The sequence below is a fragment of the Polynucleobacter campilacus genome, from assembly GCF_002206625.1.
Classification (GTDB): Bacteria; Pseudomonadota; Gammaproteobacteria; order Burkholderiales; family Burkholderiaceae; genus Polynucleobacter; species Polynucleobacter campilacus.
Genome location: NZ_NGUP01000003.1, coordinates 457,693 through 513,214 on the forward strand (window position 1 = coordinate 457,693; position 55,522 = coordinate 513,214).

Sequence of the window (55,522 nt, forward strand, 5' to 3'; positions counted from 1 at the left end):
CATGACTAGTGGAGCTACTCTTAATGAAATTGCCCGCGTTCTGAAGGACAATGGTGCATCACACATCACTAATTGGGTTTTACTCAGAACAGTAAAAGTACCGCATGTTTAATATTGTTTTATTCGAACCAGAAATCCCGCCAAATACGGGCAATATCATTCGGCTCTGCGCTAACACTGGAGCAAAGCTGCATTTGATTGAGCCTTTGGGCTTTCCTATGGAAGATGCCAAACTGCGGAGAGCAGGGCTTGACTACCACGAGTTCGCAAAAGTCAAGGTTCACGCCAATTGGGCGCAGTTTCTAAAGGATGAGCAGCCAGACTCCCAGCATCTTTTTGCTTTAACAACCAAAGGCAGCGGAAAGTTTCATGAGGGTAAATACAGTCCTAATGATTACTTTGTTTTTGGCTCTGAGACCAAAGGGATTACTGAGGAAGTTCGCAACACCATTCTAGAAAAAAATCGCATGCGCTTGGCTATGCAAGATAGCAGCCGAAGCTTGAACTTATCTAACACTGTAGCGATTGTGGTATATGAAGCCTGGCGCCAAAATGGTCTTGTAGGCGGCAAGTAAGAATTGAGTTAAAACTAAGCTGTACTAAGTTTCTATTTTTGGGTCACGACCCATTAACTTTTTCAATGCCTCTTGTGGCGAGAGTCTTCCGGATAGCACCTCGCCCATCATCGCAGTAATTGGCATCTCTACGCCCAAGCGTTTTGCCAAGTCTCCAACTGCAGCGGCACAAAGCACGCCTTCGGCAACATGACCCAAGCCAGTCAAGATTTCAGCCAAGGACTTGCCTGCAGCAAGCTCAAGGCCAACTCGTCGGTTACGAGAAAGGTCTCCGGTTGCCGTCAATATTAAGTCGCCAACACCTGTGAGACCCATACAGGTTTCTGATCTTCCGCCTGCTGCCTTTACTAAACGCATCATCTCAGCCAAGCCCCTTGTAAGGACTGCAGCACGAGCATTTAAACCCAAATCTAAACCGTCACCGATGCCAGCTGCAATTGCCAAAACGTTTTTAATGGCGCCGCCTAGCTCCACACCAATCAAATCGTCGCTTGAATAAATCCGCATATTGCCATGATGAAAAGCGGCTTGAGCTACCGCACATAAATTTGCAGAAGTACTGGCAATTGTTAATGCACAAGGCATTCCAGAGCCTACCTCAGATGCAAAACTAGGGCCAGATAATGCGCCATAAGAATGTGAAATACCATGGCTATGCAATTGATCTTCACGTTCAACCACTTGATGTGGCAGGAGCGCCGTAGCCGGCTCCAAACCCTTGCAAAGCCAAATGATATTTAAAGGGTGCTCTGCAATTTTTAATACCTGAGCAATTGTTTCTGAGAGTGCAGACATTGGTGTTGCAATTACCAATAAATCATTGACAGAAAGTCTTTTAATTGCGACTAAGAAGTTATTTTCTAATGCAATATTTTTGGGTATCTCAATACCAGGCAAGTACGAGCGGTTCTCACCGCTCTTCTCAATATCTGCTAATTGGTCTTTGCTGCGAGACCATAAACACACATCCCCATCCTTGAGGTACCGCGCTGCTTGTGCAGCCATCGCTGTTCCCCAGGCTCCAGCACCAATCAGGGTCACTTTCATGATCTGTGTGCTCGCTGTTTAGGTCTAATGAGGAAGAATTATTTTGCTCTCATCAGTAGCTTCGCTTTCTTCGCCAGCTGCCTGTTGAGCTTGCATGAGGCGGTGCTCATACATACCTTGGAAATTGATTTCATTTAGATGAATCGGCTGGAAGCCTGCGCGACTAATAATGTCGGCAATATTTGAACGAAGATATGGATACAAAATAGTTGGACAAGCGATACCCAACATTGGATCAATTTGTTGCGGTGGAATATTGCTGAATTCAAAAATACCCGCTTGCTTAGCTTCAACTAAAAACAAAACTTTTGAATCCACTTTTGCAGTCACAGTAGAAATAAGGGCTACCTCAAAAATATCATCACTTAATGGAGTAACCCCAATATCAATCTCTACTTGTACTTGAGGCTCAGCAGCGACAGACAAAATCTGTGGTGCATTGGGCTGCTCTAAGGACAAATCCTTAAGATAAATGCGCTGAATTGCAAATCGAGGCTCTTTTGAGTTATCAGCCTCTGCTTGAGGTGCGGAAGATTGTTCAGTCATTGCTATCTTTCTTGACGAATAAATACATTAAACCAATAAAGGATCGAGCTTGCCTGCGCGATCTAAAGCCACGAGATCATCGTACCCACCAACGTGGGTCTCACCAATATAAATTTGGGGAACCGTACGACGCCCTGTACGTGTCATCATCAGCTCACGCTGTGCCGGATCACGATCAATCAAAATCTTTTCTAAATTGCCGACCCCTTTTTTGAGCAATAGTTTTTCAGCCATTACGCAATATGGACAAACTTGGGTGCTATACATGAGAACTTGAGGCATAGATCTATTGCTTCACTAATGGAAGAGCAGCTTGTTTCCAGGCTTGAACGCCACCATCTAGGGTTCCAATTTCCTCAAAACCGAGTTTTTTAACCTCATTAATCGCCTTGCGAGAGTGGGCACCGGTTTCGCATACGAGTACCACTGGATGCTTACGGTCTAATTTCAGTTTCTCAATCGCTGCTGAAATATCAGCTGGGTTAATCAATTTAGCCCCCGGTAATCGACCCGCTTTATAAGCCGCTTCAGGGCGCAGATCCAAAACATGGGCCTTGCGACGATTAATCCAAATAGTGGCCTCAGTAGGCGACAAGCCTTTTCCGCCAATAAGCGTAGATAATGTAGGTAGGAAAAGCGCAGCGCCCGAAACCAACAGGAGGGCAATCAGCGCTAAATTATCAATTTGAGTGAGAAAGTTCATCACCGGATTATAGAATGGCTCTATGAAACAACTTGTCCTTATTCGTCATGGTGAATCCACCTGGAACCTTGAAAACCGCTTCACTGGCTGGGCAGACGTTGACTTAACCCCAAAAGGTGCCGAACAAGCCATGTCCGCTGGCGAAGGCCTCAAAAAAGCAGGCTATGAATTTGACGTGGCCTACACCTCAGTTTTAAGACGCGCTATTCGTACACTTTGGCACATTCAAGACGCTATGGATTTAATGTGGCTGCCCGTAGTCCATAGCTGGCGATTAAATGAGCGGCATTACGGTGCCCTCACCGGTCTTAACAAAGCAGAAACTGCTGCTAAGTATGGTGACGAACAAGTCCATATCTGGCGTCGCTCATATGATGTGCGCCCTCCATTACTAGAACTTAGCAATGAGCTCAATCCTAAAAATGATCAACGCTATTCAAAATTGAATGCTGCTGATATTCCTTTGGGCGAGTGCCTCAAAGATAATGTCGAGCGCGTAATTCCTTTGTGGAATGAATCCATTGCGCCAGCGCTTAAAGCTGGTAAACGCGTACTGATAGTCGCGCATGGTAATAGCATTCGCTCTCTCATTAAATACTTAGATCAAATGTCTGACGAAGCCATTATGGAAGTGAATGTTCCTAATGGCGTACCCCTTGTGTATGAGCTTGATGACAATCTCAAACCCATTCAACACTTTTATCTGAACTAGGATTAAAAAGAAATATGCGCCAATTTCTAAAGAATTTTGCTCTCATCTCAGTTGGTTTGATTGCTGGTATAGCAGCAACCATTCAACTGTCAGCAACCGCCCAGCAAGGTGTTCAGCTACCGCTCGATGAACTACGTACGCTCTCAAATGTCTTTGCACAAATCAAGCGTGAATACGTTGAACCGATTGAAGATAAGCAACTCTTAACCGATGCTGTCAAAGGCATGGTCAGCAGCCTTGATCCACATTCAACCTTTCTCGACAAAAAAGATTTTTCTGAAATGCAAGAAGCAACCTCAGGAAAATTTGCCGGCCTTGGAATTGAGATTACCTCCGAGGATGGTGTTGTTAAGGTTCTAAATCCAATTGAAGATAGTCCTGCTGCACGTGCTGGGTTACAAGCAGGTGATTTAATTACTCGCTTAGACGATAAGCCAGTTCGCGGCATGTCACTTGATAAAGCAGTCCGCACCATGCGCGGTACGCCTGGCACTAAAATCACACTAACCGTATATCGCAAGAGTGAAGAGCGGAGCTTTCCAGTCACCATCACTCGCGCAGAAATTAAAGTGCAATCTGTTAAAGCAAAGATTCTCGATAACGATATCGCATGGGTTCGGGTAACTAGCTTTCAAGAACGTACTGTTCCTGATCTTGCTAAAAAGTTAACGGACCTTGCCAATCAAAACCCAAAGCTCAAGGGCATCATTCTTGATCTACGAAACAATGGCGGCGGCCTCCTGCAAGGCGCAGTTGGCGTTGCTGCGGCCTTCTTGCCAGCCGATGTAGTGGTAGTTTCTACCAAAGGCCAGGCACCGGATTCTAAACAAGTATTTAATGCCACACCAGCGATGTACCGCCTCAGCGAGCCTGGCGACCCATTGGCAGGTGTACCAGAGATTTTCAAAAAATTACCAATGGTTGTGTTGGTCAATGCCTATTCGGCTTCTGCTTCTGAGATTGTTGCGGGTGCCCTACAAGACTATAAACGCGCAACTATTATTGGTAAGACGACCTTTGGTAAAGGTTCCGTACAAACCGTACGCCCACTGACAAATGATTCTGCACTAAAGATCACCACCGCTTATTACTACACGCCGAGCGGAAAATCGATTCAGGCATTTGGCGTTAAACCTGATATCCCGGTTGATCAAAATAAAGATGGCGATCCAGACGATGTATTGATCACCCGTGAAATCGATAGTGAAAAACATCTGCGTAATAAACAATCAGCGGAAGATAAGCTCATTAAAGATCGGGAGAAGCGTCGCCTGGAAGAGTTACAACGCATTGAAGAAAAGAATGCAAAGAAAACTCCTGAAGAAAAAGAAAAGGATAAGAATAAGAAGCCGCCTGAGCTTGGTAGCGCAGATGACTTCATGCTGTCACAGGCACTTGCATTCATTAATGGTCAGCCGGTGAAGCGCTCTTCATCTAAGCTTGAGTAATTTACTGGTCTGCACATGAATGATGAGCAGTTACTTCGCTACTCAAGGCACTTACTCCTTGAAGAAATTGATGTTGCAGGCCAAGAAAAGCTCTTAAGCTCTCACGTCCTAGTTATTGGTGCTGGCGGCCTGGGAAGTGCAGCAGCCCCCTACCTCACTGCTGCTGGTATTGGCCACATTACGCTGATGGACCACGACCAAGTTGAGCTGACCAATCTACAGCGCCAAATCATGCACAGCGAGAAAAGTATTGGTAAGAGCAAGGTCAGCTCTGGAAAGCAATTTTTATCACAGCTCAATGCGGGTATTCAGATTGAAACTGTTGAGGGTAAAGCAACAACAGCACTTCTAGATGAGTTACTTCCTAGCGTTGATATTGTTTTAGATTGCACCGATAACTTTACAAGCCGCCATTTAATTAATGCGAGCTGCGTGAAGCATCAGGTTCCATTAGTTTCTGGCTCAGCACTCCGCTTTGATGGTCAGATCAGCGTTTTTGACCCATGCAATCCTACCTCGCCTTGTTACGCCTGTATCTTCTCTCCCGATGAAAATTTTGAAGAAGTTAGCTGCTCTTTGATGGGAATCTTTTCACCACTGGTGGGCATTATTGGCGCCATGCAAGCGGCACAAGCGATACAAGTACTGATTGGTTTTGGGGAAGCCTTAGTAGGCCGTATGATGCTTTGGAATGCTCGCACCACCCAGATAAATGAATTCAAAATCTCTCGCAATCCCGAGTGTTCGGTTTGCGGCAAAGCGCATTAAGCCATTAAACGCTCTAGGGCTTTAGCTTGCTCGTCGGGCTCATAAGCCTTTAGGACTCTGGGGACCCGGGACTTTAATAAGCCTACATTCGCCTTTAATATCTCGCGCTTGACCAACAACAGCTGGCTAAAGTGCATTGAGAAATCAGTCAACCCCATACCAAGTAATAACCTGGTTAGGGAAGGATCGCCAGCCATTTCGCCACATACTGCAATTGGAATATTGGCGCGTTTAGCTTGCTCAATAATATTTGCAAGCAAATGCAAAATTGCTGGATGCAGTGGATCATATAAGTGAGCCACGGCATGATCCGCGCGATCAATTGCTAAGGTGTACTGAATTAAATCGTTCGTACCAATTGATAAAAAATCAAAGCGATTGATAAACAGCGGCAAGACAAGAGCGGCAGCTGGGATTTCAATCATGGCACCCACTTGAATATTGGGATTAAATGCCTGACCACGTTGATGCAACTGCTGCTTCGCTTTTTCAATTAGGCGGAAGGTTTCATCTATTTCTTTGGCATGAGCCAACATCGGAATCATGATACGAGCCTGGCCGTATGCGGAAGCCCGTAAAATTGCTCGCAACTGAGTTAAAAATATTTCTGGTTCTGTTAAAGACCAGCGTATCGCCCGTAAGCCCAATGGTGATACACCAGTTTGAGAGACGTCGCTGCCGCCAGCGCCCAATGCTTTATCAGCACCCACGTCAATTGTTCTAATGTTGACTGGCAATCCATGCATCAAATCCACCACACGGCGGTACTCTGAAAATTGTTGCTCTTCGTCTGGCAGTGCCTGCTTACGATCCATAAATAGAAACTCAGAGCGGAATAAACCAACCCCTACAGCGCCCAATTTCAAGGCCTGAACCGCATCTTCGGGTAATTCAATATTGGCAAACAACTCAATTGCAACGCGATCAGCTGTTTCAGTTTTACTATGTTTGAGCTGCTTTAGCTTACGAGTCTCTTTTAAATCCAGAGTTTGTAGCTTGCGGTATTCCTCAAGGAGATTCTCGTCTGGAGCAACGACTACGACGCCTTGTTCACCATCTAAGACCAGCCAATCACCATGACGAATCATTTCGCTGGCATGACGGACCCCCACCACAGCAGGAATCTCCATACTGCGCGCCACAATAGCAGTATGAGATGTCTTACCACCGAGGTCTGTTACAAATCCCGTAAAAGCAGAGTCCTTGAAGCGCAACATATCGTGGGGCGCAATATCGTGAGCCACGATAATAGAATCAACACCAAGATCACCAGACGACATGATGTCAGCACTATCAAGTGAATCCTTTTTCTGAGCATTTAAAGCTTTCACGACCCGCTCAGCTACTTGTCGAATATCGCTAGCGCGCTCTTTTAAATAAGGGTCTTCAATATCCGCAAACTGCTCTAACAAGTCATTTAATTCAGTTGTCAAAGCCCAGGCAGCATTCATACGTTGTGAACGAATTAATTTTATTGGCTTTTCAGTTAAAGCAGGATCAGCAAGGATCATCCCATGAACATCCAAGAAAGCAGCCATCTCTTGGGGTGCATCTTTGGGTAAGCCTTTGCGAAGTTGATTGAGCTCTTGGCGAACTTGCTCAAAAGCATCTAATAATTTCTGCCCCTCAGCCTCTTCCTTTCCAGGCTCAACTAGATAATGACTAACCTCTAGTGCTGCGCGCGAAATCAGTACCGCCTTGCCGATGGCAATGCCTTTGGATACCGGAATTCCGTGTAACGCAAAAGTCATGCTTACTCGCCTTCACCAAAGCGGTTATTAATTAATTCTGTCAAAGCTTGCATCGCTTCATCAGCTTGATCACCAACAGTCTCGAGCGTTACCGTGCTACCAATACCAGCTGCCAACATCATGACTCCCATAATGCTCTTAGCATTGATTTGCCGCCCATTGCGTGACAACAGTATTTCACATGGAAATTGGGCGGCCAATTGAGAAAGCTTGGCAGAGGCCCGGGCATGTAAACCTAATTTATTGATGATCTCAATTTCAGCTACTGGCATTGCGTATAGAACTCCTCAATTATTGTTCTGCAACTTTTGCACCAAGCCGTAAGATTCCGTTTTGACCGCCAGCAAGAGCTTTTTGAGCCAGATCTTCCAAGTTCTCTCCGCGATGCGTAATGCAACGCATCAGCATGGGGAGATTTAGCCCTGCAAGCACAACAACTGGCGCACTTAATCCCGATAAAGGGCCAAGGGCTTCTAACTTAGAGGCTACATTAGCTGGTGTTGCGCCCATCACATCCGTCAAAATAAGAACGCCGTTACCAGTATTTACATCATAGGCTGCTTTCATGACTCGATCAAAACTAGCCTTAATATCCTCATAGGGAGGGATATCCACCGCTCTCACACGCTCTGGCGAAGCGCCATAGGTATGTTCAGCAAATCCCAGCATTGCGCTAGCAACAGGTGTATGAGCAACAATGACAATTCCAACCATGTTATGACAATTCCTTCTCTAGTGCTTTTAAGAAAAACTGTGAAACATCAAACCTACTTTGTTCAGTAATTTCAACAAAGCAAGTGGGGCTAGTAACATTAATTTCGGTAAGGTAGCCACCAATTAAGTCGAGTCCAACCAAGAATAAACCACGCTGATTGAGAACAGGTGCAAGTCTTTCTGCAATCTTCCTCTCAACTTCAGTCAATGGCATTGCCACACCTTTACCCCCAGCCGCTAAATTCCCGCGAATCTCATTACCCTGGGGAATGCGTGCCAAACTAAAAGGCACCACCTCACCGCCAATCAGTAAAACTCGTTTATCGCCTTGCGCTATTTCTGGCAAAAAGCGTTGGACCATCAGGGTTCTAGCGCCATTTTCACCAAGCGTTTCAACAATACTGGCTAAATTTAAGCCATCTGACCCAACCCGAAAAACGCCCATTCCGCCCATACCATCTAAAGGCTTAATAACGATATCGCGATGTGTTTGATGAAACTTTTCAACTGCACTGAGCTCACGTGTAACTAGCGTTGGTGGAATCAGCTCTGCAAACTCAGTAATCGAGAGTTTTTCTGAATGATCACGAACGGCGGCAGGATCATTCAATACTTTTGCACCCTGACGAACTGCAGCAGATAACAACCAAGTGGTGTTGAGATACTCAATATCAAATGGTGGATCAGTACGCATGAATACTACAGAAAATGACTTCAGGGAACGTGACTCGATTGAACCAAGTTCAAACCAAGAAGTAGAGCTAGGCTTAATTACAAGGGTTTGACAATCTGCAACAACGAGATCATCTCTCCACAAAATATTACGGCTCTGACAAAACCATAAATGATGGCCTGCTTCTTGAGCGACACGCATTATTGCCAAAGTAGAATCTTTTTTTTACTTTAAAAGATTCGAGAGGATCGGCAATAAATAGAAAGTCCATATTCTTCCGGATTAATCAATCCGCTTCAGCATCAGGATCGGTGCGCTCAAGCTCTAATGAAGCCGCCAACAATGCTAAGCGCGCAACTACTCCATATAAGTAGAAACGATTTGGGGCAGCACTACCTGGCTTGGCACTCATATCGGGCATTGAGTTCTGTTCAAAAGCGAGCGGTACAAAATGCATGCCAGGTGCATTGAGATTTTCATCGGGACCACGATCCGTATGAACACGATAGAAGCCGCCAATCACATAACGATCAATCATGTATACCACTGGCTCTGCTACTGCCTCGTTGACCTTCTCAAAGGTATATACGCCCTCTTGAATCAATACATCGCTGACCGCTAAACCCTCTTTAACCACACTCATCTTGTTACGGTCTTTACGGTTCAAGTCCTTGAGCTGGGAGGGATCATTGACTACCATAATGCCCATTCCATAGGTACCAGCGTCTGCCTTTACAACAACATATGGCTTGTCTTTAATGCCATATTCACGATATTTTTTAGCTGTCTTTTTGAGGATTTGCTCTACTGCAGTCTGTAGCTCTTCCTCACCTTTGCGCTCATGAAAATTTACATTAGAGCAACTTGTAAAGTAAGGATTAATCATCCAAGGATCGATATCCACCACCTTAGCAAACTTCTTAGCTACCTCTTCATAAGCTGCGAAGTGATTCGACTTACGACGGATATGCCAACCAGCATGCAAGCCGGGCAATAGATATTGCTCGTGCAAGTTTTCTAGAATTGGTGGAATGCCAGCAGATAAATCATTATTCAAGAGAATGGAGCATGGATCAAAATCTTTCAAACCCAAACGTTGCTTTTTCAAACCCAAACGAGAGAGGGGCTCCATCAATAGACGATTGCCATCTGGCAACTCAATCCAAGTCGGTTTTTTAATTTCTTCTGAAAAAGTACCCAAGCGAACATTCAGACCAGCTTGACGCAAGATAGATGAAAGACGCGCAATATTTTGCAAATAGAAAGTATTGCGCGTGTGACGCTCTGGAATTAATAATAAATTTTTAGCTTCTGGACAAATCTTCTCAATTGCAGCCATCGCGGCCTGTACTGCCAAAGGCAGCATCTGCGGAGAAAGATTATTAAAACCGCCGGGGAAAAGATTGGTATCAACCGGGGCCAGCTTAAAGCCTGAGTTACGTAAATCAACCGAGCAATAGAACGGCGGGGTATGTTCTTGCCATTCCAGCCTGAACCAACGCTCGATGGTTGGGGTCGCTTCAAGAACCTTTGACTCTAATTCGAGCAAAGGACCGCTTAAGGCAGTGATGAGATGTGGAATCATTCCACCATTGTAAGATTATTAAAAGAAAGACGCGGGATCCTAGGATCCCGCGCTTAAAAACTAGGCGGCATATGAAAGCTGCCCAGTGAGGGGTAAATCTACAGATTAAGACTCGTAGGCAGCCTCACCATGTGAGCTGATATCTAAGCCTTCGCGCTCTTCTTCTTCCTTCACACGCAAACCAATCGCCATATCAATCAATTTGAATGCAATGTAAGAGACCACGCCTGACCAAATCAGGGTAGTAATCACGCCTTGAGCCTGAATCCATAATTGGCTAGCAATGGAGTAATCAGGGGCAACAGCATTTGCTACGTAGTCCCAGATACCGGAGCCGCCCAATGCAGGATCAGCGAATACGCCAGTCAATAAAGCACCGGAAATACCACCAACACCGTGAACACCAAATACATCTAAGCTGTCATCAGAGCCTAACATCTTCTTGAGACCTGTAACACCCCAGAGGCAAGCGACACCAGCAAACAAACCAATTGCGATGGAACCCATTGGGCCAGCAAAACCAGCGGCTGGAGTAATAGCAACTAAGCCAGCTACGCAACCAGAGGCAGCGCCCAACATAGATGGCTTACCTTTGAGAACCCACTCAGCAACAGACCAGCTCAATACAGCAGCAGCAGTTGCTAAATAAGTATTTACAAAAGCCAATGCTGCGCTACCGTTTGCTTCGAGTGCTGAACCAGCATTGAAACCAAACCAACCGAACCACAAGAGTGCAGCACCAGTCATTACATAAACTAAGTTATGTGGCTTCATTGCCTCTTTCCCGTAGCCAACACGCTTGCCGATAACGTAGGAACCCACCAAGCCAGCGATTGCAGCATTGATGTGAACAACGGTACCGCCAGCAAAGTCGAGCACACCTTTTTGCCATAACCAGCCAGCACGAGCAGTAATAGCCTCAAGGGATGCAGCATCTTTGATATCGTCAGGACCAGGCCAGAACCAAACCATGTGAGCGATTGGCAAATAGCTAAATGTGAACCAAATGATCATGAATATCAAGATTGCAGAAAACTTAGCGCGCTCTGCAAAGGAACCAATGATCAAGCAGCAAGTAATAGTGGCGAACACTGCTTGGAAAGCCATGAAGACAAATTCAGGGATCACAATACCTTTACTAAAGGTTGCTGCTACTGAATCTGGAGTCATACCGCCCAAGAACAAGCGATCAAGTCCGCCAATAAATGGACTACCTTCGGTGAACGCAAAGCTATAGCCGTAGATTGCCCAGAGCACAGTAATCAAGGAGAAGACCATAAAACACTGCATGCAAATCGACAGAATATTTTTGCTACGCGTTAAGCCACCATAGAACAAAGCCAAACCAGGAAGTGTCATTAACAGCACTAATGCTGTACATACCATCATCCAAACGGTATCCGCTTTATTACACTTTTCAGAGCAAAGAACGGGCGCAGGTTCTGCAGCAGCAGGAGTTGCAGCTGGAGCAGTTACTGCTGGCTTTTTAGCTTCGTCAGCAGCATACGCTGGCGAGCTAACCATTACACCGGTAGCGCCAATGGCCAAGGCCATAGCACCGCCAGCAACGAGTCGTTTCATCCAAGTTAACATTTTGAACCTCTCTTTAAAGTGCTGACGCACCGGTTTCACCGGTGCGAATACGAATGACGTGCTCAACTGAGGTGACAAAAATCTTGCCATCACCAATCTTGCCTGTACGTGCAGATTTTTCAATTGCTTCAATCGCACGCTCCAAAATGCCATCTTCAACAGCAGCTTCAATTTTTACCTTCGGCAAAAAGTCGACTACATACTCAGCACCGCGATACAACTCAGTGTGTCCTTTTTGACGGCCAAAGCCTTTAACTTCAGTGACGGTAATGCCCGAAACTCCCACTTCCGAGAGAGCTTCGCGCACTTCGTCAAGCTTGAAGGGCTTGATGATTGCGGTAATTAATTTCATGTGTTTCTCCGTTCAGAGGTGGAAATTAGAAAGTTTTGGTAAGAGATACAACAGCGCCAGACTTTCCGAGGTTGCTTCCATTTGGGCTTGAATAGGCATATGAACCCTTAACTGTTGCAGCGGTTGTACCTACATAAGCCGCTGAAGCGGATAAACCACCGCCAAAGTCTTTAGTCACACCCAACTTCCAGTCGGTATATGAATATAGGGTGCTATTGCTAATAGCGCCTGTTGAACTTCCTGACTGATACTGAGTTCCCTGCCAGTTGGTTGTACCTTTTAACTGGCTGCCAGCGACGTATTGATAACCTACGTGGCCATTAAGAGCTAAACCCCAAAAACCAGTGTCATAGTTCATTGTCAGATCTGGATAGTAAGAGCCAGTTGAGTTGATGTTTCCAAATAATGGTGTAACAGCATAAGAAAACTTAGCAAAACCAGTTACAGGACCGAATGTAAAGTTCTGCGCTACATAGATCTCTGTTGTGTTTGGATTGGCATAGGCACCATTACTATTCGGAATACCCGAAGTTGGGTAGTAGTACTGCAAAACACCTAGGTCTGATGCAAAACCTTCTCCAATCAACTCTTTCTTAATACCAGCATAAAAATCCATTTCGATTGGCGCACTGACGTTGCCGTAGGTGTTACCCTTTCCGGAATTGCCGCCACTCAGACCATAAGAATCACCAATCCAGCTAATCGAGCTGTTCCAGTTACCAATGTAGACACCACTTTCGTGAGCGTAGTCAAAGCCACCTTGAATCGCTGGCTTGAAGTTTGACTGGCTGATACCGCGGTAACGATAGTCGTTGACTACGGTTACGTTAGCGGTAATCGGGCTAGCTTCTGGAGCCTCTGCTGCAGGGGCTGTTTGTGCAAAAGCGGCAGTAGCCAACAAGCTTGATGCTGCTAGCGCGATCGCTGATTTTTGCAAAGTTTTCATGTGTTACTCCTTACTGGTTGTAATAAAAAATGGGGTGAATGCTTAATGCATGAAGCGATATTGATGGGTTGGGCATTCATGGATTTGTCGCAAATCCCCCAAATAAGGCACTTGCACTCTTTTGGTGCTTAATATTGCACCATGTGCGTGAATTTTGAGCTTTTCAGGCTGTTTTTAGCCTTTTTGCCCCTTTTTCTCCGCCCAACATAAAATATCAATTTGTGTCTTTTATGCAACTTTTCATAGAACTGCGAACCCCATCATGCAAAAGCCAGGCGAAATCCTCGAACAAATTCAACGTATCGCCAGTGATATGCAAAACAAGGTGGGCGACGCTATTCGGAATTCACCAGCGCAAGAGATTGAAAAAAATGTACGTGCAATGATGAACCAAGGTTTTCAGAAAATGGATTTGGTTACTCGCGAAGAGTTCGAGCTGCAAGCTAAAGTTCTTGCTAAGACTAGAGAAAAGTTAGAAGTACTTGAAGCAAAAGTTACTGCTTTAGAAAAAACTTCGTAGGTTTTACTCTGGATAAAACTCATTAAAGAAGCTGGCGTATTCTTCTTTAGATAGTAATGTTTTTGCATCGTCAGTATTTGTGTTTGTATGCAATACCGATATCTGATAAATCCATGCATCTCCATTGCTCGCTTGCCGCGTGATCCAGCGCACTCGCATTTGTTGTTGCTCTTTGGCATTTAGCTTCAAGACGATGAAGAAATCTGTGGTTGCTAGCTTCTGACGATTACTCGTCTGGTAACTTGCCGCCTCTTCAACTACCATCCCGCCTGAAGCCTTTGCTCTCTCAAGTAAATTATTTTTTAGCTGGGTAATAATTTTCTCTGTTGCCACCGCTTGATTAGATGGCACTTGTATCGAGCTAATAGAGTAAATATCATCATCGATTTTTACTGCCTCGAGCGTTTGTAGAAACTCTTGTTCCTGATAAGGAATGCGGCGCTCTAATTTATCAGGCTTACCTGGAAATAAAGCGGTATATCTCTCTTGGGGTGATTGCACTGTGCGCCAATCTAACTTGGGGCTACAGGCTATTAGAAGAATCGCTCCCGCTAGCAATACACAAGCCTTGCTGGCTCTAAACAATACCTGCTCCATGGGCTTGTTGGTCAGCATGGTAGCTAGAGCGCACCATTGCACCGACTGCGGCATGGGAGAAGCCCATAGCGTATGCCTTTTCCTCGAACATCTTGAAAACATCAGGATGTACATAGCGCCTCACTGGGAGATGATGGCCTGATGGGGCAAGGTACTGACCAATGGTGAGCATGTCGATATCGTGTTCACGCATATCACGCATTACTTCTAGAATTTCTTCGTCTGTTTCGCCAAGGCCGACCATCAAACCACTCTTGGTCGGAATATGAGGAAAGCGCTCTTTGAAGTCTTTCAAAAGCTTTAGGGAGTGTAGATAATCAGCGCCTGGTCTGGCCTCTTTATACAGACGCGGTACAGTTTCTAAATTATGGTTCATTACGTCTGGCAAACCATTGGGCGCATGCTCAGCAAAAATATCTAAGGCTTTGTCTAGGCGCCCACGGAAGTCAGGGACCAGGACCTCAATCCGAGTGCTTGGTGAAAGGGTACGCGATTGAGAAATGCAATCGACGTAATGCATTGCACCACCGTCGCGCAAGTCATCACGATCCACGCTAGTGATCACTACATAATTTAATTTCAGTGCAGCAATGGTGCGCGCCAAGTTGGCTGGCTCTTTTTGATCAAGTGGGTCCGGTCTACCGTGGCCTACGTCACAGAAGGGGCAGCGGCGAGTGCACTTATCCCCCATGATCATGAAGGTAGCGGTACCTTTACCAAAACACTCGCCAATATTGGGGCAACTTGCCTCTTCACAAACAGTGACGAGTTCATTTTCTCGGAGGATCTTTTTGATCTCGTTAAAGCGAGAATTTCCAGAGGCGGCCTTTACCCGAATCCAGTCCGGCTTTTTCAGAACCTCTGTTAGCGGAATAATCTTGATGGGAATGCGCGCAGTCTTCTCGCTCGACTTTTGTTTACGAGTTGCGTCGTAGCTAAGGTCTTGACGAAGCTCTATCGTCGTCTTGGTATCGGTCTTATTGGTGGTCATGAGACATTAGTTGCTTATGTAAATGCTCTAAAAGTCTTTGGCTAATAGTGTCTCCATTGTCCTTGATCCCAAGAGTTTGCATATCCACTGTCTTTAAGCCCTCATAGCCGCAAGGGTGGATACGTCCAAAAGCCTCCAGATCAGTTGCCACATTCAGCGCTAGACCATGATAGGAGCAGCTTTTAGAGACCTTAAGGCCCAGAGCAGCCACCTTTGCTCCAAACCACTCTGCTGATACCCCAGGCTGCTCTGAAACGTAAATACCGGGTGCTCCTGGATGTCTTTCTGCCTTAATTCCAAAATCTAACAAAGTATCGATGAGGGCTTGCTCAATGCGAGAGACCAATTCTTTTACAAAAATGCCTAGGCGTTTGAGATCAAGCAAAAGATAGATCACGATTTGACCAGGCCCGTGATAAGTAATCTCACCACCACGATCAACTTGCACTAGCGGAATTTGATTGCTAGGCGAATGTAAATTACTAGCATCGCCCGCAAGCCCCAAAGTAAACACGGGAGGATGCTCTAAAACCCATATCTCATCAGGTGTTGTGCTATCTCGCTCTTGAGTAAATAGTCGCATCGCTTCATAGGTAGAGACGCAATCTACTAAACCAAGATGCTTTACTAAAGCAGACATGACAATAAATTAAAGAACAATACTAACTAGCGGATGGGTAGATAAAGTTCTATATAGCTCATCTAGCTGCTCACGACTTGTAGCTGTAATTGGCAAGGTAATGCCTAGGTAGTTGCCATCCTTAGACGGTCGTTGCTCAACCTTAGTCTCATCAAATGTTGGATCAAATTGTTTTGCAATATGAATGATTGCTGGAAGATATTCTGGATTAGCTTTGCCCATCACCTTAATCGGAAATTGGGAAGGGTATTCGATGAGTGATTTTTCTTCGGCCATATATATCCCTGATTTTTCTTATTGCTTACGGTGATCTGGCATGCCCAACCAGGCACCAGTGATGATGTTGCGAATGCAATGTAATCTACGATGAAAGAAGTGATCTGCCCCAGGAACTACTTGCACAGTAAGCTCTTGCGGGCGCGCCCAGTCCAAAACATTAATCAAGGGAATGGTTTCATCTAATTCTCCATGAATGAGGATAGTATCTGCTGGTACTGGGGCTAATGTCCATTTACCTGCCGCGCTACCCACCATCACCAAGCGCTCCGCAGGGCGGCCAAGATCAGCGAGTCGTTGGACCAAGTGACTACCAACAAAGCTGCCAAAAGAGAATCCAGAAACTGCCAGCGGCAAAGTGTTCACGCTTGAAACCCAGGCTTGATTGGTGGTGGCCTCATATTTTGACCAGCTTGAAGGGGTGCGCATCCAATCAGTTGTATGTAATAGATCCTCCAACTCGCCAACACCTTCATCATGTACGCCAGCAGTCCCGCCTACTCCCCGGAAATTAGGGCGCACGCTGATATAACCCAATTGATTGAAAGCACGCGCCATAGTCTGCGCTACTTTGTTATCCATTGTGCCTCCCATCAGTGGATGAGGGTGCGCTACCAATGCCAAGCCGCGAACTGTAAAAGAAGGATCGCTTTTTAATTCATCTGGCAGATCGATAGACATTTCCATCGCACCAACGATTCCTTCAATATGAATTACTTTTGTACGGCCATTCATGGGAAAACCTTCAAGTAACTATGACAACTGCAAGCGCTCAACTGGGCGGCCAGCAATTAAATGTGATTGAATAATTTCTTCAACATCATCCTGATCTACGAATGTGTACCACACACCTTCTGGGTAGACCACCATCACAGGACCATCAGCACAACGATCTAAGCATCCTGCTTTGTTCACACGGATCTTTCCAGGCCCAGAAAGTCCAAGCTCTTTGACTCTATTTTTTGCATACTGAAATAATGCAAATACATTATGACGATCGCAACAATCTTCGCCATTACTGCGTTGGTTCAAACAGAAAAACAGGTGGTGTGAAAAGCTCATAGAAAAATTATATTCGTCAAGGTTTCGGTTTTAGTTCTGCTGCGTTATAGACTATCCAAACTAAGGCAATTGGTAACCATACCACCGATACCCATTGCATTAACTCATTAAAGTGTAATAAGCGTCCCTGATGCCAATGCCGTAAGTTCAAGATGAAATAGGGATTATCGGGCAAGACATTAATAGCGATAGTGCCAGTAACTAAACAAAATAATGCCAAGAAAAGTCTTCTTTTTTGATTAAGGCTTAAAGCCCACCTCAATAAAATGCTTGCCAACACCATTCCCCAAAGGGCTCCGGCTGTTAGCCATATCAGACTGAACTCTAGGCCAAACTGAAGAGCGGTAAAAAAAGTTTTCATCACCACAGTTAAACAAAGCAATCCATTGAGAATTCGCCACTGCGGAGCCTTAGCGCGTAAGCCTGAGGAAAGTAATAGAGCAACGCCAAGCCAACAGAGTGCAGTAATCACCGTTTCTTGAGCTATATGATTAATGACCAAGGTTCCCCAATCAATCGAAGCAAAAATAGCATGCCCCCATACGCCGGTACCCAGCCATGAACTTTGGGGATAGATTTGTGACCAAGGAAACAATAAGAAGAGTGCGCATGCAGCCCAGTTGAGGCCAAACCATTGATCAAAGCGACGACGAATGACACTGCCTGATAACCATTGCGGCCCCAGAGGAATCGCTAATAAACCCCCTAATAAACCCCCTAATACATTTGCCCACCAATCCATCTGACTAGGGATGCGAGTGGGTAGCCAGGATTGAAGCGTTTCGACAGTCAATGCGAGCAGGGCACTAAGTGCTAAAGCAATGCTTAATGCCACAAAATTACGCCAACGGGGATAAGTAGCAAAAACCAGTAAAAACCCAAAAGGAATGTATGCCAGGATATTGATGGACACGTCAAATAGGGTAATAAACCGAGGTAGCGGTGCCTGTATCCAGGCCCAAGCATCAATACCGTTGCGGAAATCAAAATCAAAGGGATTTAAGCTGACATAGATAATCAGTAGCGCATAGCTCAGGCTCATTGCCCTAGCTAAAGGCATGGCCTGTAGAGGCCATACAAGCTTATAGGGACGCTGGTCTTTTTGATCCATCCCACAATTCTAGGTCAGACCTTTCTACAATGGCGAAATGACTGCTAATTGCATCCTCGAACGTGTTGCCCAAACTCAATCTACCAATGACGATCTTTTAGAGCGCTGGCGCGCTGGCGAGCTCATTGACCCAGTAGCGCGTATTGCCCACAAACAAACGGCTGGTAAAGGCCGGGCTGGGCGCACCTGGCTAGCCAATCCAGAAGACTCGCTCTGCTTTTCATTGGCGTTTCCATTCAAAAGAAAGCCCGCTGAACTGACTGGTCTTAGTCTTTCAGTAGGGCTAGCAGTGATTTCTGGAATCGCACAAGCATACGATTTAGATGAAGCTATGCTTTACCAAACTGGTCTGCGCTTGAAGTGGCCTAATGATCTACTGCTGAATAACGCAAAACTTGGTGGCATCTTAATAGAAGGCGGTCAAGTAAAAACAGGTGATCCAACTTGGATGATCATTGGTATTGGCATGAACTTACGCCATGCTCAGCAGATTGAAAGTAACTTAGGAAGTGAATCGGGTTTAAAGGTTGCTTCCCTTGATCAATTTCTTCCATCGCAATCAACGCTACCTGATGTGGAATACCTCTGGTTAAAAATTATTGCATCTCTAGAGCATCATCTGAGTGAATTTGATCAGCACGGTTTTGGAATCTATCAAGAGCAATGGAAAACATGGGATGCCTATCTAGGTCAGACCGTATGGGTATCTGGCGCAGGTAGAGAACCTATCCATGGTATTGCTCAAGGCATAGATCAAGCAGGCGCATTACTATTGGAACAAGCTGATCAAACAATTGCCATACATGCGGGCGATATTTCTTTAAGAGTACAAACATGAGTCTTTACTTGCTATTTGATGTTGGTAATACTCGCCTTAAATGGGCTGCAGTTGAATCAACACAACAGCCATCAGATCGACAAAAAAAATTGTGGGCTTACTCTGGATCCATCAGTAGTAAATCTTTAGCATCACCTGAACATAGAGCTGAGCTCGCAGATTACATTGCTAAAACTTTGCCAAAACCTGATGCCATTGGGTTTACTTGTGTTGCCGGTAAGGGGGTTATTGAAAATCTTCAATCCCTATTTCCACAATGGAGTGACATATCCTGGAAGCAGCTCAAGGGTGATAGCCAATACAACAGCCTACGCACTCTCTACCAAGATCCAAGCAAGCTTGGTGCGGACCGCTGGGCCGCCGTGATTGGTGCGCGCGCACTATCTAATACCAACACACTCATCATTAACGCTGGTACAGCCACAACCATTGATTTGCTTAGCTCCAATGGCGTTCACTACGGTGGATGGATATTGCCTGGACTTGAATTAATGCACAAAAGCTTAGAAGGTAATACTGCTCAATTGCCACTCGCCGTTCGTGACGAGACCAGTTATGGTTTTGGCTTATCTACGAATAATGCAATCATTAGTGGTTGCGATGCTGCACAAATCGGTGCGATTCAATATGCAATTCAATTAGCAAAAGAAATGAATCATCCTGTTGAAAAAGTTTGGATCGATGGTGGCAATGCCAAAATTTTGGCGGCGCAGATGAGTAAATTTAAAGGACAATCTTCATTAACAGTAGAGTCAACCGAAACTATTGAAGGCTTAGTGCTACGCGGTATTTGGGCCTGGCTATTGCAAAATCTTTAAGAGCGGATCTTGCCTAATAGGCTAGTGGTAGAGCGCTCATATAAAAACGGAATAGCTATTGCTTTCCCACCCCAAGTTTTTACCAAATGTGTTTCTGCAAGAGTATCAATCTCATAATCACCGCCCTTGACGTAAATATCGGGACGGATTTTCTCAATTAAACTCACTGGTGTTTGCTCAGTAAAGAGCACGACCATATCCACGCTTTCAAGAGCTGCTAGTAAAGCCTGGCGATCTGCTTCAGAATTAATGGGCCTGTCATCGCCCTTGCCCAGCATCTTGACGGAAGCATCTGAATTAATACCCACCACTAAGCTGGCTCCTAGTGCGCGAGCCTGGGCTAAGTAGCTTGCATGCCCACGATGGAGAATGTCAAACACCCCATTGGTAAACACTAGAGGTCTGGGAAGTTTTGCAATGCGAGCAGTCAGCTGATCTAAAGTGCAGACCTTAGACTCAAAAGAAGGTGGGGGTAAAGAAGTCATGACTCAATATTAATGGCTTTAGCTGCTTTCGAGCGATATTAGCCAGAATGTCTTAGACTTGGGGACTGCCGATCCAATAAAAGAAGTTACTACATGCCCCACAAGACAATTCGCCAAGTTTTTACCTGGGTTTTTGCCCTACTTGCCTTTTTATTGGGCGCCCATACTGTCAACGCTGCTCCTAGCTGCAGCCCTCTACTATCCCAGACCTTCCCACGCCTACAGGATGAGGTACCTCAAAATCTTTGCCAATACCAAGGTAAGGTGGTTTTAGTTGTCAATACCGCTAGCTTTTGCGGATTCACAAGTCAATATGAAGGTCTAGAAAAGGTATACGCCAAATACAAAGATCGAGGCCTCGTCGTTTTAGGCTTTCCATCCAATGACTTTGGTCAACAAGAGCCAGGGAGCAATAAAGAGATTGCGGACTTTTGTAAAAATACTTATGACGTGAAGTTTCCGATGTTTTCAAAAAGCTCCGTCTCAGGAAGCAATCCGAACCCACTCTTCAAAATGTTGATTGCTAAAACTGGCACAACGCCAAAATGGAATTTCTACAAATATTTAATTGATCGAAATGGCAATGTAGTTGATTCCTATGGCAGCATGACCAAGCCGACAAGTAGCAGTATCACTGCCGAGATTGAAAAACTCTTAGGAGAAAAATCTCCGTGATTAAAAAAAGAATTGCCATTATTGGCGCTGGTATCTCGGGCCTTGGGTGTGCTTATGCTCTAAGGCAGCATCCTGAATTTGATCTGACCTTATATGAGGCTGGTAATCATATCGGCGGACATAGCAATACAGTCGACTTCAAGTGCAATATTAATGGTGAAGAAATCACTCATGGTGTTGATACTGGTTTCTTAGTGTTCAATCGCAAAACCTATCCACGTTTAGTTCGCCTCTTTGAAGAAATTCAAGCGCCGGTAGCGCCCTCTGAAATGTCTTTTTCTGTATCAATTGATGCATCCGATAAAAAACACCCACATCAAAACATTGAATGGGCAGGCAATGACCTGAACTCTTTCTTTGGACAACGTTCAAATCTTTTATCTCCCTCATTCTGGAGAATGGCTTATGACATCTTGCGCTTTAATCGCCTAGCCTCCAAGCTAGCTCATGAGCAAATTGAGGCAGGCCATCTTTATAAAGAGCCCGATGAAACTATTGCCAAGTTTTTAGATCGCAATCGATTTAGCCAAAGCTTTAGAGAAAATTATTTTCTACCAATGATTGGTGCAATCTGGTCATGCTCCGTTAGGCAGATGCTCGAGTTTCCGATTCAAACGATGGTACGCTTCTGTCATAACCATGGTTTGCTACAAATTCAGAACCGGCCGCAGTGGTTGACCATTCAAGGTGGCTCTCGAGAATATGTAAAGCGGATTGTTGCCGCTCTGGAGGCCTCTAAAGTCAAGATTGTTCGCGAGGCTGTTGTGCGCATCAATGTAAAGCAAGATAGTGCTTCTCGAATTGAAGTGCTTAGTCAATCTGGATCTGTGTTTTTTGATGAAGTTGTAATGGCTTGCCACAGCGATCAAGCACTTGATCTCGTGCATGGCATCGATCAGCAGGCCAGAAATATTTTGGCAGCGATTCCTTACCAAAAAAATCGTGCCATTCTTCACACCGACGAACGCTTTCTACCTGAGACAAAGCGTTGTTGGGCCGCTTGGAATTACACCGCTAAATCCGGCATGAACATCACATCAAAACAGCATGTGAGTGTGAACTACCTCATTAATCGCCTACAACCACTACCTGCACAGCTAAAAGACACTCCAATTATTGTCAGCCTGAACCCTGCATCAGAGCCGGACCCAAAACTGGTTCATCAAGAAATTCATTATTCGCATCCAGTATTTGATATGAGCGCCATTCAAGCTCAAAAAGAGTTGCCGCTCATTCAAGGTACATCATCGATCTGGTATTGCGGAGCCTGGACTGGTTTTGGCTTTCATGAAGACGGCTTGCGGTCGGGCGAATTAGTAGCAGAAGCTCTAATAGAGGGCATTCATTTGCCTCAGGTTGCCCATCCCAAGCAAGATGCCCAATAAATGAATCAGCCAAAGATTAACTTTGGAGTTGTCAAACATCAGCGGCTCAGACCTGCTAAGAATGCCTTTGGATACGGTGTTTTTACACTGTCGATACCGATGCGGGCCAGAAAGCACAGGCCGGATCTCCTAAGTCAATATGGGCTTAATGACAATCGTTTAGGATTATTTTCATTCTTTGATAAAGACCATGGTTTAGGACAAACAGATAGTCTGCAGTGGATTGAAAATATTCTGCAAGAAAACCAAATCCAGAATGTTGATGGAGAAATTTGGTTACAAACATTTCCCAGAGTTTTAGGTTATGTATTTAATCCGGTCAGTTTTTGGGTATGCACACGTGCAAACGGCCAAGTGCAAGCTGTATTAGCAGAAGTGAATAATACCTTTGGCGAGCGACACTGCTATCTATTGCATAAAAATTCTGGCGAGGTGTTGCGCTCTGGTGAAACCCTTAATAGCCAAAAAGTTTTCTATGTTTCACCATTTTGTGAAGTACGTGGTAACTACCATTTTCGCTTTCTATTCCCCCAAGATAGCAGTAGCGGACAAAACTCTGTTTATCGAATTGAGCTCCACGAGGATGGCCTACCACTGATTAATACTAGTATTAGCGGTAGTAGCCGCCCCTTGAGTCAATCCACGCTTTGGCTGGCGTTTTTGCGTTACCCACTCATGAGCCTTGGGGTAATCTTCCGAATTCATTGGCAAGCATTGAAATTGTGGGCAAAAGGTGTACCCTTTCACTCAAAGCCTAATCCACCGGAATTTGAAGTTAGCAAATGAATCGTCCAGGACAATCCTTACTCTCGCGCCTTAATTTTGGAAGGCCACAAAGCCGTACCCAAGCGCGTAAATCTCGACTAGGTACAGAGACACTATTAAGTCTCTTATCCCAACTCAGCAGCGGCCACCTCAAAATGACCTTGCCTGACGGAAATATCAGAGAGTTCGGCAATAAATCAGATCCATTGCATGCCGAGATTCAAGTTTTGGATTGGTCTGTATTCAAGCAAGTACTGTCTCACGGAGATATTGGCTTTGCTGAAAGCTATATCCGCGGAGAGTGGGACACTCCAGACTTGAAAGCTATTCTTGAGCTTGCGATTCGCAACCGTACGATTCTAGAAAAAGCAATTTATGGAAGTTGGTATGGCTCCGTTCTTTACCGCATCAGACATTGGTTACGTGATAACAGCAAAAATGGTAGCCGCAAGAATATTCATGCCCACTATGACTTAGGCAATGCTTTTTACACCTTGTGGCTAGACCCCACTATGAGTTATTCCAGCGCCTGGTTTTCAGAGGGTGAAAAACAATCTCTTGCTGATGCACAACGCGCCAAAATTAGACGCATTCTCCAATCGCTCGATACCAAGCCTGGTGATCATGTATTAGAAATTGGTTGTGGTTGGGGTGGCGTTATGGAAGAAGCTCTACGAAGCAATATTGCCATTACCGGACTGACTCTTTCAACCGAGCAAAAAATATTTGCTGAAGATAGGCTACAAAAGATTGAATTGCAAACTGGGAAAACCAAGTCTTTTGAAGTCCGGCTACAGGACTATCGGGATTGCCAAGAACAATTTGAGGGTATTGCCTCCGTAGAAATGTTTGAAGCAGTTGGTGAAAAGCACTGGCCAGAATATTTTCAAACTATTGCTAAATGCCTTAAGACTGGTGGTAAAGCTTGTATTCAAACTATTGTGATTACTGAAGAGCTCTTTGAGCGTTACCGCCACAATACTGATTTTATTCAGCAGTATGTCTTTCCTGGAGGAATGCTACCCTCACGGACTAGCTTTAAGGAAAGCGCTGCTAAGGCTGGACTGCAGATTGAGGGTGAATTTGCTTTTGGGGCTGACTACGCTAAAACACTTTGCCTTTGGAGAGATAATTTCAATCAAAAGCTTCATGAAGTTCATGGTTTAGGTTTTGATGAAGCCTTTGTTCGTCTCTGGAATTTCTATCTCATGTATTGTGCCACTGGATTTGCAGAGCGCAATATTGATGTTGTGCAATTTACGCTGAGTCATCAATCTGTCAATACCTCATCGGACGCTCTGAGCGCATGAAGCAAAAAGGTATTCCAAATTTTTCCGGACAACGTGTCTGGATCATTGGTGCATCCAGCGGAATTGGTGAAGCCTGTGCTCAAGCGCTGATCAAAGTTGGAGCAAAAGTAGCTCTCTCTAGCCGAAGAGTTGGGCGCTTAAATACTTTAGCAGCCCTCGGGAACACAGAGCAATCACTTGTGTTGCCTTTAGATGTGACTGATGATGGTCAACTGAAGAATGGCTATCAATCAATTCTAGGCACATGGGGCGGGGTTGATTTACTGCTGTTTGTATCTGGCGTTTATGTACCACTACGTGCAGACAACTTTGACATGGATGCCGCAGAACAAACTATCGATGCAAACCTTTTAGGCCCCATGAGGGCTGTTGCGCTCGTACTTCCTGAGATGCTCAAGGCACATGCTGGTCATATCGCCATTGTCGGTAGCGTTGCAGGCTATAGCGGGCTTCCTAAGGCCTTGGCATATGGGCCAAGCAAGGCAGCCATTATCAATTTCTGCGAGACGCTCTACTATGACCTGCTTCCTCAGGGTGTTAGCGTCCATATGATTTCTCCAGGCTTTGTGGCTACCGAAGCAACTGCTCAAAATGATTTTGAAATGCCCGCCTTAATTAGCGCACAAGAAGCTGCTACTGAGATTCTAAGTGGCATTGAAAAAGGAGAGTTTGATATTCATTTCCCCAAGAGATTTTCGAGATTCTTAAAATTTCTCAGAATCCTACCTTATCCAATCTACTTCTGGATTGTGCGCCGCTTCGTCAAAATCTAAGAAACGGCTTGTAAAGCAATTACTGTTTGTATTTATCTTTACGAATTTTTTCTTCAAGATGATCCATGACTGCTATTGCTTTAGCTTTTGTCCCAGCGATTGAAGGAGAAGTTACGTACTTACCTTGCATCACAATTGTTGGTACGCCATCAATACGATAAGCCTCTGTCAATTGCTTTGCTGTACGCGCCTTAGAAACCACAGCGAAAGAGCGATAGGTCGCCAAGAAGGTATTACGATCAATGCCTTGGGACGCAACCCAATCTGCGATCTCTGACTCAGTCAATAAGCGTTTGTTCTCTTTATGCATGGCATACATGACTTTTTCGTTGAGGGCGTCACCCTTACCCAGCGCCTCAAGTGCATAGAACAATTGACTATGTGGCATGAAGTCATCACGAAATGCGACTGGGACTCTGCGGAAAACGACATCCTTGGGCTGACGTTTTACCCAGCTCATCAGCTCTGGTTCAAAGTCATAGCAATGCGGGCATCCGTACCAAAAGAACTCAATAGCTTCTACCTTACCTTTAGACTCTAGGGGCTGAGCAATCGGAAGAATGCGGTAATCAAATCCTTCCTCAATCTTTTGGCCTTGTGCAACAACAATTCCACTGAGGCAAACCAATGCTAGAAATGTAAATAGTCCTTTAGTAATTGAGATCATGATTTACTTGATTTAATCAGGGTTGGTTTAATCCCCATAGTATTTAACTTATCGCGAAGAGGATTGGCCTCTTCAGGGCTGTTATAGGGGCCAATACGAACACGCCACAAGGTATTTCCGTCGGCAGTAACTTCACTTAATTGCGCCTGAATGCCTTGGATTGCTAAATTTGCTTTTTGTGCATCTGCATCAGCACGCTTTATGAATGCTCCTGCCTGCAGAAAATAAACGGCATCTGTTTTTGGGGCAGGTGTAATTTCAGCTGGCTTCTTACCATTTGCCAAATCTGTAATCGGATCAGATGTTGCAGCAGAGGGAGACTTGCCTTGTAAGGGCTTATTCAAATCTAATTGCTCAACGGGAGCGGCAGACTCACCTTCAGCAGGCGCGCTAAAAGGCTTGATGGTTAAAGGTAAATTGGGCGCGCGAACTCCAGGCTTCTCTTGGGGGGTATTTTTAGAAAGGTAAAAAGCGATTGCAAAGGCAATGCCTAGGCCCGCCCCTAAGCCCAATACAAAACCTAAGATAGTTCCGCCGTATTGGGCGCTCTTCTGGTCAGTCTTGATAAAGCCAGTTTGTTGATTCGGTTTTTTCATGATTGCCTCATCTTACCTTTTCACTTCATACCCTGCTATTACATCTTAGCGGGTGCAGATACCCCTAATACTTTTAAACCATTTTGCAGCACTTGGCGAGTGGCCAATAGCAACGCCAGGCGAGCCGCCTTGAGGTTTTGATCATCCACCAGCACCCGGTCTGCGTTATAGAAGGTATGAAAATCCCCCGCAAGGTCTCGTAAGTAGAAGGCGAGGGTATGGGGGGCCAATTCAGCCGCAGCCTCGGTCAATAGCTCAGGGTACTCAGCCAAACGACGCAATAAATGGTCTGAAGCTTTACTTTGTAATAAAGATAAATCAGCAGAGGCTAAATCAGAAATTTGACCGCCCCACTGCTGCAAGATCGAGTTGATACGCGCATGAGCGTACTGAACATAAAACACCGGATTCTCATCATTTTGCTGCAGGGCGAGATCAACGTCAAAAACGAATTCAGTATCCGCTTTACGGGAGATCAAGAAAAAGCGTACTGCATCACGACCACGCTGCAAGGCGAGTTCTCCTTCTTCGGGAGTCATCTCTGGAGTAATCCCACCAGACCACTCAACCAAATCACGTACGGTGACATAAGAGCCCGCACGTTTAGAAATCTTGACCTCCTCACCATGACGCATAACGGTCACCATCTTATGCAGAACATACTCTGGGTAAGTCTTTGGAATATCCCACCCTCGCTTTTGTGCTACACCCTGCAAGCCAGAGCGGACGCGGGCTATCGTGCCATGGTGGTCGCTACCCTGTACGTTAATGACTTTATGGAAACCCCGATTCCACTTGCTGGTGTGATACGCCACATCAGGAACAAAGTAAGTAAAGCTACCATCAGACTTACGCATCACACGATCTTTATCATCGCCATCGTCGGTAGTTTTCAACCATAATGCGCCTTCAGATTCATAGGTCTTACCAATGCCTTGTAAATCGCTCACAATTTGCGCAACACTGCCATCGGTATACAAAGAAGATTCTAAGTAGTAGCAATCAAATTGAACACCGAAGGTTTTTAAATCAATGTCTTGCTCGTTACGCAAGTAAGCAACTGCAAATTGACGAATCGCCTCAAGATCATCTTGATATTTTGGGGAAGCCTTAAAAGCAGCTGCAATCTCGGCAATGTATTCACCGTTATAAGCCTGCTCTGGCCAGGTAGTATCACCGGGCTTTAAGCCATTTAAGCGAGCCTGAACTGATAAAGCTAAATTAGCAATTTGCACACCAGCATCGTTGTAATAAAACTCACGATGTACTTTGACTCCTTGGGTGGCCAATAAATTTGCTAGCGCATCACCAAGAGCAGCTTGCCTGCCATGGCCTACATGCAATGGGCCAGTAGGATTTGCTGAAACAAACTCAATCATGGCACTTGTCATTGGGGTCTGCTCTTTTGGCAGCTCGCCAAAATGAACGCCTTCAGCAAGAATCTCATTGACTACCGCTGTTTTGGCGGCATTGCTTAAACGGAAATTAATAAATCCAGGGCCAGCAATCTCACAAGAAGCGATGAGCTTTTCATAGTCCGACTCTTTTTGTAGACGATCAACCAGGGACTGGGCCAGCTCTCTAGGGTTAAGCTTCCAGGCCTTAGACAGCTGGAGTGCGATATTGCAGGCAACATCACCGTGATCTACGGCCTTAGGACGCTCTAAGCGTGGTGCAGGAGGCTTGTCTAAGCCCAGCTCCTCTGCAAGGCTCCCAAGGGCACTGCTCAGCATCTCAATTAAACGATTTTTATTGGTCGACAACATAGAAGAGTGAGTTTATCAGGTGGTAAGCTATCAAAATGATCTATCAATTTCGCTCAAAGGCTGGTCCAGATGTCATTATGCTGGCGGATCTCACTAAGCGAATCTTTGATATTTTTGCTCGTCCGCTCGAACCGCGTGGAATCCTCACAGTTGAGCAACTTCCCAAGCTGATTACAACCCTGGAAACTGCCATCCTCAATGATCTTGAGGAGCGCTCTAAGTCGCAAAGAGCGGATGGAGGAGAAAACCTCAAACTCGCTGATCGTCTTGGACAAAGAGCCTACCCATTTCTAGAGCTCATGAAGCAGGCCAGCGCTAAAGACGAACCCGTAATGTGGGGTGTTTAGTCGATTAGACTCGCCAGTTGGCGACGGGCATCTTCGACAGACTGGCCACGACGTTTCGCTAAGTCCTCAAGCTGATCAGTGGAAATTTTTCCAACATTGAAATAACGCGCATCTGGGTGAGCAAGATAAAAACCACTCACACTAGAGGCTGGGTTCATCGCCATCGACTCAGTCAAAGTCATACCAATATCTTCAGAGCCAATCACTCTCAGTAAGTCTGCTTTGACTTCATGCGCTGGGCAAGCAGGGTAGCCAGGGGCAGGACGAATACCGCGATACTGCTCATCGATCATTTGATCATTTGTCAAAATCTCATCTGTAGCATAGCCCCACAAGTCAGTACGCACCCGGTGGTGCATGAGCTCGGCAAATGCTTCTGCTAATCGATCAGCCAAAGCCTTCAGCATAATCGCACTGTAGTCATCATTCTTTGCCTGAAACTCGGCAACTTTCTTTTCTACGCCATGGCCGGTTGTTACTGCAAAACAACCAAGATAGTCAGCGACACCAGAATCTTTGGGAGCGACGTAATCCGCTAAGCAACGATTTGGTCTACGTACACCATCAATGATTGGGCGCTCAGCCTGTTGACGCAAGTTATGCCATACAAATAGCGGATGCTCACGGGCCTCATCGCTATACAAAACAATATCGTCACCCATCGTATTGGCTGGATAGAAGGCCACTACTGCATCAGCCTGCAACCACTGGCCCTTGATCAATTTATCGAGTAATGCCTTAGCGTCTTCGAACACCTTCCGCGCCTCAACACCTACAACCTCATCATCTAGGATGGCTGGGAATTTACCTGCTAGATCCCAGGTCTGAAAGAACGGTGTCCAATCAATATATTTAGCAATCTCACTCATTGCAAAGTTTTTAAATACTCGGCGCCCAATAAATTTAGGCTTTTCTGGAGTATAGGAAGACCAATCAATCAGCTCACGATTTTTTCGGGCCGCTTCCAATGAAATAGTGGGTGCTGCTTTCTTATTAGCATGCTGCTCGCGAATACGCACATAGTCATCCCGTAAGTCTTGAATGAATTTCTTCGCACTCTCATCAGAGAGCAAGCTGGAGGCAACAGATACTGAGCGAGATGCATCTGGTACATAAACTACAGGCCCATCGTAATGGGGGGCAATCTTTACAGCAGTATGCACACGTGAGGTTGTAGCGCCGCCAATCATCAATGGAATTTGACGCTCACGGAAATAATCATCACGCTGCATCTCTTGAGCAACATAAGTCATTTCCTCAAGTGACGGCGTAATCAATCCTGAAAGTCCAACAATGTCGGCATTCTCTTCTTTGGCGCGCTTCAGAATCTCGGCACAAGGAACCATCACACCCATGTTGGCGACTTCAAAGTTATTGCATTGCAAGACGACAGTGACAATATTTTTACCAATATCGTGCACATCGCCTTTTACTGTCGCCATCACGATCTTACCTTTAGCTTTGGCTTCACCACCACCAGCAATGTGTAGGCGCTTCTCTTCTTCAATATAAGGAATCAAAATTGCAACTGCTTGCTTCATTACGCGCGCACTTTTAACCACTTGAGGCAAAAACATTTTGCCCTCACCAAACAAATCGCCGACGACATTCATGCCATCCATTAGCGGACCTTCAATCACTTCAATTGGTCTACCGCCCCCACCCATAATTTCAGCACGCAACTCTTCCGTATCCTCTTCAATGAAGGTAGTAATGCCATGGACAAGAGCATGCGTTAGACGACCACGCACTGGGTCTTCACGCCAAACCAAGTTTTCAACTTGTTTAGCGCCACCGCCTTTAAATTGATCGGCAATATCTAGCAAACGTTCTGTGGTCGTTTTGCCATCTTTTTCTTTAAAGCGATTGAGCACAACATCTTCAACGCGCTCACGCAACTCAGGATCTAAATCGGCATATACGCCTAATTGACCAGCATTCACAATACCCATATCCATGCCAGCTTGAATCGCGTGATACAAAAACACCGTATGAATAGCTTCACGAACACGATCGTTACCGCGGAAAGAGAAGCTCACATTCGAAACGCCGCCACTAACCTTAGCTCCTGGAAGATTTTCTTTAATCCAACGAGTAGCATCAATAAAGTCAACTGCGTAGTTATCGTGCTCTTCAATGCCAGTGGCAATTGCAAAAATATTAGGATCAAAAATAATATCTTCTGCAGGAAAGCCGATTTCATTCACTAAGATTTCATAACAACGCTGACAGATTTCTGTTTTACGCTTAAATGTGTCAGCTTGACCAACTTCATCAAAAGCCATCACTACAGAGGCGGCACCATAACGGCGAATTAAACGCGCCTGCTTTTTAAAGGGCTCTTCACCTTCTTTTAAGGAGATGGAATTGACGATTGGCTTACCCTGAATACACTTTAAGCCTGCCTCAATCACGCTCCATTTAGAGGAGTCAATCATGATTGGGACCCTGGCAATATCGGGTTCAGAAGCGATCAGATTTAGGAAGCGGGTCATTGCTGCCTCAGAATCGAGCATCGCCTCATCCATATTGATATCAATTACTTGTGCGCCATTCTCAACCTGCTGACGGGCAACTACAAGTGCCTCATCAAATTGATTATTGAGGATCATGCGAGAAAATGCTTTAGATCCTGTGACGTTAGTCCGCTCACCGATGTTCACAAAACGAACATCTGCAGTGACATTAAACGGCTCTAGACCAGAGAGCTTCATTGCTGGCATTACTTTTTTATCTGACTGACTCATGCTGCTACCACGGAATTTTCCCGATAGAAGGCTCGCGGCTTGCGCTTTGCTACTGCATTAGCAATAGCGCGAATATGATCAGGCGTAGTGCCGCAGCAACCACCAACCAAATTTACTAGCCCATCTTTAGCAAAACCATCAACCAAGCTTGAAGTAATGTCAGGTGTTTCATCAAAGCCGGTATCGCTCATCGGGTTTGGTAGACCGGCATTGGGATAACAAGAAATAGCTGCATCACAAATACGTGCGAGCTCTGCAATGTAAGGACGCATCAATGCAGCACCCAAGGCACAGTTCAAGCCAAATGTCAGCGGCTTGATATGGCGTAAGCTATTCCAAAATGCCTCAACAGTTTGGCCTGACAAAATCCGTCCAGAGGCATCAGTCACCGTTCCTGAAATCATTACCGGCAAACGCTCTCCAGTCTCCTCAAAGAATTCATCTAGTGCAAATAGCGCAGCCTTGGCATTAAGTGTGTCAAAAATGGTTTCAACCAAAAATAAATCTACGCCGCCTGCAAATAAGCCTTCAATCTGCTCACGATAAGAAGCTCGCAAAGTATCAAAGGAGACATTGCGCGCGCCCGGATCATTAACGTCCGGAGAAATACTTGCCGTTTTTGGTGTAGGTCCAATTGCGCCAGCGGCAAAACGGGGCTTATCAGATGTGCTGTATTTTTCACAGGCTGCGCGAGCAAGCTTTGCAGAGACTTCATTCATCTCACGTGCCAAGCCAGCCATTTTGTAATCTTCTTGAGCAACTGAAGTTGCGCCAAAAGTGTTTGTTTCAATGATGTCAGCGCCTGCATCCAAATACTGCTCATGAATCTTGCTAATAATTTGGGGTTGGGTCAAAACCAAGAGCTCGTTATTACCCTTGATATCTCCGGGATGCTCAGCAAAGCGGGTATTGCCAGGCAAACCACGGTAGTCGGCCTCAGTTAATTTGTATTGCTGGATCATGGTGCCCATGGCGCCATCCAAAATCAGGATGCGCTGCTTCAGCAGCTCAGGAAGCGCCTGACCACGGGTATAAGACTGTGAAATACCATTAAATTGCATTGATTAACCAGGATAAATCTCTAGAATCCCTTATTCTATTGGAAAAGCCACTTTTCATTTAACCCGGAGTAGGTATGTTTGGAACAATTCCAGAATTTAATCAAAGCCTTGAAATGTTTAAAACCATGTGGGGACAAGGTGCGACTGGTCAAGCTGGCCAATTTCCCTTCACTACAGATGCATCTAAGGCTGCTGGTGGGTTTGCCTCTGCTTTTCCAGGCCTAGACGTAGATGAACTAGAAAAGCGCATCAAAGACCTCAAAAGCGTTGAAAACTGGCTAAATCTCAACCTTAATATCCTTAAATCAACCATTCAAGGCTTGGAAGTACAGCACGCCACGATGATGGCCCTCAAGTCATTTGGAGATGCCGTATCTGCAGCGAGCACCGCAGGAGCTGAACCAAAAGAAGAGTCAAGCACTAAAGCAAGTAGCGTTAAAGCGAAACCACGGAAAACCGCAACACGCCGTCGTCGCAAAGCTGGCGATGCAACTTACCTCGACGAAGTAGGTAATTCAGATGGGCAATAGCCTCACCCATAGCAAAAGTTAGCTGATGAATATCTAGTTCACGCTTAAATAAAACCGGCACAATCTCTCTAGCATGTGCCGGTTTTTTACATGCACCCAGCGTGTCAGCCAAACGGTCATCATGATGGGCTTTTAATTGGGCAATGCGTGGCTTCATACCCGTAAACGGCTTACCGTGTGATGGCAATACCAAGGTATCGTCAGGTAAAGGTAAGTAATCATCTAGCGAAGCTAAATAAAGGCCTAATGGGTCGGCATCCGGGTCGGCGTCGAACACACTGACATTTGTTGAGATACGCGGCAAAAGCATGTCCCCAGAAATCAAGATGTCCAAGTCTTTGCAAAATAGCGATGCATGTTCAGGTGCGTGTCCATAACCCATGATGACTTGCCATTGATGCCCACCAATCAAAACATGTTCGCCATCAATGATGCGGCGATATTGGCGAGGCACACCCGGAACCATATTGCTGTAGTAATTAGAGCGGCCCCGAATTTTTTCTAAATCTTCTGGTGCAGTCAAACCATGCTTTTGAAAATGATCAGCGGATCCCCCACCACCAGCGCGAACTCCAATTGCAGCGCCGCCTTCTTTACAACTTAACCATTGAGCAGTTAAATAATCAGTCATCGAAATCCACAAAGGTACATGCCACTTATCACACAACCATTGAGATAAACCGACATGATCTGGATGCATATGCGTTACCAAAACTCTGAGAATAGGTAAGTTCTCTAGCTGGGTAGCAAAAATCTTCTCCCACGAAGCCCTAGTCTCATCATTCGCAATGCCACAATCCACAATCGTCCATCCCGAGACGCCAGCAATCTCATCACGTAAAAGCCAGAGATTAATGTGGTCTAAAGCAAATGGCAGCTTCATTCTGAGCCAGCGAACACCTGGTGCAACTTCAATAGTGCTGCCAAGCTCAGGAAGCGCCTCTCCTAATGGATAATGAAGAGCGCTTTCCGCTTTTGCCTGATGTTGAGTGGTCATAGTGTGAATTTTTCTTTCAAATTACTATAGCTTTAGGTTTATTTTGACAACTATCCCATCGCCTTGCATCAATTGGTGCGATATCAATCCCGAGAATGGTTTCTGTCACGGCTGCTATCGCACACTTGCTGAAATTGCAGATTGGTCTGATCTTTCTAATCCTGAAAAACTTGAGATTTGGTCAAAAATAAAAGCGCGCAAACCCCAAGCTGCAGAATAAATTCTGATCTCTCGCCTACCTGTTTACATCAACAATTAAACGACCGCGTACATTACCTGCCATCAACTCTTGCGCATACTTCAAAGACTCTTCTAAAGTAATCTCGTGAGAAATTTCATCTAAGGTTTTGAGATCAAGCAATTTACTTAATTGCTCATAGGCAGCAATCCGCTTGGCACGTGGCATAGTAACGCTATTAATGCCATATAAAGTTACGCCACGCAAAATAAATGGTGCAACACTGGATGGAAAGTCCATGCCTTGTGCAAGCCCGCAAGCAGCTACTGCACCATCGCTCTTAGTTTGCGCACAGGCATTAGCTAAGGTATGACTGCCAACGCTATCCACCACTGCAGCCCAGCGTTCTTTTGCTAAGGGTTTGCCTGGAGCAGATAAGGTGGCACGATCAATTACTTCAGCAGCACCCAGTTTCTTTAAATAATCTACTTCAGCCATTCGGCCAGTACTTGCAACAACAGCAAAGCCTAACTTGCTCAGCAGGGTGATAGCAAAACTGCCCACTCCACCTGCGGCACCAGTCACTAAGACCTCGCCATCACTCGGCTTGAGACCATGCTTTTGCAAAGCCATGACGCAGAGCATCGCTGTATAGCCGGCCGTACCAATTGCCAAGGCTTGCTTAGCTGTAAAACCCTTAGGCAATGGAATTAACCAATCCGCCTTTACTCTGGCCTGCTGCGCTAAACCACCCCAATGGCCTTCGCCTACTCCCCAGCCATTCAAGAGCACCATATCGCCCGCTTTAAAGTCTGAGCTAGTGCTTTCAATCACTTCGCCAGCAAAATCGATTCCAGGAACCATTGGGAAGCTTCTGACTACAGGCCCTTTACCAGTAATAGCTAGACCATCTTTGTAATTGAGGGTGGAGTACAGGACCTTAACCCGTACTTCCCCATCTGGCAGGCTAGCCTCATCTACCTGTCCCAGCTCAGCGCGATAGCCTTGTTCATCTTTATTTACCAATACAGCTCTAAACATGTCTCTTCCTTTTATAAGCGGGCATTTTCCCGCAATAAATCCCTAATAGGTTTATCCTAACGAGCATTGCTAATTATGGAGGCTTCCATGAAAAAAATTCTACTATTAACCGCGATTTCTGGCTTGATGCTGACTGGGTGCTATTCGACTCAAATAAGTATGTCTATGGGTAATATGCGCCTCATCACTTCTAGCGCCAATCCACAGGATGTCATGGACTTTGCAACAAAGGCTTGTAGAGGTGATTTTTATGAAGGCGCTAGCTTTCTTTCTAAGGCAAGTAACGAATATCGCTTTAAATGTGTGAAGGCTGAAGAAAACGAAATATTGATTCCCATCCCAGGGACAACGATCGCTCCTGTAGCTAAAGCACAAGCAAAGTAAGCAGAGTTTGATGGCCCCGTTTACCTCCCAAGAATTACGTCAAGGATTCGCATCATTTGCAACTGGGGTCACTGTGATTACCTGTCTTGATGAAAACCAAGCTCATCACGGCGTCACCATTAGCTCATTTAATACAGTTTCTCTCGAGCCGCCACTGATTCTGTGGAATCTTAAAAAGCATTCTCGATTAATGCCTTGGGTAGAAGCAGGCAAGAAACATCTCATCCATGTGCTAGAACGTTCTCAAGAAAATTTGGCGATGCACTTTGCCACCGTCAAACATGATCAATTTATTGGGATTGAGCACAAACTTGCTCAAAGTGGTTTAGCCCAAATTGAGCACTGCGTTGCTTACTATGAGTGCGAGACTGTCTCAGTATATGATGGCGGAGACCACAACATTATTCTTGCTAAGGTCATTAGCTTAAAAAATTATCCAGAAAAAGAGCCTCTCATTTTTGCTCGAAGCAAATTTGTTGGTCTTGATTTTGCAGAAATAAAAACTGCTTAAATAGCCTTTCAAGGAAATGCCATGATGCGTTTATGGGGTCGTAAAAGTTCAATCAATGTTCAAAAAGTACTGTGGTGTCTTGCTGAATTAGGGCTAAAAGAAGGCAAAGACTTTGAGCGGATTGACGCAGGGATGCAATTTGGCATAGTTCGCTCGCCAGAATTCTTACAACTAAACCCGAATGGCTTGGTGCCTACCCTTGAGGATGGTGATCTCGTACTTTGGGAATCCAATACCATCATGCGCTACTTGGCTTCACAGTACGATAAAAACAAACGCTTCCCAACGGGCATTGCCTCTCAGTTCAGCTCTGAAAAGTGGATGGATTGGCAAGTTGGCACTCTTTGGCCAGCTCTTCGTCCCACCTTTATTGGCCTTACTCGAGTTCCAGAGGCTGAGCAAGATCATGTTGGCATTCAAAAAGCGTATCAAGATACCAACCAATTGTTTGGCTCGCTTAATCAAGCACTAGAGTCTCAAGCATATTGCTCAGGAGAACGATTTCATATCGGCGATATTGTCCTAGCCCTGTGTGTTCATCGTTGGATTTTGCTAAACGAGACTTTCCCGAAGCAAACTGGTGAACGCGCTAATCTCAAAAATATTAATCGCTGGCTAAAACAGCTAGAGGCCGAAACTTACTTTCAAGAGTTTGCGGAGAAAGAACTCAACATCATTAATAAGTGATATTGATTGGCAATCGATTCTTGCCGTTACTCTTGTTTAAACTTCTTCGCGTGGTGATCTGCGCCAATAAAGAGGTACATTGCAGGCACCACGAATAAAGTAAATAATGTGCCGATTGATAAACCGGTGAAGATCACAATACCCATGGATTGACGGCCTGCCGCGCCCGCTCCAGAGGCAATCACTAGGGGTAAGACTCCCAATACCATTGCTGCCGTGGTCATCAAAATAGGCCTTAAGCGAACGCTGCTTGCTTCAATAATGGCATCTAACTTACTGCGCCCTGCTTCTTGCAGTTCATTAGCAAACTCCACAATCAAAATGCCATGTTTACTAATAAGTCCCATCAGTGTGACTAGACCCACTTGGGTATAGACGTTCAAAGTAGTAAATCCTAAATTGATAAAGATCAGTGCGCCGAATAAAGCGAGTGGTACTGATACCAAAATCACAATCGGGTCACGGAAGCTTTCGAACTGTGCAGCAAGTACCAGGAACACAATCAGAATTGCAAAGAACATCGTGACTAAGAAGCCGCCAGATTCTGCCATAAACTGGCGTGATGGGCCTGCGTAGTCCATGCTGTAGCCACTGGGTGCAACCTCTTTTAAGGATTGGCGCATGAACTCCAATAAATCAGCCTGTGAAATAAATGGTGTGCTCACACCTGCAATCGTCGCAGAGTTTAATTGTTGAAAGTGATTGATTGACTGAGGAACAACACGCTGCTTAATACTGGCAATCGTACGCGCCTGAATCATTGCGCCACTTGGAGTACGAATGTAGTAGTCTAAGATCTGATCTGGATTTAAGCGATCCGTCTGCTTCACTTGCGGGATAACGCGATACGATCTCCCCGCTACTGAGAAGTAGTTCACATAAGCACCGCCTAATGCAGCAGATAGAGCAGAGCCAACTTGTTGCTGCGTCATACCTAAAGCAGCAACTTTTTCTCGGTCGATCACCAGAACATCTTGAGGCTTATCGATCTTCAAATCTGAATCTACATAGAAAAAATTTCCAGATCGACGTGCTTTGTCCAAAACCGCCTGGGAAACTTCATTAAGCTGCTCATAGGATTCGGTAGTATTAATAACAACTTGTACTGGGAAGCCCTGTGCTCCCGGCAATGCTGGGAACTGAAAAGCTGCAACACGGACGCCAGCAATCGTATTCCACTTCTGTTGCATATCTTGTTGAAACTTCGTAGCATTACGACTGCGCTCACTCCAATCCTTCAACAAGATGCCTCCAAAGCTTGAGGTTGGACTAGTGATTTGGAAGGCCTGCTCATACTCTGGCTCAGCACTTGCAATGGCATAGATTTGATCTGCATAAGTCTGCATTTGATTGACAGTACTATTCGGTGGACCAGATGCTTGCATCAATACAATGCCCTGGTCTTCAGTTGGCGCTAGTTCGGCACGGGCTGTGGCGTAAAGATAAGCAACCCCACCTAAAAGAATCGCACCCATCACAATAATGACCTGCCATGTGCTTAGTAAATCTCGCAGGGTATTTTGGTAGCCGTGATGAACCTTATCAAAAATGCGGTCAATCTTTTTTACAAAAGAAGAGGCTTCCTGCTCTTCAGTAAAGATACGCGAACACATCATTGGCGAAAGCGTTAATGCAATCAGACCTGAAACTGCAACGGCACTAGCTAAAGTAAATGCAAATTCTGTGAAGAGCGCACCAGTCAATCCACCCTGGAAGCCAATCGGGATATACACCGCAATCAAAACAACTGTCATCGCCAAAATAGGACTACCTAATTCGCGGGCAGCAATCAATGAAGCCTCCAGGGGAGACTTACCCTCTTTCATATGACGATCGACGTTTTCAACCACGATGATGGCGTCATCAACCACTAAACCAATTGCCAATACCAAAGCTAAAAGGGTTAACAAATTAATGGAGTAACCCAGTACTTGCATCAAAAAGAAGGTGCCAATGAGCGAGAGTGGCATAGCAATGACTGGGACAGCAACTGCTCGGATACTGCCTAAGAAAAGATAAATCACTACCGTCACAATGATCAAAGCCTCGATCAACGTCATCACTACCTCATCAATAGAGCTAGTAATAAATTCAGTCGAGTCATAAACGATCTTGCCAGTCATACCAATTGGTAGTTGCTTCTGAATATCAGGAACAGCATCTCTTACACGCTGTGCAACGTCTAATAAGTTAGCCTGGGGAGCAACCTTAATGCCAATAAATACAGATTTTCTGCCGCTAAAAGCAACGTTAGTGTTGTAGTCTTCAGAGCCTAAAGTAACAGTGGCTACTTGATCCAAATAAACAATATTGACACCATCTTTTTTAACAACCAGCTTACGAAATTCATCTAGGGTATGTAAGTCAGTGCCAGCCACTAGATCGACAGCAACCATATCGCCCTTAGTACTTCCGACTGCTGATAAATAGTTATTGGCAGACATCGCAGAAAATACGTCGTCAGCACCAATTCCAAGTCCGGCCATCTTTTCACGGTCTAGCCATGCGCGCAGGGCAAATTTTCTGCCGCCAATAATTTCAGCATTCTGCACACCGTCAACAGCATCTAACTTAGGCTTTACAACACGCAATAAATAATCAGTAATCGCATTATTAGGTATGTCATCGCTATAAAAACCCATATACATCGCGGCAGTTGATTGACCTACCTGAACTGTCAATACTGGCTGCTGAGCCTGGGGTGGCAATTGATTCTTAACCGCACTAATTTGAGTCTGAATCTGGGTTAAGGCTGCATTAGAGTCATAATTCAACTTCAAGGTCGCAGTAATTGTGGATACACCACTAATGCTCGCGGAAGATAAATAATCAATACCTTGCGCCTGCGCAATTGAAGCCTCAAGCGGCTGCGTAATAAAACCTGCGATCGTTTCTGGATCAGCGCCATAGTAAGCAGTGCTGATGGTCACAACTGCATTCTGGGTTTGTGGATACTGATTTACCGGTAAGGAGCCAATGGCCTTTAAACCAAATACCAACACGAGCGCACTCACTACCAGTGAAAGCACTGGTCTGCGAATGAAGATGTCGGTCCAATTCATCGGCTCATTATTCCTGAGGCTTAGGATCGGGTGAATTAGCTGGCTGCACCGTATTATTAATAATGAGCGGCGTGCCATTCTTCAGCTTTAATTGACCACTTGTCACTACTGTGGCACCCTCTTCAACTCCTTTGAGAATTGCCACTTGATCGCCTCGTGTTGCTCCAGTAGTAACAAATACTTGTTGCGCCTCTAATACCGGCTTACCTTGCTTATCTTTCTTGCCAGTGGGTTTAGCAATGAATACTGTTGAGCCATAAGGGTTATAAGTCACAGCCGTTTGCGGCAAGGTTAATAATTTTGCCTGTTCACCAACTTTGATATTCACATTGGCAAACATTCCAGGAAGAATTTTCTTATCTGGATTAGCAATTTGCGCCTCAACTTGAATATTGCGAGTATTGGTGTCCACCTTTGGACTTACAGCTGTAATCTTTCCGGTAAAGCTTGCATCTTTAAAGGCATCTGTTGTCACGAATACTTCTTGCCCCACCTGAATTTGCTCAGCATTACTTTGTGGCAAGTTAAAGTCCACAAAAATAGGGTCTAAAGTTTGTAAGGTTAAGAGCTTATCGCCTGGATTAACGTACTGACCAGGGTTAATGGATATGATGCCGACCCGACCACTAAAGGGGGCCTTTAAATTCTTTTTAGCAACTAAAGCAGTCTGTGACTCGACTTGTGCAAGCTTGGACTTTGCATCTGCTGCACTCGTATCAAACACATTTTTACTAATTGCCTGGATTGCTAGCTGCTGTTTATCGCGCTCATTAATGACTTTTGCAAGCTCCGCCATTGCCTTTAAGGATTTCAACTGTGCAACATCAGACGCATCGTTTAGCTTAATTAATAAATCACCTTCTTTGACATCCTGGCCAGATTTAATTGGCACTGCAAGAACCAATCCACCAATCTCGGTACTTAAATCTACACCCCTAAATGCGCGAACATTACCAACACTACTTAGTTTAGGCTGCCATTCAGAAGTAGAAATGGCCATTGTTGAAACTGTCGCTGGGGGCAAACCCATTCCTGAGACGAAATACTTAATCATGAACATCTTGGCTTGATTAAACGCAAAAATTAAGCCTAGCAGCAAAAATACTCCGCACAACATGATGGTCATTCGGCGCTGGAAGGGCTCCATAGCCATGAGCTTGGCGCATGCTTTAGTACCACGCCATTTTTGACCCATGCGAGCATAAAAAGCTTTGGCTTTTTCCCAGATTGAAATTACTTTTTCACGCAATCTCCACTCGACTGTCTTGAGCCTAATCCAGGCCCATAAGGCAAGAATCATAGCAATGAGTTTGTTTTTAATTTGTTCCAGAAGTTTCATTTTGATCTTTATTCGCTATGTCTTTTGGTTTAAAGGCAGGGCCCTCACGATTCCACCAGCCACCGCCTAATGCCGCAAATAATGCTGCAGTATCAGAAAAACGGGTTGCTTGAGCCGCGACTGATTTCACTTTTGCTTGTTGATATTGATTTTGGTAATAAAGGACTGCCAAGTAACTTGTAGTACCCAATTTATATTGCTGTTGAACCAGGTCTAATGTTTCATAGGCATAACGCTCTGCATCAGATGCTGCTTTAAGCGCTTGGGCTCCGGTCTCTAGTGCACGTAAAGCATTAGCCACTTCTTGAAAAGCATTTAAGACTGTTGCCTGGTACTGAAAAGCTGCTTGCTCATAATTTGCGATGGCGCCACGGCGTTGCGCCAACAACTGACCACCCTGAAATAGGGGCTGCAAAATTCCACCGCCAATAGACCACAATGCAGAGTTAGGGCCAAATAATGCAGCAGAGGTGAGCGCAGCTGAACCAATTGATCCAGTGATATTGAACTGAGGTAATAGGTTGGCTGTTGCTACCCCAACAAATGCATTCTGCGCCTTGAGTTGTGCCTCAGCAGCGCGGACATCGGGGCGCTGACGTACCAGGCTTGATGGTATGGAAAGTGGCAACTTTTCAGGCAAGTGCAAATTAGAGAGATCAAACTTTGCAATATTGGCGTTACTAGGTAACTCGCCAACTAGCAAGGCTAACTGATTGCGAGCAAACGCTAAATTACGCTCATAATTAAATAAATCCACTTGCGAACTGGCTACTAAAGTTTGCTGGGAGGTCAAATCAACCTTATTAACAGTGCCGATCTTTAATTGTTTTTCTGTTACGTCGGCTAAATTAATTTGGGCTTTTAAGATCTCTTCTGTAGCCTGCATTTGCGCACGTAGGGCTGCTTCTTTGACTGCGCCAGTAACAACATTGGCAGTCAATGAAAGGTAAGCCCCTTCTAGTTGAAACTGAGCAACTTCAGCTTGCGCTCTAGCTCCCTCAACAGCACGCCGTGCACCACCAAACACATCCAGCTTATAAGTCACGTTTACTGAAGTGTTGTAAAGGTTGTAGGTGTCAGATCCGTATGGTAGGCCATAGATTGCCGATGGCTGAAGTTGTCGAGTAGCCGCGCCGCCAACACTTACCGCTGGAAAATATTGGCCGCCAATTTGAGCGCTCACATTTTCTTGCGCCGCACGCAATGCTGCATCTGCCGCGCCTAAGCTTGGATTCTGCTCAAGCGCTTTTTTAATTAGAGCATCAAGCTCCGGAGACTTATAAAGTGTCCACCATTGAGCTTCTATATCTGCACCCTCGGTAAATTCTTGAGGAGTACCGCCAGGCACTCCAGGTGCAGCAGTTAACTTTTGAGACAGGGGGCTTTCAGTATAAGACTTAGCCTTCGGGGCATCTGGCTGCTTAAAGTCTGGGCCAACCGCACACGCAGAGAACAACCCTGTGCAAATCAACAGAAGCAAATTTAAACGTGAGAGTGGTGGCACTTTCGACAGAAACATGGATTGCAACAAATATCCTCTTTAACAGGACTTATTTGAACACAGAAATGTCATCGGGGCTTTGTAAAGTCCTGATTTAAATACTGAAATTTGTTCACAGCTTTGGAGAAATGTCAAACATGACAATTATTCAACGGTAACACTCTTTGCAAGGTTTCTTGGCTTATCAACATCGGTACCTCGAGCACACGCGGTGTGATACGCAAGCAACTGCAGTGGTACTACATGCAAGATTGGCGAGAGATTACCGTAGTGCTCAGGTAAGCGGATAACATTAATTCCTTCAGTGCTAATGATATTAGTATCAAGATCAGCAAAGATATACAACTTTCCGCCGCGCGCTTTTACTTCCTGCATGTTGGATTTCAATTTCTCCAAAAGCACATCATTTGGAGCGACTGTTACAACTGGCATCTTGTCTGTTACTAATGCCAATGGACCGTGCTTTAACTCACCAGCCGGGTAGGCTTCAGCATGAATATAAGAGATCTCTTTGAGCTTAAGCGCACCTTCAAGAGCGATCGGATAGTGTAAGCCGCGACCCAAGAAAAGTGCATTTTCACATTTAGAAAATGTATCACTCCAAGCAATGATTTGTGGCTCAAGCGCTAATACTGCATTCAGAGCTTTTGGTAAATGTCGTAATTCTAGAAGTAGCTCTTTTTCTTTTTCAGCAGAGACCTTACCCGTTCGCTTTGCAAGCGATACAGCTAAAAGGTACAAAGCTAGCAATTGGGTTGTAAATGCCTTGGTGGATGCAACGCCAACCTCAATGCCCGCTTTAGTCAAGAAATGCCAATTGGTTTCACGAACCATTGCGCTACTAGCAACGTTGCAAATGGCTAGCGTGTAAGAGTGTCCAAGAGTCTTAGCGTGACGAAGGGCTGCCAAAGTATCTGCAGTCTCACCAGATTGAGAGACCACCACAATGAGTGTTTTTGGATTTGGCACAGTCTTGCGATAACGATACTCACTAGCGATCTCTACTTGAGTGGGAACGCCAGCGATATCTTCCAACCAATATTTAGCAACGCAAGCCGAGTAATAACTAGTGCCGCAAGCCAGAATCAAGATTTGATCAAATTTTTGCCAGTCATCTGGATTGGCATTAAAGAGTTCTGGACCAAATGAGGCAATATTAGCCAGAGTATCGCTAATGGCTCTGGGTTGCTCAAAGATCTCTTTTTGCATGTAATGCTGATAAGGCCCTAAATCTACAGAATCGGCCTGAGCAGGCATCGGCTTACACTCTCTTTGTACAGGCTTTCCAGATTGATCGATTACTTGCGCGCTATCGGCCGTAAGAATTGCAATATCGCCCTCTTCCAAATACATCATTGAACTAGCACGTCCCGCTAAAGCAAGAGCATCTGAAGCTAAAAAGTTTTCATGCTCACCAAGTGCTACTACCAGGGGTGAACCAACACGCGCACCAACCAAGGTGGCGGGCTTATCTTGAGCAATCACTCCAATTGCATATGCACCGTGTAATTTAGGCAGGACTGTTCTTACTGATTGGGCAATATCTTTTTGACCACTAGCAAGGTATTCCTGATGAATTAAATGCGCAATGACTTCAGTATCCGTTTCAGAGGTGAAAACATAACCAGCAGCTTTTAACTCTGTGCGCAGATTTTCATAATTCTCAATAATGCCGTTATGTACCACCGCAATCAATTCATTAGAAATGTGGGGATGCGCGTTTTGAGTATCTGGCTTGCCATGTGTAGCCCAGCGTGTATGGGCAATACCAATCGTGCCAATAAATTCTTTTCCTTGATCGGCTAATTCAGACACACGGGCTGTTGTACGCGCTCTTTTGATTGGATGATTAGCATCGCCACTATTCATTACCGCAAACCCACAGGAGTCGTAACCACGGTACTCAAGACGACGTAAGCCCTCAACCAAAACATCAACAATATTTTGATGAGATGCTGCACCAACAATACCGCACATTATTTTTTACCCTTTGCGGTTTTTTTGATGGCAGTCTGCTTTGTAGCCGCTTTTTTTACCTGCTTCACTGGTCGTTTCCACTGTAAAGATACTTGCTTCGCTCTTGATACAGTCAACTGATTTGCGGGTGCGTCTTTTGTCAGGGTTGTACCCGCACCCAATGTAGCGCCACGCCCAACGCGTACCGGAGCAACCAATTGGGTATCTGACCCAATAAAGACATCATCCTCAATAATGGTCTGATGTTTGTTAACACCGTCATAGTTGCAGGTAATCGTACCTGCGCCAATATTGACTCTGGATCCAACAATGGAATCACCCACATACGACAAATGATTTGCTTTGCTATTAGCAGCAATCTTGCTGTTCTTGACTTCAACGAAGTTGCCAATGTGAACATCATTTGATAAATCGGCGCCTGGACGTAAGCGGGCGTATGGACCAATCACTGATTGATTACCAACTTTAGCGCCATCAATATGGCTGTATGCATGCACTGCTACTGCTTTACCAATCACGCTATTGCGAATCACACAGTAAGGACCAATCTTTGTGCCTGCTACTAAGGTAACGCAGCCCTCAAAGACACAGCCTACATCAATAAAAACATCGGTGCCGCACTCAAGGGTGCCGCGCACATCGATGCGCGCAGGATCAGCTAGCGATACGCCAGCATCCATCAGCTGACGGGCGATGTTAAGTTGATGGACTCGCTCTAGGCTAGCTAACTGGTCGCGACTATTGATGCCAATAGTTTCAAACTCGTCATCTGCTTGTGTAGTTCGAATGGGTACACCATCCTTAACAGCCATCGCAATCACATCAGTTAAATAGTACTCACCCTGTGCATTACTAGCACGTAAAGCTTTAAGCCACTTCTTTAATGCATTGGTTGGTAACACCATAATGCCGGTATTAATTTCTTGAATTGCTTTTTGTGCTGGAGTTGCATCTTTCTCCTCCACAATCTCTTGTACCGAACCATCCGCGTCACGCACTATGCGGCCATAGCCTGTTGGGTTCGAAAGATTCTGAGTAAGCAAAGCCAAAGCAGAATGTTGGCCACGCACACCATCAGCTAATTTAGCCAACTTACTCAAAGTCTTTTTACTAGTCAGCGGTACATCGCCATACAAAACCAAAGTAGGCTCTTGCACATCCAGCTTTGGAAGCGCCTGCAAGAGTGCATGCCCTGTACCTTTTTGCTCAGCCTGGAGAACAGTACTGACTTTGCTAAAACTAGGATCCTCTTTACTTGTATTGACTAAAAATGATTTAACGTCAGCAGCGCCGTGGCCAACCACCACAATCGGGCTAGTTTTAGTCTGTTTATTTTGTAAAGATAGAGCAGTAATCAGGACGTGCTGAAGAAGTGGTTTGCCTGCTAAAGTTTGCAGGACCTTGGGCAGGGCGGATTTCATCCGCTTTCCTTGACCCGCAGCCAATATGACGATATTCATAAAGAGGGATTATAAGTCCCTTGAATAAGCGTTCCGCACGCCAATTCTTCTAATTCAGCCTCATCAATTGCCTTATCCCCAGAGGATCTAGCAGCAATGCCAGATAGCTCTCTAGAAATTTCTAAATTTTGGAAATCAAAAGCCTCCCCATCCATCAAATGAGATGGCACGATGTGGTGCATTGAGCGAAAGAGATTCTCTACACGGCCAGGGTATTTTTTCTCCCAATCGCGCAACATTTCTTTCATGACTTGGCGCTGAAGATTGGGCTGACTGCCGCAGAGATCACACGGAATAATTGGGAAATTCATATCCTGCGCATAACGCTCCAACAATTTCTCGGGAACATAAGCTAAAGGACGAATCACAATATGCTTGCCATCATCAGAACGAAGCTTAGGCGGCATACCTTTTAACTTGCCTGCATAGAACATATTGAGCATCAGAGTTTCTAAGATGTCATCGCGATGGTGTCCTAAGGCAATTTTGGTGGCGCCTAGCTCATCTGCGACGCGGTACAAAATCCCACGACGCAAGCGGGAGCACAAACCACAAGTCGTCTTCCCTTCTGGTATCACGCGCTTCACAATGCTATAGGTATCTTGCTCTTCAATATGAAACTGAACGCCTAAGCTCTTTAGATAGTTAGGCAATATCTCCGCAGGAAAATTAGGTTGCTTCTGGTCAAGGTTAACGGCGACGATCTCAAAGTTGATTGGAGCGCGCTCACGTAACTTCATCAAAATATCTAGCATGGCATAACTGTCTTTGCCACCAGAAACACAGACCATGACCTTGTCTCCGTCTTCGATCATGCCAAAGTCGCCAATAGCTTGGCCAACTAAGCGACAGAGTTTTTTCTCTAGCTTGTTTTCTTCGAAGATTACTTTACGAATATCACCCATAACTGCTCACTTATGCCTGCTTAATACGAAACACTTCAACGCCAACAGAATGACAATCTGGATAGACATCTGGTTTTGCAGTGCTAACGCATGCTGCCAATACCTTGGGATGCGCAAGCATTACCGCAACGATGTCATCGCAAAATGTTTCTTGAAGGTGGATATGGCCCTGAGAGGCCCGCGCTTTAATGGTTTCGCGCATAAAGTCATAATCGACCACCTCATCTAATTGGTCGTTTGTTGGCGTATTCTTGGCCAATGGAATGTAGAGATCTACATTAAGAATTACGCGTTGTTCTGCTTTTTTCTCAAAATCATGAACGCCGATGTTGATATAGATTTCATAGTCCCGTAAAAATAAACGGCGGCAGTCAGCAAGTGCAGGATGGGAAAGAATAGTGTGCATAAATAGTCTACTTAATTTGTCTTAAACATTACATCGCGTGATGAAGGTAATAAATGTTGGCCACCATCAACATATAAAGTAGTTCCAGTAATGGCGTTAGCCTGAGCTAAAAAGACGGCTGCTTTCGCAACATCGTCAGGTGTTGAAGATTTTCCTAGCGGTGTCATTTGATGCGCTTTTTCAAAGCCATCATTAGTTTGATCGCCCGAGGGTAAAGAAATTCCGGGCGCTAAGCCAAGCACTCTAAGGTAAGGAGCAAAATCGAGGGCCAACACTTCTACTGAAGTTGCTAGCGCAGCTTTAGATAATGTATATGACAAATAATCTGGGTTGAGATTAATCAACTTTTGATCGAGCAATTGAATGACAGATGGTAAATTCTCACTACCTGCTTTACTTGAATTATTTTTCTTAAACTCAAACATCAATTGAGAAAGTAGGATCGGTGCAGTCAAATTAACCTGCATATGCTCCTGCAAGCTTTTGGCAGTTAATGGTGCATTTGAGTTGGCACGATCGTACTCAAAAATAGATGCACTATTGACTAAGCAATGCAGATTTACAAATTGCTGACTCACGGCAGTAAACAGCTTCTTGATAGCTGCTTCGTCTGCTAAATCCGCCTGAAAAACTTGGGATTTAACCCCCATCATTTCGATTTCTCTGGTAACTTCTTTAGCCTCTTGCTCAGATCGCCCATAATGAACAGCAACATCCCATCCCTGGCGCGCAAACTGCAAAGCGATTTCCCGACCCAGACGCTTGGCGGCGCCGGTCACTAAAACTGCCTTCTTTTGCTGGGATAAGGGTGGGTTCAATTAAATTCTCTTAGACTAGCGAGCTATGGATATTACCTTGACCAGCCTAGAAACGGAGCATAGCGAACTCCTCAAGGGCAAAATTGCCTCTGAGATAGCCTCCCAGGGTGGATGGTTGCCATTTTCCAGATATATGGAGATGGCACTATATGAGCCTGGAATGGGCTATTACAGCGCTGGGGCGCATAAATTAGGTACTGGTGGGGACTTCACCACAGCCCCCGAGCTAAGCCCCCTCTTTGGCGCTGCTATTTGTTCGACTTTGTTGCCAGTCCTTGAGAGCCTCAAAGAAAAAGGTTTGCGCACCCAAATCCTTGAATTTGGTGCCGGCACGGGAAAACTTGCCGCCTCTGTTCTGAGTCGCTTACATGATCTTGGATTTAGTTTGGATCGCTACGACATCATTGAGATTTCTCCAGACTTGGCGCAGCGTCAGCAAGAGTGCATTGGTAATATTGTTGAGAAATTGAAGTTATCCACTCAATACCGTTGGCTTGAAAAATTACCAAAGGACTTCAAGGGCATCATTCTTGCTAATGAAGTGATCGATGCCATTCCTTGTGATGTCATCATTTATCAAAATGGATTTTGGTATTGGTATGGCGTTACCTTTCAGGATGGCAAGTTACTTTGGAAAGTAAGTTCACCAGTCAATCAAGAGTTATTACCTGAGAGCCTTTTGGATGGAAGCTTTTCCGAAGGCTATGTCACCGAACTTCATACGCCTGCTAATGCGTGGATGCATCAAGTTGCCAAACACCTAGATACTGGTTTGTTTTTAACTTTCGACTATGGCTTTCCAGAAAGTGAGTATTACCATCCGCAAAGACTAGAGGGAACATTGATGGCACACCATCGCCATCATGCAATTCAAGACCCATTTTATCTGCCTGGTCTTTGTGACTTAACGACACATATTGAGTGGTCACAAATTGCTCGTAGTGCGCTGGCAGAAAATGCTGATGATATTTTTTTGACCAATCAAGCCGGATATTTATTGGATGCCGGCATTGGCGATATTGCGCTCGAGATTGGAGATCCAAGCGCTCCTGAAACTTTTCTGCCCATTTCCAACGCATTGCAAAAATTACTCTCCGAAGCAGAGATGGGTGAGCTCTTTAAGGCATTTGCCTTCTCGAAGAATTTAGATACTTTATTGCCTGGATCTTCTCTAGAAGATCTGCCTGGGCTGCGCGGCAGAAATAGACTCTAAAGCCTAAGACTGTAATGCGGCAGCAATCGCAGCAAGTCTGGCAGCTTCAAATGCACTGCCAATGCGCTCGCCATTAGATCGGTCTTGCGCCTCAACACCAGCAATAATCTCTGCGGTATTTAATGCCTGAGCATTGCGCATGGCTGCTACCAATACAGAAACATTGAACCCGATTTTCCCAGCAAGATTCAGTAATGCTTGGCCACGATCTGGCTTACGCCAAACATCAGCGCGATTAAACCAAGCCAAGACATCGACAGCTTGATAGGCCGCTTCCGAGTGCCTATCAACCAGCACCTTTAATTCACTAAAAATCTCACTAAAGTCACGCACTTCAATCGGCATACGCACACATTCAGCCCATGAACGAATTTCAGAGGCTGACAAATCCATCAAGATGATGGCACAGCGCTCTTCTAGGTTATTACTACTAGCCTCGCAATACTGAATCAATAATTCACGAAATGCCTCTTCTGCAAGTTTCGCAGTAAGCGTGCTTGGCAACAGGGATTTGGCAGCGCCGGTATCTAGCAAAACTTGGAACATATGCATAGGCTTTGAAGCAACTAGGCCTCTAGCTAGCTCCTGCCAAATCCGCTCTGCTGAAAGCGCATTTAACTCGCCCGCCTGAACAATTGCCTTTAATGCCGACATCGTGTCATTGGCAATCCTAAATTCAGGAAAGCGTGCAGCAAAGCGAGCAATACGCAATAAGCGCAACGGATCTTCAGAAAAAGTATCAGATACATGACGAAATACTTTGGCAGCTAAATCTTCTTGACCGTTATAAGGGTCAATGATCGGTCCAAACTGTTTTCCATCGGGGCCTACTTCTTGAGCCATAGCATTCATCGTTAAATCGCGGCGCTCTAGGTCTTGGTCCAAGGTAACTGAAGGATCTGCATAAAAATGAAAGCCTTTATACCCTTGGCCTGTTTTACGTTCAGTGCGAGCTAGCGCATACTCAGCCTGAGTTTCTGGATGCAGAAAAACCGGAAAATCCTTGCCCACAGGACGAAAGCCTTTAGCAATCATTTCATGTACGCTAGAGCCAACGACTACATAGTCGATATCGTGCACAGGCAAACCCATTAAGGTATCCCGTATTGCACCACCGACTGCATAGATCTTCATTGCTTCATACCCTCAAGGCTTCGCCGGCTCATTTTGAAGACTTCACTTAATGCATCTTTACCGCTTACAGGCAACACATTAGGCAATTGCATTGAAGCAATATTGTCACGCGACATCAAAGTAGGTACTGGCAAAAATTCAAATGCTAAGGCTTGTAGATAGCCTACAAAAGCGGGCACCGGAATGATGGCACAAGACGTTTTGGCTTTACGTGCAGCAAACTCCACAATCTCTTTCATGTTGTAGACCATAGGGCCTACCAAATCATATGATTCATGAATGGTCTGGGGCATCTTTAATGCCATCACAAAAGCGCTTGCTACATCATCTACGCTTACTGGTTGAAACTTTGCCTGATGATTTGCTAAAGGCATTACTGGAAATAATTTGGCTAACTTTGAAAATAAATTAATGAACTGATCTTGGGCGCCAAAAATGACTGATGGCCTAAAAATAGTCCAATCTAAACTACTGGCTTTGACTGCCGCCTCACCATCGCCCTTACTACGCTGATACATAGACGGTCCACTGGAGTCTGCACCCAAAGCACTCATATGAAGGTAGCGCTTGAGACCATGCATTTGCATCGCGGTCATAATATTTTTTGGTAAATCTACATGCGCAGCTTTAAATACTTTTCCATAAGGCGTTGCCGGCTTATCGTGCAAGACACCCACCAAATTAATCACGGCACCATTGTCATGAATGCGTGCACACAAAGATTGCAGTTCATCAAAATCATGAATATCAGCATCCTCTAAATGTACTTTAGGCAACATCCGTAACTCCCGGCCCGCAGCCAAGTGGCTTGTAGGTAAGAGAACTGAATAGCCCGCTGCTTGTAATTGCGCAGCCAGCACTCGCCCAACAAATCCATTACCACCAATCAAAAGAATGTCGTATTTCATAAGCTCTTTTATAAATGAATGCTAATTAAGGTAACTCAGATTGGGTAGCTGTCTTAGGTGAGATAACACCCAGGCGCTGCTTCAAAGAAGGGGCTTGACCATTCATGACCGACGAATAGTAATTGGCGTTTGAGAGTACATTCTTGACATAAGTGCGCGTCTCATTAAACGGAATAGTCTCCGCAAAGATGGCGCCTTCGGTTGGGCTTGTTAATTTTTCACGCCATGCTTTTGAGCGAGAGGGGCCAGCGTTATAAGCAGCTGATGCCAGCACCCAAGAACCATCTAGGTCAACTAAGACCATATTGAGATAATTACTGCCCAAAGTTAAATTCGTATTGGTATCGCTGAGCTTGTCATTGGTGTAGTTGAGCATGCCAATTTTTTTAGCAACATACTTTGCCGTATTAGGCATCACCTGCATTAGGCCCGAGGCGCCTACCGATGAAGATGCATTCATGATGAAGCGTGATTCTTGACGAATGAGTCCATAAGCCCATGCAAGGTTTAAGTCAATTTGTCTTGCAATCGGAGAAAGCTCATCCCTAAATGGAGTTGGGTAACGCAAACTAAAGTCATGCTCTTGCTTCGTACGATCAGCGGTATTCACAACACGGTCGTATAAATGAATACGCTTAGCGTACTCAGCAGCAGCCAACAACTGCTTGTCAGTCATGTTGCGCAGCTCCCAGTTCCACTCGCGATTGCCTTCAAAGCGAAGGTTCATGGCATATAAACGCTCGCCCCTCACAAACCCCTTACGACTGGCCATTGCATCAATGTCTTGCTCGGTTACCTTAGTACGAGATGGCGCATGATTCGACTTACCTAACTCTTCGCGAGCCAGTTGCCCATAAAAATTGTATTGCTCATCAATTAACTCAAAGCTCTCCTTGGCCTTTGCATCCTGACCTTCGGCTTTTAAGGCGCGGCCATACCAATAAGTCCAAGCCGGATCTTTACTGCGCACTATGGGATTCATGCCCTCTATCGCATTTTTTACCAAGCTCCAATCCTTAGCACGTAAGCCTGCGCGCACCTTCCACTCCTGAGACTCAACTGAGAGCAGCTCGTTGTAACCAAGCTCTTGCTGCAAGCGATACGCATCATCAGCATTAGGATCTAATTTCTTTGCCAGAAATTGACCAATCACACCCCAAGCTACTGCTTGATTTTCTTTGCTATAGCGCGATGAAGTTTGTAAAAAATCTCGGTACGCTTTTGCTGGATCAGCCTTTGCAGCTTTTACAATTTCTGCAATAGGATCTTCGCCACCCAAACGACGTGCCATTGTGTCAAAACCTCTTTCACTAGCCGCCCGACCAATCGCCCTAGCCTCGCTTGGTGTCATTCCACCAGCAGCAACCAAGGAAGGAACTAATTCTTGGCAAGCTTGTCCAAAGTAACTTGGGTCTAATAAAAATGATCGCGTATCGATTGCTAATTTAGTGGGGTTCTCGCCTTGTGATAATTTTGACAGCAAGGAATAGCACTTCACCTGAGTATCATCATCCAACACAAACTTGGCATACTCTAGATCAAAGCGCGCCCAGTCTTTTCGCTTACCCAAAACCAACAACCAATCGTTACGCATCCGATCAGCCAATGCCGTGCCATGATACTGATTTAAGAATGCAATGACCTGGGCATCAGCGCTGTAATCGCTACGCGGTCCACCGCCACTATCAAATAATTGCGGCTTAATACGAAAGTAGGTCACATAATCATCAAATGGATAGGCGGCCAGGTTAGATGAAAGCTGTTGCGTGCGGAAAACATCATTCTTTCTAGCGGCCTCCCGTAAATCAATAAACATCCGATCTGTATCGGTAATCTCGGCAGGGGCTGCCTTGCTTTCATAGGATTTAGGAAGACTTGATTTTTTAGGCTTTTCAGCAAAAGTGTTGGACATAGATAAGGCTAGCCCCAGGATCAAAATTTTGGTCCAGCGGAACTGATTAACCTTGAGAATTTCAGACTTCTTTTTCACTATCTAGCCCTGTACATAATTACCAGTATTCGGCTGGCATTAAGTTGTTTACTATATCTTCTAATTTTCGCCTGATAATGGTCGATATGCACGCTAATTCGCCAAAAACTCTTCGTCAAGATTTGTTAAACCAACGCAAAGAATTTGCTGCTGGGCAAAGTTATGCTCAAGCCAAAGAGAGGCTAATTGCCGGTCTTAATCAGTTTTTAGTGAAAGATGGTAATTCCCTACGGTCTATAGCGCTTTATTGGCCCATACAAGATGAACTTGATTTGCGTTCAGCATTAATCGCTTGGGCAAACCAAAATCCTGGATGCGCTCTAGCGCTTCCCTACGCGCGTCCCGATAAACACCTCGACTTCTATGAATGGCAAGATGGGGATGCTTTGACCCCAAGCCAACATGGGGTTCCTGAGCCAAACCCAAATAACCCCTCAAGACCAGCAATCACTCCTGACTGCATCCTCATTCCCTGCGTAGGGTGGTCTAGCTCTATTGAGAACGACAAAACTCATTATTGGCGCCTAGGCTATGGCGGCGGATATTTTGATCGAACCCTAGCCGCACTCAGAAATAATAACCCCCAGTTCATCTGTATCGGGATTGGGTTTGATTGGCAAAAACTCAATGATGCCCAATGGGTAGCCCAAGCGCATGATGAGCCTTTAGATATGATGCTTACGGAGTCTGGCTTACTTCGCTGACTTACTTTGTTAAATCTAAGTTGTCAGCAATGGCCAAAACAGCATCTGCTTGATTTAAAGAGTAGAAATGCAATCCGGGTGCACCTGCTGTCAATAGCTGGTCGCATAAATCTGTCACTACCTCTTCACCAAATGCACGAATTGAAGCAATGTCGTCACCATAAGACTGAAGACGCAACCGAATCCAACGAGGAATCTCGGCTCCACAAGCGTCAGAGAAGCGCAATAGCTGAGTGCTATTCGTAATCGGCATGATGCCAGCAATGATCGGCTCTGTTACGCCTAAGTTATAGGCCTCATCGACAAAACGAAAGTAAGCATCAGTGTTATAAAAATACTGAGTTACTGCGGAATTGGCGCCCGCTTTCATTTTCTGCACAAAGAAATGAACATCGCTAGCAGGAGACTTCGCCTGAGGATGACACTCTGGATAAGCAGCTACATCAATATGAAACCAATCACCGGTTTCAGCACGAATAAATTCCACCAACTCATTAGCATGATGAAACTCACCATACTGGCCCATACCTGATGGTAAGTCACCCCTCAAAGCCACAATGCGTTTAATGCCTAGAGATTGATATTGCTTGAGCATCTCACGCACACTTTCACGTGAACTACCAACGCAAGATAAGTGAGGGGCAACTGCTGCACCAGCAGCATGAATATCACTCACCACTTTCAAGGTACCAGACTGCGTAGAGCCGCCGGCACCAAAGGTCACAGAATAAAACGCAGGGTTGAGAGTTTGACTAAAACGCTCGCGCACAAGATGTAGCTTCTTCTCACCTTCAGGTGTTTTTGGAGGAAAGAATTCGACGCTTAATTCCATGATTTTGGGCCCAGGGTTTCTATTAAATAATTGGATTAATAACGATAGTGGTCTGTCTTATATGGGCCTTCCTTCGTTACACCAATGTAAGAAGCTTGCTGA

General features: G+C 45.2%; 60 protein-coding genes and 1 pseudogene (2 of these 61 running past the window's edge). 21 read left to right on the top strand and 40 right to left on the bottom strand.

Translation table 11 applies throughout. The features are described 5' to 3' along the window. Together CBI31_RS05725 and trmL are read left to right on the top strand one after the other, a co-directional pair. Nucleotides 1–112: the 3' end of a ComF family protein gene (locus tag CBI31_RS05725; protein ID WP_088525437.1), read on the top strand. The gene continues 638 nt to the left of window position 1, outside the view; the window shows 112 of its 750 coding nt (coding positions 639–750); its start codon lies beyond the left edge, outside the window; the stop codon is at nt 110–112. After that, nucleotides 105–575: a tRNA (uridine(34)/cytosine(34)/5-carboxymethylaminomethyluridine(34)-2'-O)-methyltransferase TrmL gene (gene trmL, locus CBI31_RS05730; RefSeq protein ID WP_088525438.1), complete on the top strand. Its 471-nt coding sequence runs from the start codon at nt 105–107 to the stop codon at nt 573–575. Before CBI31_RS05725 ends, trmL begins: the two co-directional genes overlap by 8 nt. Nucleotides 576–599: 24 nt before the next feature. On the opposite strand, the gene CBI31_RS05735 is transcribed toward trmL, so the two are convergent. The 4 genes from CBI31_RS05735 to CBI31_RS05750 are packed head-to-tail and all read right to left on the bottom strand — an operon-like array spanning nt 600 to nt 2,871. Beyond that, the gene (locus CBI31_RS05735) at nt 600–1,622 is read right to left on the bottom strand and encodes an NAD(P)H-dependent glycerol-3-phosphate dehydrogenase (RefSeq protein WP_088525439.1); all 1,023 of its coding nucleotides are present in this window, start codon (nt 1,620–1,622) and stop codon (nt 600–602) included. 24 nt (nt 1,623–1,646) lie between these two features. Next, the gene (gene secB, locus CBI31_RS05740) at nt 1,647–2,168 is read right to left on the bottom strand and encodes a protein-export chaperone SecB (RefSeq protein ID WP_088525440.1); all 522 of its coding nucleotides are present in this window, start codon (nt 2,166–2,168) and stop codon (nt 1,647–1,649) included. A gap of 27 nt (nt 2,169–2,195) precedes the next feature. Further along, complete coding sequence (gene grxC / locus CBI31_RS05745) at nt 2,196–2,450, bottom strand: glutaredoxin 3 (protein WP_088525441.1); 255 nt, start codon at nt 2,448–2,450, stop codon at nt 2,196–2,198. Between the two features lie 4 nt (nt 2,451–2,454). Then, complete coding sequence (locus tag CBI31_RS05750; RefSeq protein ID WP_088525442.1) at nt 2,455–2,871, bottom strand: rhodanese-like domain-containing protein; 417 nt, start codon at nt 2,869–2,871, stop codon at nt 2,455–2,457. Between the two features lie 22 nt (nt 2,872–2,893). Here CBI31_RS05750 and gpmA point away from each other — a divergent pair, with 22 nt between their 5' ends. The 3 genes from gpmA to CBI31_RS05765 are packed head-to-tail and all read left to right on the top strand — an operon-like array spanning nt 2,894 to nt 5,799. After that, the gene (gpmA, locus tag CBI31_RS05755; RefSeq protein WP_088525443.1) at nt 2,894–3,583 is read left to right on the top strand and encodes a 2,3-diphosphoglycerate-dependent phosphoglycerate mutase; all 690 of its coding nucleotides are present in this window, start codon (nt 2,894–2,896) and stop codon (nt 3,581–3,583) included. Nucleotides 3,584–3,597: 14 nt separating this feature from the next. Beyond that, nucleotides 3,598–5,031 (top strand): S41 family peptidase, encoded by a 1,434-nt coding sequence (locus CBI31_RS05760; protein ID WP_088525444.1) that lies wholly within the window; start codon nt 3,598–3,600, stop codon nt 5,029–5,031. A gap of 15 nt (nt 5,032–5,046) precedes the next feature. Beyond that, nucleotides 5,047–5,799: a HesA/MoeB/ThiF family protein gene (locus CBI31_RS05765; RefSeq protein WP_088525445.1), complete on the top strand. Its 753-nt coding sequence runs from the start codon at nt 5,047–5,049 to the stop codon at nt 5,797–5,799. On the opposite strand, the gene ptsP is transcribed toward CBI31_RS05765, so the two are convergent. The 8 genes and pseudogenes from ptsP to CBI31_RS05805 form a co-directional block, all read right to left on the bottom strand. Next, the gene (ptsP, locus tag CBI31_RS05770) at nt 5,796–7,550 is read right to left on the bottom strand and encodes a phosphoenolpyruvate--protein phosphotransferase (RefSeq protein WP_088525446.1); all 1,755 of its coding nucleotides are present in this window, start codon (nt 7,548–7,550) and stop codon (nt 5,796–5,798) included. The genes CBI31_RS05765 and ptsP overlap by 4 nt on opposite strands. A 2-nt stretch (nt 7,551–7,552) precedes the next feature. After that, complete coding sequence (locus tag CBI31_RS05775; protein WP_088525447.1) at nt 7,553–7,822, bottom strand: HPr family phosphocarrier protein; 270 nt, start codon at nt 7,820–7,822, stop codon at nt 7,553–7,555. A gap of 19 nt (nt 7,823–7,841) precedes the next feature. Further along, nucleotides 7,842–8,264 carry a PTS sugar transporter subunit IIA gene (locus CBI31_RS05780; RefSeq protein WP_088525448.1) on the bottom strand — a complete coding sequence of 141 codons (423 nt, stop codon included), beginning with the start codon at nt 8,262–8,264 and terminating at the stop codon, nt 7,842–7,844. A 1-nt stretch (nt 8,265) separates the two neighbouring features. Next, nucleotides 8,266–9,208: pseudogene (gene gshB, locus CBI31_RS05785) on the bottom strand (glutathione synthase). 15 nt (nt 9,209–9,223) lie between these two features. Beyond that, the gene (gshA, locus tag CBI31_RS05790) at nt 9,224–10,522 is read right to left on the bottom strand and encodes a glutamate--cysteine ligase (RefSeq protein WP_088525449.1); all 1,299 of its coding nucleotides are present in this window, start codon (nt 10,520–10,522) and stop codon (nt 9,224–9,226) included. A gap of 105 nt (nt 10,523–10,627) precedes the next feature. Continuing rightward, complete coding sequence (locus CBI31_RS05795; protein WP_088525450.1) at nt 10,628–12,115, bottom strand: ammonium transporter; 1,488 nt, start codon at nt 12,113–12,115, stop codon at nt 10,628–10,630. A 13-nt stretch (nt 12,116–12,128) separates the two neighbouring features. Beyond that, nucleotides 12,129–12,467 (bottom strand): P-II family nitrogen regulator, encoded by a 339-nt coding sequence (locus CBI31_RS05800; RefSeq protein ID WP_088525451.1) that lies wholly within the window; start codon nt 12,465–12,467, stop codon nt 12,129–12,131. 25 nt (nt 12,468–12,492) lie between these two features. Next, the gene (locus CBI31_RS05805) at nt 12,493–13,413 is read right to left on the bottom strand and encodes a TorF family putative porin (RefSeq protein WP_088525452.1); all 921 of its coding nucleotides are present in this window, start codon (nt 13,411–13,413) and stop codon (nt 12,493–12,495) included. Nucleotides 13,414–13,675: 262 nt separating this feature from the next. Between CBI31_RS05805 and CBI31_RS05810 the strand changes: the two genes are divergently transcribed. Next, a complete protein-coding gene (locus CBI31_RS05810; RefSeq protein ID WP_088525453.1) occupies nt 13,676–13,933 on the top strand; it encodes an accessory factor UbiK family protein in 258 nt (85 codons plus the stop codon). Between the two features lie 3 nt (nt 13,934–13,936). Here CBI31_RS05810 and CBI31_RS05815 read toward each other — a convergent pair whose 3' ends face one another. From CBI31_RS05815 to CBI31_RS05845, 7 genes are read right to left on the bottom strand one after another with little or no spacing between them, the layout of a single operon-like run. Then, a complete protein-coding gene (locus CBI31_RS05815; RefSeq protein ID WP_240553762.1) occupies nt 13,937–14,548 on the bottom strand; it encodes a hypothetical protein in 612 nt (203 codons plus the stop codon). Next, complete coding sequence (gene lipA, locus CBI31_RS05820) at nt 14,511–15,521, bottom strand: lipoyl synthase (RefSeq protein WP_088525455.1); 1,011 nt, start codon at nt 15,519–15,521, stop codon at nt 14,511–14,513. The genes CBI31_RS05815 and lipA overlap by 38 nt, the downstream gene beginning before the upstream one ends. Continuing rightward, a complete protein-coding gene (gene lipB, locus CBI31_RS05825; protein WP_088525456.1) occupies nt 15,508–16,161 on the bottom strand; it encodes a lipoyl(octanoyl) transferase LipB in 654 nt (217 codons plus the stop codon). Before lipB ends, lipA begins: the two co-directional genes overlap by 14 nt. 9 nt (nt 16,162–16,170) lie before the next feature. Beyond that, nucleotides 16,171–16,437 carry a YbeD family protein gene (locus CBI31_RS05830; RefSeq protein ID WP_088525457.1) on the bottom strand — a complete coding sequence of 89 codons (267 nt, stop codon included), beginning with the start codon at nt 16,435–16,437 and terminating at the stop codon, nt 16,171–16,173. An 18-nt stretch (nt 16,438–16,455) separates the two neighbouring features. Then, nucleotides 16,456–17,172: an alpha/beta hydrolase gene (locus CBI31_RS05835; protein ID WP_088525458.1), complete on the bottom strand. Its 717-nt coding sequence runs from the start codon at nt 17,170–17,172 to the stop codon at nt 16,456–16,458. Nucleotides 17,173–17,190: 18 nt separating this feature from the next. After that, on the bottom strand, nt 17,191–17,499 hold the full coding sequence (locus CBI31_RS05840) for a (2Fe-2S) ferredoxin domain-containing protein (protein ID WP_088525459.1): 309 nt from the start codon (nt 17,497–17,499) through the stop codon (nt 17,191–17,193). A gap of 16 nt (nt 17,500–17,515) precedes the next feature. Then, nucleotides 17,516–18,610, bottom strand: coding sequence for a VanZ family protein (locus CBI31_RS05845; protein WP_088525460.1), 1,095 nt, complete (start codon nt 18,608–18,610; stop codon nt 17,516–17,518). 37 nt (nt 18,611–18,647) lie between these two features. On the opposite strand from CBI31_RS05845, the gene CBI31_RS05850 reads away from it, so the two are divergent. Together CBI31_RS05850 and CBI31_RS05855 are read left to right on the top strand one after the other, a co-directional pair. Then, nucleotides 18,648–19,448, top strand: coding sequence for a biotin--[acetyl-CoA-carboxylase] ligase (locus CBI31_RS05850; protein ID WP_088525461.1), 801 nt, complete (start codon nt 18,648–18,650; stop codon nt 19,446–19,448). Further along, complete coding sequence (locus tag CBI31_RS05855) at nt 19,445–20,266, top strand: type III pantothenate kinase (protein ID WP_088525462.1); 822 nt, start codon at nt 19,445–19,447, stop codon at nt 20,264–20,266. Before CBI31_RS05850 ends, CBI31_RS05855 begins: the two co-directional genes overlap by 4 nt. Here CBI31_RS05855 and rfaE2 read toward each other — a convergent pair. Further along, nucleotides 20,263–20,751 carry a D-glycero-beta-D-manno-heptose 1-phosphate adenylyltransferase gene (rfaE2, locus tag CBI31_RS05860; protein WP_088525463.1) on the bottom strand — a complete coding sequence of 163 codons (489 nt, stop codon included), beginning with the start codon at nt 20,749–20,751 and terminating at the stop codon, nt 20,263–20,265. The genes CBI31_RS05855 and rfaE2 overlap by 4 nt on opposite strands. A gap of 93 nt (nt 20,752–20,844) precedes the next feature. Between rfaE2 and CBI31_RS05865 the strand changes: the two genes are divergently transcribed. The 5 genes from CBI31_RS05865 to CBI31_RS05885 are packed head-to-tail and all read left to right on the top strand — an operon-like array spanning nt 20,845 to nt 25,659. Then, complete coding sequence (locus tag CBI31_RS05865) at nt 20,845–21,426, top strand: glutathione peroxidase (protein ID WP_088525464.1); 582 nt, start codon at nt 20,845–20,847, stop codon at nt 21,424–21,426. Further along, nucleotides 21,423–22,811: an NAD(P)/FAD-dependent oxidoreductase gene (locus CBI31_RS05870; protein ID WP_088525465.1), complete on the top strand. Its 1,389-nt coding sequence runs from the start codon at nt 21,423–21,425 to the stop codon at nt 22,809–22,811. The genes CBI31_RS05865 and CBI31_RS05870 overlap by 4 nt, the downstream gene beginning before the upstream one ends. Next, a complete protein-coding gene (locus tag CBI31_RS05875) occupies nt 22,812–23,597 on the top strand; it encodes a DUF1365 domain-containing protein (protein ID WP_088525466.1) in 786 nt (261 codons plus the stop codon). Next, nucleotides 23,594–24,886, top strand: coding sequence for an SAM-dependent methyltransferase (locus tag CBI31_RS05880; protein ID WP_088525467.1), 1,293 nt, complete (start codon nt 23,594–23,596; stop codon nt 24,884–24,886). Before CBI31_RS05875 ends, CBI31_RS05880 begins: the two co-directional genes overlap by 4 nt. Then, the gene (locus CBI31_RS05885) at nt 24,883–25,659 is read left to right on the top strand and encodes an SDR family NAD(P)-dependent oxidoreductase (RefSeq protein ID WP_088525468.1); all 777 of its coding nucleotides are present in this window, start codon (nt 24,883–24,885) and stop codon (nt 25,657–25,659) included. The genes CBI31_RS05880 and CBI31_RS05885 overlap by 4 nt, the downstream gene beginning before the upstream one ends. 19 nt (nt 25,660–25,678) lie before the next feature. On the opposite strand, the gene CBI31_RS05890 is transcribed toward CBI31_RS05885, so the two are convergent. The 3 genes from CBI31_RS05890 to argS are packed head-to-tail and all read right to left on the bottom strand — an operon-like array spanning nt 25,679 to nt 28,688. Continuing rightward, on the bottom strand, nt 25,679–26,326 hold the full coding sequence (locus tag CBI31_RS05890; protein WP_088525469.1) for a thiol:disulfide interchange protein DsbA/DsbL: 648 nt from the start codon (nt 26,324–26,326) through the stop codon (nt 25,679–25,681). Beyond that, a complete protein-coding gene (locus CBI31_RS05895; RefSeq protein ID WP_088525470.1) occupies nt 26,323–26,922 on the bottom strand; it encodes an SPOR domain-containing protein in 600 nt (199 codons plus the stop codon). Before CBI31_RS05895 ends, CBI31_RS05890 begins: the two co-directional genes overlap by 4 nt. A 38-nt stretch (nt 26,923–26,960) precedes the next feature. Continuing rightward, nucleotides 26,961–28,688 carry an arginine--tRNA ligase gene (gene argS, locus CBI31_RS05900; protein WP_088525471.1) on the bottom strand — a complete coding sequence of 576 codons (1,728 nt, stop codon included), beginning with the start codon at nt 28,686–28,688 and terminating at the stop codon, nt 26,961–26,963. A 35-nt stretch (nt 28,689–28,723) separates the two neighbouring features. Between argS and CBI31_RS05905 the strand changes: the two genes are divergently transcribed. After that, nucleotides 28,724–29,035 (top strand): DUF1840 domain-containing protein, encoded by a 312-nt coding sequence (locus CBI31_RS05905; protein ID WP_088525472.1) that lies wholly within the window; start codon nt 28,724–28,726, stop codon nt 29,033–29,035. Here the strand turns inward: CBI31_RS05905 and metH are convergent. Together metH and CBI31_RS05915 are read right to left on the bottom strand one after the other, a co-directional pair. Further along, nucleotides 29,032–31,782, bottom strand: a complete 2,751-nt coding sequence (gene metH / locus CBI31_RS05910) for a methionine synthase (protein ID WP_088525473.1) — start codon at nt 31,780–31,782, stop codon at nt 29,032–29,034. The genes CBI31_RS05905 and metH overlap by 4 nt on opposite strands. After that, on the bottom strand, nt 31,779–32,843 hold the full coding sequence (locus CBI31_RS05915) for a homocysteine S-methyltransferase family protein (RefSeq protein WP_088525474.1): 1,065 nt from the start codon (nt 32,841–32,843) through the stop codon (nt 31,779–31,781). Before CBI31_RS05915 ends, metH begins: the two co-directional genes overlap by 4 nt. A gap of 74 nt (nt 32,844–32,917) precedes the next feature. Here CBI31_RS05915 and CBI31_RS05920 point away from each other — a divergent pair, with 74 nt between their 5' ends. Further along, complete coding sequence (locus CBI31_RS05920; RefSeq protein ID WP_088525475.1) at nt 32,918–33,373, top strand: PhaM family polyhydroxyalkanoate granule multifunctional regulatory protein; 456 nt, start codon at nt 32,918–32,920, stop codon at nt 33,371–33,373. Here CBI31_RS05920 and CBI31_RS05925 read toward each other — a convergent pair. Next, nucleotides 33,279–34,370, bottom strand: coding sequence for an MBL fold metallo-hydrolase (locus CBI31_RS05925; RefSeq protein ID WP_088525476.1), 1,092 nt, complete (start codon nt 34,368–34,370; stop codon nt 33,279–33,281). The two genes, CBI31_RS05920 and CBI31_RS05925, sit on opposite strands and share 95 nt — an antisense overlap. 43 nt (nt 34,371–34,413) lie before the next feature. Between CBI31_RS05925 and CBI31_RS05930 the strand changes: the two genes are divergently transcribed. Continuing rightward, nucleotides 34,414–34,590: a DUF1289 domain-containing protein gene (locus CBI31_RS05930; RefSeq protein WP_088525477.1), complete on the top strand. Its 177-nt coding sequence runs from the start codon at nt 34,414–34,416 to the stop codon at nt 34,588–34,590. A gap of 15 nt (nt 34,591–34,605) precedes the next feature. On the opposite strand, the gene acuI is transcribed toward CBI31_RS05930, so the two are convergent. After that, on the bottom strand, nt 34,606–35,589 hold the full coding sequence (gene acuI / locus CBI31_RS05935; protein WP_088525478.1) for an acrylyl-CoA reductase (NADPH): 984 nt from the start codon (nt 35,587–35,589) through the stop codon (nt 34,606–34,608). Nucleotides 35,590–35,676: 87 nt separating this feature from the next. Here acuI and CBI31_RS05940 point away from each other — a divergent pair, with 87 nt between their 5' ends. The 3 genes from CBI31_RS05940 to CBI31_RS05950 are packed head-to-tail and all read left to right on the top strand — an operon-like array spanning nt 35,677 to nt 37,171. Beyond that, on the top strand, nt 35,677–35,973 hold the full coding sequence (locus CBI31_RS05940; RefSeq protein WP_088525479.1) for a hypothetical protein: 297 nt from the start codon (nt 35,677–35,679) through the stop codon (nt 35,971–35,973). 10 nt (nt 35,974–35,983) lie between these two features. Continuing rightward, nucleotides 35,984–36,484, top strand: a complete 501-nt coding sequence (locus CBI31_RS05945) for a flavin reductase family protein (RefSeq protein WP_088525480.1) — start codon at nt 35,984–35,986, stop codon at nt 36,482–36,484. A gap of 21 nt (nt 36,485–36,505) precedes the next feature. Beyond that, the gene (locus CBI31_RS05950) at nt 36,506–37,171 is read left to right on the top strand and encodes a glutathione S-transferase family protein (RefSeq protein ID WP_088525481.1); all 666 of its coding nucleotides are present in this window, start codon (nt 36,506–36,508) and stop codon (nt 37,169–37,171) included. 26 nt (nt 37,172–37,197) lie between these two features. Here the strand turns inward: CBI31_RS05950 and CBI31_RS05955 are convergent, their stop codons facing one another. From CBI31_RS05955 to CBI31_RS05990, 8 genes are all read right to left on the bottom strand, one after another. Then, on the bottom strand, nt 37,198–40,233 hold the full coding sequence (locus tag CBI31_RS05955; RefSeq protein ID WP_088525482.1) for an efflux RND transporter permease subunit: 3,036 nt from the start codon (nt 40,231–40,233) through the stop codon (nt 37,198–37,200). A gap of 7 nt (nt 40,234–40,240) precedes the next feature. Beyond that, a complete protein-coding gene (locus CBI31_RS05960; protein ID WP_088525875.1) occupies nt 40,241–41,380 on the bottom strand; it encodes an efflux RND transporter periplasmic adaptor subunit in 1,140 nt (379 codons plus the stop codon). A gap of 169 nt (nt 41,381–41,549) precedes the next feature. Next, nucleotides 41,550–43,091 (bottom strand): efflux transporter outer membrane subunit, encoded by a 1,542-nt coding sequence (locus CBI31_RS05965; RefSeq protein WP_088525483.1) that lies wholly within the window; start codon nt 43,089–43,091, stop codon nt 41,550–41,552. A gap of 126 nt (nt 43,092–43,217) precedes the next feature. After that, on the bottom strand, nt 43,218–45,050 hold the full coding sequence (gene glmS, locus CBI31_RS05970) for a glutamine--fructose-6-phosphate transaminase (isomerizing) (protein WP_088525484.1): 1,833 nt from the start codon (nt 45,048–45,050) through the stop codon (nt 43,218–43,220). Further along, on the bottom strand, nt 45,050–46,510 hold the full coding sequence (gene glmU, locus CBI31_RS05975) for a bifunctional UDP-N-acetylglucosamine diphosphorylase/glucosamine-1-phosphate N-acetyltransferase GlmU (protein ID WP_088525485.1): 1,461 nt from the start codon (nt 46,508–46,510) through the stop codon (nt 45,050–45,052). Before glmU ends, glmS begins: the two co-directional genes overlap by 1 nt. Further along, nucleotides 46,507–47,415, bottom strand: coding sequence for a tRNA 2-thiocytidine(32) synthetase TtcA (gene ttcA, locus CBI31_RS05980; RefSeq protein WP_088525486.1), 909 nt, complete (start codon nt 47,413–47,415; stop codon nt 46,507–46,509). The genes glmU and ttcA overlap by 4 nt, the downstream gene beginning before the upstream one ends. Before the next feature lie 10 nt (nt 47,416–47,425). Next, nucleotides 47,426–47,821, bottom strand: coding sequence for a dihydroneopterin aldolase (locus CBI31_RS05985; RefSeq protein WP_088525487.1), 396 nt, complete (start codon nt 47,819–47,821; stop codon nt 47,426–47,428). Between the two features lie 11 nt (nt 47,822–47,832). Next, nucleotides 47,833–48,639 carry an SDR family oxidoreductase gene (locus CBI31_RS05990; protein WP_088525488.1) on the bottom strand — a complete coding sequence of 269 codons (807 nt, stop codon included), beginning with the start codon at nt 48,637–48,639 and terminating at the stop codon, nt 47,833–47,835. 25 nt (nt 48,640–48,664) lie between these two features. Here CBI31_RS05990 and CBI31_RS05995 point away from each other — a divergent pair, with 25 nt between their 5' ends. Beyond that, nucleotides 48,665–49,852: a class I SAM-dependent methyltransferase gene (locus tag CBI31_RS05995; protein ID WP_088525489.1), complete on the top strand. Its 1,188-nt coding sequence runs from the start codon at nt 48,665–48,667 to the stop codon at nt 49,850–49,852. A gap of 3 nt (nt 49,853–49,855) precedes the next feature. On the opposite strand, the gene CBI31_RS06000 is transcribed toward CBI31_RS05995, so the two are convergent. From CBI31_RS06000 to CBI31_RS06010, 3 genes are read right to left on the bottom strand one after another with little or no spacing between them, the layout of a single operon-like run. Next, a complete protein-coding gene (locus CBI31_RS06000; RefSeq protein ID WP_088525490.1) occupies nt 49,856–50,986 on the bottom strand; it encodes a tRNA nucleotidyltransferase/poly(A) polymerase-related protein in 1,131 nt (376 codons plus the stop codon). Next, nucleotides 50,983–51,894, bottom strand: coding sequence for a complex I NDUFA9 subunit family protein (locus CBI31_RS06005; protein ID WP_088525491.1), 912 nt, complete (start codon nt 51,892–51,894; stop codon nt 50,983–50,985). The genes CBI31_RS06000 and CBI31_RS06005 overlap by 4 nt, the downstream gene beginning before the upstream one ends. A gap of 25 nt (nt 51,895–51,919) precedes the next feature. Continuing rightward, nucleotides 51,920–53,884, bottom strand: coding sequence for a lytic transglycosylase domain-containing protein (locus CBI31_RS06010; RefSeq protein ID WP_240553764.1), 1,965 nt, complete (start codon nt 53,882–53,884; stop codon nt 51,920–51,922). An 86-nt stretch (nt 53,885–53,970) separates the two neighbouring features. Between CBI31_RS06010 and CBI31_RS06015 the strand changes: the two genes are divergently transcribed. Continuing rightward, a complete protein-coding gene (locus CBI31_RS06015; protein ID WP_240553766.1) occupies nt 53,971–54,588 on the top strand; it encodes a 5-formyltetrahydrofolate cyclo-ligase in 618 nt (205 codons plus the stop codon). A 1-nt stretch (nt 54,589) separates the two neighbouring features. Here the strand turns inward: CBI31_RS06015 and metF are convergent, their stop codons facing one another. Continuing rightward, nucleotides 54,590–55,420: a methylenetetrahydrofolate reductase [NAD(P)H] gene (gene metF, locus CBI31_RS06020; protein ID WP_088525493.1), complete on the bottom strand. Its 831-nt coding sequence runs from the start codon at nt 55,418–55,420 to the stop codon at nt 54,590–54,592. A 35-nt stretch (nt 55,421–55,455) separates the two neighbouring features. Then, nucleotides 55,456–55,522, bottom strand: partial view of an adenosylhomocysteinase gene (gene ahcY / locus CBI31_RS06025; RefSeq protein WP_088525494.1) — the final stretch only. Its footprint extends 1,379 nt past the window's final position; only the last 67 of its 1,446 coding nucleotides appear in the window; the start codon falls outside the window, past its right edge — the gene reads right to left on this strand; the stop codon is at nt 55,456–55,458.

What these genes read in the sequence shown, in the direction of transcription:
- CBI31_RS05775 (WP_088525447.1), bottom strand. Translation starts at nt 7,822, where the DNA reads ATGCCAGTAGCTGAAATTGAGATCATCAATAAATTAGGTTTACATGCC.
- CBI31_RS05835 (WP_088525458.1), bottom strand. Translation starts at nt 17,172, where the DNA reads ATGAATGGCCGTACAAAAGTAATTCATATTGAAGGAATCGTTGGTGCG.
- gpmA (WP_088525443.1), top strand. Translation starts at nt 2,894, where the DNA reads ATGAAACAACTTGTCCTTATTCGTCATGGTGAATCCACCTGGAACCTT.
- CBI31_RS05805 (WP_088525452.1), bottom strand. Translation starts at nt 13,413, where the DNA reads ATGAAAACTTTGCAAAAATCAGCGATCGCGCTAGCAGCATCAAGCTTG.
- CBI31_RS05780 (WP_088525448.1), bottom strand. Translation starts at nt 8,264, where the DNA reads ATGGTTGGAATTGTCATTGTTGCTCATACACCTGTTGCTAGCGCAATG.
- grxC (WP_088525441.1), bottom strand. Translation starts at nt 2,450, where the DNA reads ATGCCTCAAGTTCTCATGTATAGCACCCAAGTTTGTCCATATTGCGTA.
- glmS (WP_088525484.1), bottom strand. Translation starts at nt 45,050, where the DNA reads ATGTGCGGTATTGTTGGTGCAGCATCTCATCAAAATATTGTTGATGTT.
- metF (WP_088525493.1), bottom strand. Translation starts at nt 55,420, where the DNA reads ATGGAATTAAGCGTCGAATTCTTTCCTCCAAAAACACCTGAAGGTGAG.
- lipB (WP_088525456.1), bottom strand. Translation starts at nt 16,161, where the DNA reads ATGTCTGCTTTAGTAAAGCATCTTGGTTTAGTAGATTGCGTCTCTACC.
- argS (WP_088525471.1), bottom strand. Translation starts at nt 28,688, where the DNA reads ATGTTGTCGACCAATAAAAATCGTTTAATTGAGATGCTGAGCAGTGCC.
- CBI31_RS05895 (WP_088525470.1), bottom strand. Translation starts at nt 26,922, where the DNA reads ATGAAAAAACCGAATCAACAAACTGGCTTTATCAAGACTGACCAGAAG.
- CBI31_RS05945 (WP_088525480.1), top strand. Translation starts at nt 35,984, where the DNA reads ATGGCCCCGTTTACCTCCCAAGAATTACGTCAAGGATTCGCATCATTT.
- lipA (WP_088525455.1), bottom strand. Translation starts at nt 15,521, where the DNA reads ATGACCACCAATAAGACCGATACCAAGACGACGATAGAGCTTCGTCAA.
- CBI31_RS05950 (WP_088525481.1), top strand. Translation starts at nt 36,506, where the DNA reads ATGATGCGTTTATGGGGTCGTAAAAGTTCAATCAATGTTCAAAAAGTA.
- CBI31_RS05885 (WP_088525468.1), top strand. Translation starts at nt 24,883, where the DNA reads ATGAAGCAAAAAGGTATTCCAAATTTTTCCGGACAACGTGTCTGGATC.
- CBI31_RS05845 (WP_088525460.1), bottom strand. Translation starts at nt 18,610, where the DNA reads ATGGATCAAAAAGACCAGCGTCCCTATAAGCTTGTATGGCCTCTACAG.
- acuI (WP_088525478.1), bottom strand. Translation starts at nt 35,589, where the DNA reads ATGTTTAGAGCTGTATTGGTAAATAAAGATGAACAAGGCTATCGCGCT.
- CBI31_RS05815 (WP_240553762.1), bottom strand. Translation starts at nt 14,548, where the DNA reads ATGCTGACCAACAAGCCCATGGAGCAGGTATTGTTTAGAGCCAGCAAG.
- ptsP (WP_088525446.1), bottom strand. Translation starts at nt 7,550, where the DNA reads ATGACTTTTGCGTTACACGGAATTCCGGTATCCAAAGGCATTGCCATC.
- glmU (WP_088525485.1), bottom strand. Translation starts at nt 46,510, where the DNA reads ATGAATATCGTCATATTGGCTGCGGGTCAAGGAAAGCGGATGAAATCC.
- CBI31_RS05880 (WP_088525467.1), top strand. Translation starts at nt 23,594, where the DNA reads ATGAATCGTCCAGGACAATCCTTACTCTCGCGCCTTAATTTTGGAAGG.
- CBI31_RS05985 (WP_088525487.1), bottom strand. Translation starts at nt 47,821, where the DNA reads ATGCACACTATTCTTTCCCATCCTGCACTTGCTGACTGCCGCCGTTTA.
- CBI31_RS05795 (WP_088525450.1), bottom strand. Translation starts at nt 12,115, where the DNA reads ATGTTAACTTGGATGAAACGACTCGTTGCTGGCGGTGCTATGGCCTTG.
- rfaE2 (WP_088525463.1), bottom strand. Translation starts at nt 20,751, where the DNA reads ATGACTTCTTTACCCCCACCTTCTTTTGAGTCTAAGGTCTGCACTTTA.
- CBI31_RS05940 (WP_088525479.1), top strand. Translation starts at nt 35,677, where the DNA reads ATGAAAAAAATTCTACTATTAACCGCGATTTCTGGCTTGATGCTGACT.
- CBI31_RS05840 (WP_088525459.1), bottom strand. Translation starts at nt 17,499, where the DNA reads ATGAGCTTTTCACACCACCTGTTTTTCTGTTTGAACCAACGCAGTAAT.
- CBI31_RS05890 (WP_088525469.1), bottom strand. Translation starts at nt 26,326, where the DNA reads ATGATCTCAATTACTAAAGGACTATTTACATTTCTAGCATTGGTTTGC.
- metH (WP_088525473.1), bottom strand. Translation starts at nt 31,782, where the DNA reads ATGAGTCAGTCAGATAAAAAAGTAATGCCAGCAATGAAGCTCTCTGGT.
- CBI31_RS05735 (WP_088525439.1), bottom strand. Translation starts at nt 1,622, where the DNA reads ATGAAAGTGACCCTGATTGGTGCTGGAGCCTGGGGAACAGCGATGGCT.
- secB (WP_088525440.1), bottom strand. Translation starts at nt 2,168, where the DNA reads ATGACTGAACAATCTTCCGCACCTCAAGCAGAGGCTGATAACTCAAAA.
- CBI31_RS05855 (WP_088525462.1), top strand. Translation starts at nt 19,445, where the DNA reads ATGAGTCTTTACTTGCTATTTGATGTTGGTAATACTCGCCTTAAATGG.
- CBI31_RS06000 (WP_088525490.1), bottom strand. Translation starts at nt 50,986, where the DNA reads ATGAAGATCTATGCAGTCGGTGGTGCAATACGGGATACCTTAATGGGT.
- CBI31_RS06015 (WP_240553766.1), top strand. Translation starts at nt 53,971, where the DNA reads ATGCACGCTAATTCGCCAAAAACTCTTCGTCAAGATTTGTTAAACCAA.
- CBI31_RS05865 (WP_088525464.1), top strand. Translation starts at nt 20,845, where the DNA reads ATGCCCCACAAGACAATTCGCCAAGTTTTTACCTGGGTTTTTGCCCTA.
- CBI31_RS05810 (WP_088525453.1), top strand. Translation starts at nt 13,676, where the DNA reads ATGCAAAAGCCAGGCGAAATCCTCGAACAAATTCAACGTATCGCCAGT.
- CBI31_RS06005 (WP_088525491.1), bottom strand. Translation starts at nt 51,894, where the DNA reads ATGAAATACGACATTCTTTTGATTGGTGGTAATGGATTTGTTGGGCGA.
- CBI31_RS05960 (WP_088525875.1), bottom strand. Translation starts at nt 41,380, where the DNA reads ATGGAGCCCTTCCAGCGCCGAATGACCATCATGTTGTGCGGAGTATTT.
- CBI31_RS05760 (WP_088525444.1), top strand. Translation starts at nt 3,598, where the DNA reads ATGCGCCAATTTCTAAAGAATTTTGCTCTCATCTCAGTTGGTTTGATT.
- CBI31_RS05920 (WP_088525475.1), top strand. Translation starts at nt 32,918, where the DNA reads ATGTTTGGAACAATTCCAGAATTTAATCAAAGCCTTGAAATGTTTAAA.
- CBI31_RS05750 (WP_088525442.1), bottom strand. Translation starts at nt 2,871, where the DNA reads ATGAACTTTCTCACTCAAATTGATAATTTAGCGCTGATTGCCCTCCTG.
- CBI31_RS05925 (WP_088525476.1), bottom strand. Translation starts at nt 34,370, where the DNA reads ATGACCACTCAACATCAGGCAAAAGCGGAAAGCGCTCTTCATTATCCA.
- CBI31_RS05965 (WP_088525483.1), bottom strand. Translation starts at nt 43,091, where the DNA reads ATGTTTCTGTCGAAAGTGCCACCACTCTCACGTTTAAATTTGCTTCTG.
- CBI31_RS05905 (WP_088525472.1), top strand. Translation starts at nt 28,724, where the DNA reads ATGATCTATCAATTTCGCTCAAAGGCTGGTCCAGATGTCATTATGCTG.
- trmL (WP_088525438.1), top strand. Translation starts at nt 105, where the DNA reads ATGTTTAATATTGTTTTATTCGAACCAGAAATCCCGCCAAATACGGGC.
- gshA (WP_088525449.1), bottom strand. Translation starts at nt 10,522, where the DNA reads ATGATTCCACATCTCATCACTGCCTTAAGCGGTCCTTTGCTCGAATTA.
- ttcA (WP_088525486.1), bottom strand. Translation starts at nt 47,415, where the DNA reads ATGGGTGATATTCGTAAAGTAATCTTCGAAGAAAACAAGCTAGAGAAA.
- CBI31_RS05955 (WP_088525482.1), bottom strand. Translation starts at nt 40,233, where the DNA reads ATGAATTGGACCGACATCTTCATTCGCAGACCAGTGCTTTCACTGGTA.
- CBI31_RS05800 (WP_088525451.1), bottom strand. Translation starts at nt 12,467, where the DNA reads ATGAAATTAATTACCGCAATCATCAAGCCCTTCAAGCTTGACGAAGTG.
- CBI31_RS05995 (WP_088525489.1), top strand. Translation starts at nt 48,665, where the DNA reads ATGGATATTACCTTGACCAGCCTAGAAACGGAGCATAGCGAACTCCTC.
- CBI31_RS05850 (WP_088525461.1), top strand. Translation starts at nt 18,648, where the DNA reads ATGACTGCTAATTGCATCCTCGAACGTGTTGCCCAAACTCAATCTACC.
- CBI31_RS05875 (WP_088525466.1), top strand. Translation starts at nt 22,812, where the DNA reads ATGAATCAGCCAAAGATTAACTTTGGAGTTGTCAAACATCAGCGGCTC.
- CBI31_RS05830 (WP_088525457.1), bottom strand. Translation starts at nt 16,437, where the DNA reads ATGGCCGAAGAAAAATCACTCATCGAATACCCTTCCCAATTTCCGATT.
- CBI31_RS05765 (WP_088525445.1), top strand. Translation starts at nt 5,047, where the DNA reads ATGAATGATGAGCAGTTACTTCGCTACTCAAGGCACTTACTCCTTGAA.
- CBI31_RS05915 (WP_088525474.1), bottom strand. Translation starts at nt 32,843, where the DNA reads ATGCAATTTAATGGTATTTCACAGTCTTATACCCGTGGTCAGGCGCTT.